Below are 55,733 nucleotides of genomic sequence, written 5' to 3' on the forward strand. Positions count from 1 at the left end.
CGCGGGCGGCCCGGGTGGCGTCGGCCACGAGCAGGCATTCGTAGCCCCGGTCGTTGGCCGAGCGCAGGGTCGAGTGGACGCCGGTCTCCAGGCAGCATCCGGCCAGCAGCAGCAGGTCGCGGCCGTGCCGGCGGAGCAGCGCGTCCAGCGGGCCGGCGTAGAAGCCGTCCCAGCCGGGCACGCTCACCAGCACGTCGGCCCAAGAGGGCGCGCTCACCGGCACGTCGGCCCAGCCAGGTGCGCTCACCGGCATGTCGATCCAGGAGGCGGCGCTCTCGCCGGCGGCGGGCCGCGGGGCCCGCACCCGGACGCCGGCCACCAGCCCGCCGGCCGCGCGGACGACCGCCGCCAGGTCGCCGGGAGGCGGCCGGTCGTCCGCGTAACAGGAGACCAGGAGCAACGCCAGCCGCTCGGGATCCAGCTCCCCGTGCCACGGCCACGGGTACGGGGTCGTGCCCGGCACGCAGGTCACGGCAGCTTCCCGACGACGCCTTCGACGAAGTAGTCGATCTTCTCGATGGCCGCGTAGTCGGGCACGGTGCCCTCCGGGATGCGTACCACGCCGTCCTGGTCCTTGACGGGCCCCGCGAACGGCGAGCCCGCGGCCGACCCGAGCCGCGTCCTGGCCTTGTCGATCTCCGCCTTGGTGGCCGCGTCCACGGCCGGGCCGAAGGGCGCCTGGACGAAGGGGTTGTCACCGGTCTTGAGCCCGACCCGGAAGTTGGCGTTGTACGGGCTGCCGGTGAACCGGCCCTCCCTGGCCGTCTTGACGATGTCGGTGAACAACGCGTCCCAGTCCCACTGCGAGCCCGTCAGCCAGCCCTTGGGCGCCAGGGCGGAGGCGTCGGCGTGATACCCGACCGTGTACATGCCGGCCGCCTCGGTCGCCTTGATGACCGTGGCGGTGCAGTCCTGGTGCTGGGTGAGGACGTCCACGCCCTGCTTGAGCAGGTTGGCCGCGGCCTCGGCCTGCTTGGCCGGGTCGCACCACGAGGAGGTGCCGACGACGTAGGTCCGCGCGTCCGGGTTCACCGAGGCGGCGCCGCGCTGGAAGGCGTCGATGTTGGTGATGGTCTGGTTGATGGGGAAGGCGTAGACGTAGCCGAGCTTGTTGCTCTTGGTGGCCTTGCCCGCCGCGATCCCGGCCAGGTAGACGGGCTCGTAGACGGTGCCGAAGTAGGTGCCGGAGTTCTTGGGCACGGCGCCGGTGATGAGGTTGCCCTGCTGGATGACGGCGACGTCGGGGTGCTCGGCGGCGACCTTGAGTGCGGCGTCGAGGTGCCCGTAGCTGGTGGCGAAAATGATCTTCGCGCCTTTGGCGATCATGCTGTTCATGACGCGGGCGGCGTTGTCGTCCTCGGGGACGTTCTCGGCCGTGAGCACCTTGACGTCGGGGAAGGCCTTGGCGACGGCCTGGCTGCCCTGGTAGGCGGCCTGGTTGTAGCCGTAGTCGTCCTTGGGGCCGACGAAGATGAATCCGGCGGCGGGGGAGCCCTTGCCGGGCGCGCCCGCGGCGGTGGCGGCGGCGGGGGCGGCGGCCGTACCGGCCGTGTTGGCCGCGCAGGCGGTCGTGAGCGAGGCGGCGAGCAGGGCCGCGAGCAGAGCGGTGGAGGGACGTGAGCGGATCTTCACCGGGGGTCGCTCCTTATGAGGAGGGGGAACTTTCGAAGGCGCGCCGGAGCTCGGCCGGAGCCGCGCGCAGGGTCCTGCGGCCGATCACCGCGAGGATGACCAGGGTGATGACGAAGGGCAGCGCGTCCAGCGCGAACTGGTTGAGCTCCGCCCCCCGAGCCTGCAAAGCGGGGGCGACCGCCAGCAGCGAGCCGAACAGGTAGGCTCCGCCCGCCACCCACATCGGGCGCCAGGCGGCGAAGATGACCAGGGCGACCGCGATGAACCCGCGCCCGGCCGTCATCCCCTCGAACCAGGCGTGCGCGTAGGCGGTGGCGAGCTGCGCCCCGCCGAGCCCGGCCAGCGCCCCGCCGGCCGTGACCGCCAGGCCGCGGATCAGCCCGGCGTGATACCCGTGCACGTGCAGCACCTCGGCCCGCTCTCCCGCCGTCCGCACCAGCAGCCCGCCCCGCGTACGGCGCAGGAACCACCACAGCAGCGGCGCGACCAGGTACGACGCGTAGGTGACCGGGTCGTGCTGAAAGAACACCTGGCCCACGACCGGCAGGTCGCCGAGCACGGGCAGGGTGACCGGCGCGAAACCGGGGGCGGCCACGCCCACGTACGCGGCCCCGAACAGCGAGGTCAGCCCGAGCCCGAGGAACATGAGCGTGAGCCCGGTCGCGAACTGGTCGGCGCCCCGCCACACCACGAGCACGGCGTGCACGAGCGCCAGGCCCGCCCCCGCCAGCGCACCCGCGGCCAGCCCGAGCCACGGGTTGCCGCTCTCGGCGGCCACCGCGTACCCGCTCAGCGCCCCGACCAGCAGGCAGCCCTCGGTCCCCAGGTTGACCACGCCCGCCCGTTCTGCGAGCGTCTCGCCGAGCGCCGCCAGCATGATCGCGGTGCCGCCGCGCACTCCGCCGGCCAGCACGTCGGTGATCAGGTCACTCATGTCAGCGCCTTCTTCCGCCTGGTCCAGCCGAGCACGGCGAGCAGCACCAGGCCGGTGAGGATGTGGGTGGTGGCGGCGGGCAGGCCGCTGTCGAGCTGGAGGCTGTCGCCCGCGACCGTGATGGCGGCGACCAGCAGCGCCGCGCCGACCACCGGCAGCGGGCGGTGCCCGACCAGCCACGAGGCGAGGAAGGCGACGTAGCCGAGGTTCGTGGTGATGCCCGGCCGCAGCTCGAACTCCTGCCCGGCCAGATGCACCGCGCCCGCCAGCCCCGCCAGCACGCCGCCGATGAGCATGGCCGACAGCAGCAGCGCGCGCACCGGCAGCCCGGCCCGCGCGGCCGCCTCCGCGTTGCCGCCGACCACGCCGAGCCGGAACCCGAACGCGGTACGCCGCAGCACCAGCCACACTCCGGCCGCGGCGAGCAGGGCCAGCACGATCCCCGCGTGCACGGCGGTGCCGCCCACCAGCGGCAGCCGCGCGGCCACCTCCAGCGACCTCGTGACCGGCTGGCCGGAGCCCGTGGTGTCCTTCCACGGCTCGTAGATGAGGTAGAGCAGCACGTCGAGCGCGATGTAGTTGAGCAGCAGGGTGCTGACGGCCTCGTTCACGCCGGTGGTGATGCGCAGGACGGCCGCGACGCCCGCCCACAGCGCCCCGCCGAGCGCGCCGCCGGCCAGCAGCAGGACGAGCACGAGCGGCCCGGCGACCTGCCGGTCCAGCGCCAGCCCGACGCCGGCCGCCGCGACCGCGCCGATCACCACCTGGCCCTCGCCGCCGACGTTGGTCAGCCCGGCCCGCGCCGGTACGACCACGGCGAGCGCGGCGAGGATCAGGGGGGCGGCCTTGATGACGATCTGCTCCAGGGAGGGCGGGCTGGTCAGCGTGGAGGTCACCATCCCGGCGAACACCGCCACCGGATCGGCCCCCTTGACGAGCAGCAGCAGCGCGAACAGCACCAGGGCCCCGGCCAGCGCGCCCGCCCACCGCAGGACCAGGCCGCGGTCGCGACCACGCGCGACGACGGGGACCGGCGCGGCGGTGCTCGCAGGCGCGCTCATGACGCTTCCCCGAGGGCGGTGCGAGCGGTCATGACGGCCTCTCCGGTGGTGGCGTGCGCGGTCATGACGGCCTCTCCGGTGGTGGCGTGCGCGGTCATGACGGCCTCTCCGGTCGTGGCGGGCGCGGTCATGACGACTCGCCGGCCGTGCTGACCAGTTCGCCGGGGCCGGCGACCTCGCCGCCGAGCATGAGACGGCCGATCTGTTCCCGGTCGGCGCGCGCCGCGTCCACGACGCCCGCGATCCGCCCGGCGTACATGACCGCGATGCGGTCGCTGAGCGCGATCAGCTCGTCGAGGTCCTCCGAGACGACGAGCAGGCCCGCGCCCGCCGCGCGCCGCTCCAGGAGGAGCTCCTGGGTGCGGCGGGTGGTGGCGATGTCCAGGCCGCGGCTGGGGTAGGCGGCCACGATGAGCCGGGCGTCGGCCCGGCCGAGCGCCCTGGTCAGCATGACCCGCTGGACGTTGCCGCCGGACAACCCGGCGAGGGTACGGTGCCCCGCCGCCATGCCGAGGCCGACCGCGGCCTCCAGCTCCCCGGTGGCCTGGGCGACCTGCCGCCAGTCCACGTTCAGCCCGCGCCGGGGCAGCCGGGCGAGACCGAGCGCCATGTGCTGCGTCACGCTCATGCCGGGGACGACGGCGTCGGTCAGCGGATCCTCGGAGACCGAGGTGACGCCCATGGCCGAGGCGGCGCGCGGCCCGCGGGTCAGCGGCTCGCCGCAGATCTCCACGGTGCCGGTGGCGGCCCGCCGTACCCCGAGCGCCACTTCGCACAGCTCCCGCTGGCCGCTGCCCGCGACCCCCGCCACGCCGACGATCTCGCCGGGCGCGACCGTCAGCTCCACCTCGCGCAGGGCCAGGTGGCCGCCGTCACCGTGGGCGCTGACTCCGCTGAGCCGCAGCGCGGGGACGCGGTCGCGGGCGGGCTCAGGCCGCTCGGCGGGCAACGCCGGCACGGTACGGCCCACCATGGCCGTCACGAGCTCGGCGTCGGTGTGCCCGCGCGGGTCGGCGGCCTGGAGGGTGACCTTGCCGCCCCGCAGGACGGTGACGCGGTCGGCGATGGCGCGTACCTCGCCGAGCTTGTGGGTGACCAGGACGACGCCGAGCCCTCGCTCGCGCAGCCCGCGTACCGCGTCGAGCAGCGCCTCCGCCTCCTGCGGGGTGAGGACGCTGGTCGGCTCGTCGAGGATGACGATGCGGGCGCCCGTCATGAGGACCTTGAGTATCTCCACCCGCTGGCGCTCGCCGATGGACAGATGGCCGGCGCGGGCCGCCGGATCGACGGCCAGGCCGTAGCGGGCGGCCGCCTCGATGATCTTCCTGTGGCCGCCGAGGCCCTTGCCGGCCAGGGCGATGTTCTCCGCGACGGTGAGCGCGGGGACCAGCCTGAGGTCCTGGAAGACCATGCCGATCCCGGCCGCGCGGGCTCGTCCCGGAGAGGTGGACATCGGCTCGCCGCCGACGAGGATCTCGCCGGCGTCGGGGCGGTACACGCCGTAGACGAGCTTGAGCAGGGTGCTCTTGCCCGCGCCGTTCTCGCCGATCAGCGCGTGCACCTCGCCGGGGAGCACCTCGAAGGCGACGTGGTCGTTGGCCAGGACCTCGCCGAAGCGTACGGTCAGCCCGCGTACGGCCAGCAGCGGCCCCGAGAGCGGCCCCGAGAGCGGCCCCGAGAGCGGCCCCGAGAGCGGCCCCGAGAGCGGCTCCGAGAGCGGTTGCGCCGGCGGTGGCTCGGTCATGTGGCGACCCTCCTGTGCAGGGCCATCTGGGTGATGGCGCGGGCGGCGCGGCGCTCGACGATCTCCAGGGACTCGCCGACGTGCTTGTGCAGGGCGGTGAGCGCGTCGTCGAGGTCCTTGGCGAGCACCAGCTCGACGATCCGCAGGTGCTCGTCGCTGGAGGTGGCGATGCGGTCGGCGGTCAGGAAGTCGTACATGCGTACGTGCCTGATCCGCGCGTTGACCGTCTCCAGCGCCTCGGTCAGCTCGTCGTTGCCCGAGGCGCGCAGCAGCGTGACGTGGAAGTCCTCGTCCAGCAGCACGAACTGCGGGTCGGGCTCAGGCAGGTCGTCGATGAGCTCGCGCCACTTGTCGCGCAGCGGTTCGAGCAGGGCGACGTCGTGGCTGACCAGGTCCGATTCCTGCACCCTGGTCAGGCCGCGCAGCTCCAGCGTGATGCGCAGCTCGTACAGGTCGCGCAGGTGGGACAGGTCGGGGACGGCCACGTAGTAGCACCCGTCCTCGCGGACCACCAGCCGGTCGGTCTCCAGCCGCACCAGCGCTTCGCGTACCGGCGTGCGCGAGACGCCGAGGTCCTCGGCCAGGTGCTTCTCCATCAGCCGGGTACGGACCCCGAACTCGCCGACCATCACCCGGCGGCGCAGCTCGTTGTAGGCCCATTCGCGACGGGACATCTCCACTTCGGTCACACCCCCTTCGCAGGTGGCGCTCATCTGACCAAGCGGTTATTTCTGCGGCGTTACCTCGTGAAGACACGGGTGTATACACGCGTGCATGTGCGCAGAATCCCTGTTCAGGGCGGTGTTGAGTGCATTATCGGGCACGATGGACGCGAATTTAGGACCGGACGGAAGGCCCGAGTCCCTGGGGCGGGTTTACCGGTCGGCGAGGTGGCAGGAGACCAGGTGGCCGGGGGTGGCGACGGGTTCGAGGGCCGGGGCCGTGCGCGCGCAGTCGGGCACCGCCAGGCGGCAGCGCGGGTGGAACGAGCAGCCGGACGGCGGGTCGACCGGGCTGGGCGGCTCGCCCTCCAGGATGATCTCCTGCCGGGTCCCGCGCAGGGCCGGGTCCGGTACGGGCGCCGCCGACAGCAGGGCCTGCGTGTACGGGTGCGCCGCCGAGCCGTACACCTCGGACTCCGAGCCGACCTCGACCACCTTGCCCAGGTACATGACGGCCACCCGGTCGGCCAGATGCTGGACCACGCTCAGATCGTGCGCGATGAAGACGTACGCCAGCGAGAACTGCTCGCGCAGCTCCTCCAGCAGGTTCACGATCTGCGCCTGGACCGAGACATCGAGCGCCGACACGGGCTCGTCGCACACCAGGACCTCCGGCCGCAGCGCGAGGGCGCGGGCGATGCCCACCCGCTGCCGCTGGCCCCCGGAGAGCTGGTGCGGGTAGCGCTCGCCGTGGCCGGGGTTGAGTCCCACCGCGGCGAGCAGTTCGCGCACGAGCCGGTCGCGGTCGCCGCGCGGCGCGAGGTCCGGATTGACGTCGTACGGCTCCCGCACAATGTCGGCGACCGTCATGCGGGGGTCGAGCGAGGAGTAGGGGTCCTGGAAGATGAGCTGGATGTGCCGCCTGGCCCTGCGCAACTCCCGGCCGCGCAGGTGGTGCATGGACCTGCCGAGCACGGTGACCTCGCCGGACGTGGGCCGCTCGTGCGCGGTGAGCAGCCTGGCCAGGGTGGACTTGCCGCACCCCGACTCGCCGACGATGCCGAGCGTCTCGCCCTTGCGCAGCACGAGGTCCACCCCGTCGACCGCCTTGAGCAGGCCCGTGGTGCGCCGGAGCACGCCCTGCCGGATCGGGAAGTGCTTGACCAGCCCGCGCACCTCCAGCACCACGTCGTCCCGTGCGGCCTCCGCGCCCAGCCGGGTCTCCGTAGATGGCTCGGTCTTCGCCGGTTCCGTCATGAGGACGTCACCCGTTCCCACTCGTGGCAGGCCGTGAGCCTGCCCGGTCCGATTTCGTGCGCCGGCGGCGCCTGCTCGCACGCGGCCGTCCCGTACCCGCAGCGGGGCAGGAAGCGGCACCCGTCCCCGGGCCCGGTCAGGTCGGGCGGCGCGCCCGGGATGACCGCGAGCCGCCGCCCGCGCAGCTCCGGCCGCGGGATCGCCCCCAGAAGCGCCTCCGTGTACGGATGCGCGGGCCCCGCGTACACCTCGGCCGCGCCCCCCTGCTCCACCACCCGCCCCCCGTACATGACGGCGACCCGGTCGGCGATGTCCGCGACCACGCCCATGTCATGCGTGATGAGCACCAGGGCGGTGCCGTGCTCGCGCTGGAGCTCCCCGAGCAACCGGATGATCTGCGCCTGGACGGTCACGTCGAGCGCGGTCGTCGGCTCGTCGGCGATGATCACCTGCGGGTCCAGCGCGATCGCCAGCCCGATCCCCACCCGCTGCCGCATACCGCCGGAGAACTGGTGCGGGTAGTCCCGCGCCCGCCGGGCGGCCGACGGGATGCGGACGAGGTCGAGCACCTCCACGGCCCGCCTGCGCGCCTCCTTGCGGGACAGCCCGCGGTGCGCGCGGAACAGCTCGGCGATCTGGTAACCGACGCTGAGCACCGGATTGAGCGCGGACAGGGCGTCCTGGAAGACCATGGCGATCGTGGTCGCCCGCAGCCGCCGCCTGGCCTCCTCCGGCAGCGTCACCAGGTCCACGCCGCGCAGGCGGACGGCGCCGGCCGTGATCGTGCCGCGCGGCGGGCGTACCAGCCCCATGATGGCGCGGGCCGTCACGCTCTTGCCGCTGCCCGACTCGCCGAGCACCGCGAGGGTACGCCCGCCCGCCACGGCGAGGTCGACCCCGTTCACCACCCTGGCCTGGCCGAAGCTCACGTGCAGGCCGGACACGTCGAGCACCGGCGCGGACGCGTCGAAGCCGGGCAGCGATTCCAGAGAGCTCATGGCGGCACCTAGCGCAGTCGGGGGTCGAAGGCGTCGCGCAGCGCGTCGCCGAGCAGCACGAAGCTGAGCACCGTCACGGTCAGGAAGATCGAGGGGAAGATCAGCAGGTGCGGGGCGGAGGCGATGTACTGCTGGGCGGTGTTGAGCTGCACGCCCCACGAGATCGCCGGCGTCTGCAGCCCCACGCCCAGGAACGTCAGCGCCGACTCCGAGGCGATCACGCCGCCCACGTTCAGCCCGGTGAGCACGGCGACCGGGCCGAAGGAGTTGGGCAGCACGTGGCGCAGCAGGATGCGCGGGGTGCCGGCGCCGACGCCGCGGGCGGCGGCCACGTACTCGCTGGTCGCCGTGGCGAGGACGGAGCCGCGCATGACGCGCGCCAGGACCGGCCAGCCGAAGAGGATCAGCACGGCCGAGACGGTCAGCTCGTTGTGCGCGCTGGCCGCCTGGAGGAGGACGATCATCCCGACCAGCGACGGGAACCCGAAGAACACGTCCATGACCCGGCTGATCGCCGCGTCCACCCAGCCGCCGAAATAACCGGCCAGGCCGCCGAGCACCACCGCGATCACGATCATCCCGGCGGTGACGAGGACCGCGATCAGGACCGACGACCGGGCGCCGTGGACCACGTTGCTGTAGAGGTCGCAGCCCTGGATGTCGAACCCGAACGGATGCCCCGGCGCCGGCGGCAGGCCGCTGTTCACCAGGTCGCAGCGGCGCGGGTCGCCGGCGCCGAACCAGCCCGCGAAGAGCTGCGGCGCCGCGGCCATCGCGCAGACCAGCAGCGCGACGACGCTGGAGACGGCGAACGACGGGCGGCGGCGCAGCTCGCGCAACAGGCCGCCCTCACGGCCGCGTTCATGGCCGCGCGGTGCCTCAGCCGAGGCGGATGCGAGGGTCGAGGATGCCATAGAGCAGATCCACCAAGAGGTTCACCAGCAGGAAGACGAGGACGAGCAGCGTTCCCACGCCCACGACGACAGGCCCGTCGTGCTGCGGGATCGCCGTGAAGATCTGGTAGCCGAGGCCGGGCAGGTTGAAGATCCCCTCGATCAGCACGGTGCCGCTGAGCAGGTAACCGAGGCTCACGCCGAGCAGCGACACCACGGGGATCAGGGAGTTGCGCAGGACGTGCCGGACGACGACGGCCCGCCTGGGCAGGCCCTTGGCGGTGGCCGTGTCGACGTGGTCGGCGCCCAGGTTGTCCAGGATGCTGGTCCTGGTCAGCCGGGCCACCTGCGGCAGGCCGTAAAGGGCGAGGACCAGGCCGGGCAGGACGTACGCCAGCGGCCACCCGGCCTCGGTGCCCGAGACCGGCAGCCAGCCGAGGTTGATGCCCAGCACGAGCTGCGCGATGTAGGCGACCACGAAGAACGGCACGCCCATGATGACCGTGGTGCCGCCGAGCACGGCCGCGTCGGCCAGCCGGCCGCGCCGCATCCCGGCCACGGTCCCGAGCGCCACGCCCAGGACCGACATGAACAGCCAGGCCGTCACGCCGAGCTGGAACGTCACCGGCCAGCTCGCCGCGATCACCTCGGAGACGGGACGGCCGCTGAAGCTGGTGCCGAGGTCCCCGGTGACCAGGCCCCGCAGGTAGAGGCCGTACTGGACGATCAGCGGATCGTCCAGGTGGAACCGCTCCCGCAGCGCCTGCTCCACCGACGGCGACAGCATTCTGTTGGGGCCCGCCAGCGCCTGGATCGGGTCGCCCGGCAGGGCGTAGACCGCCAGGTAGATGACGAAGGTGGTGCCCAGCAGCACGGGCAGCGCCGTGAGCAGCCGGTGGAACGCGTACCTCCCCACGGCTGCGCCTCAGCCGACCTTGACGGCGGCGAGCGTCACGCCGCCGAGGAACTCCGGCTTGACGTTGCTGACCTTGGCGGAGTAGGCCAGCCCGCCGACCGGCTGGAACAGCGGCGAGAGCGGCAGCCCGTCGAGCGCCACCTTGGTCGCCTCCTTGGTCAGGCTCAGCGCCTCGTCCTGGGTCGCGTTCGCCGCCTTGTCCATGAGGGAGGCGAACTCGGGGCTGTCGTAGCCGGTGACGTTCGCGCCGGAGCCCTTCGTGAAGAGCTGGTCGGCCAGGGCGTACAGGTGCGGGTAGCCGGCGCCCATGTAGAGCAGGACCGGGCCGTCGATCTTCTTGGCCGTCATGTTGGGGTAGAGCTGGTCGACCGGCTGGGCCTGGGTGGTGACGGTCTCGATGCCGAGGTTCGTCCTGAGCTGGTTGCCGATGGCCTCCAGGATCACGGTGTTCAGCGGGTCCTGGAACGTCCACAGCTTGAGCGGCCCGCTCCAGCCGCCCGCCTCGGCGAGCAGCGCCTTGGCCTTGACCGGATCGTAGGAGCAGGACGCGCAGTCCGCCGCGCCGCCGCCGGGGACGGTCGGCCCCGCCAGGCCCTTGGCCGGCTCGCCGAAGCCGCGCAGCAGCGACTTGACGATGGTCTCCCGATCGACGGCCTGGGCGAACGCCTGCCGCACCCTGATGTCGGCGAAGCGCTTGTCCCAGAGCGGGAAGCCCAGGTAGACGACCGCCGGGTACGGCACGCGTACCAGCCGGTCCTTGAACCGGCTCGCCGCGTCGGTGAGGTTGTTACCGGTCACCAGCGTGACGTCGACGTTGCCCGCCTGCAGGTCGCGGTAGGCGGCGGCCTCGTCCTGGTACGACTTCGCCTCGATCGTGGCCGCGTCGCCCGGCGTGCCCTTGTAGCCGTCGAACTTCCGCAGGACCACCTTCGTCACGCCCGCGGCCAGCCCCTCGCCCTCCATCTTGTACGGCCCGTTGCCGATCGGCTTGCGGTCGAAGGCGTCGAGGTCGGTGAAGGCCGCCTTCGGCATGGGCGCGAACGCGGTCTGGGCCAGCACGTACGGCAGCAGCGACAGCGGCTTGCCGAGCGTGACCTTCAGCGTGGTCTTGTCGACCACCTCGACCCCGGACAGCGTCTTCTTCGCCGGCTTGCCGTCGGCGGGGTTGAGATCGGCGTAGCCCTTGATCGCGGCGAACATGAAGTTGCCGGTGAAGGCGTTGGGCCCGTACGCGGTGGCGTTCCACGAGTCGGCGAACGACTGCGCCGTGACCTCCTCGCCGTTGTGGAACGTCCAGCCCGGCTTGAGCTTGATCGTCCACTCGACGCCGTCGGAGGACTCGATCGACTCGGCCACCGCGTTGACCGCCTTGCCCGTCGCCGGGTCGACGGTCGTCAGCGGCGTGAACAAGGCGTAGTCGAGGTTGCTGGCGGCCGACTTGCCCGGCGTGAAGTGGGACAGGAAGTACGTGGTCACGCCCACCGAGTAGGACTTCTCTCCCTGCGGGGCGGACCCGGCCGAGCCGGCGGAGCAGGCCGTCAGCGTGACGGCCAGCGCGCTCGCGACGGCGGCTCCAAATGCTCTTTTGACGGACATACGCTGACACCTCCAAGGATGGCGGGGCCCGTGCTTGGGGTTGAGCGTGCCATAGCACTGCTGGCCCTTCATTGTTGGAATGGTTCAACCCCGTGGGGCTGGTTTGTCTGCTGGGACAGCCGGGTCAACCGCGTGTTTCACAGATGTTGCCGGTGGGTCCACCGGCCGCCGAGCAACGTGCCCAGCACGTCCATGCCGCGCAACCCGGCCGCGTCCAGGCCCGACGGGTCGGCCGCGGTGATCATCAGATCCGCCGCGTCACCTCGTCGTACGCCGCGCCGCCCGCGGCTGGCCGCGGCGAGCACGGCAGGCAGCGGGATCGACTGCTCGGGGTGCCACGGCGGGCGCTCGTCGTCGGTCCGCCCGACGGCGGCCGCCAGGCCGTCCCACGGGTCGAGCGGCGCCACCGGGGCGTCGGAGCCCAGCTCCAGCACGGCGCCCGCGGCGAGCAGGTCGGCGTAGGCGAAGGCGCGGTGCGTACGGCCGTGCCAGTGCAGGTCGGCGACCTCCCGGTCGTCGGGCGCGTGCGCCGGCTGGACGCTCGCGATCAGCCCGGGACGGGCGAACCTGGCGAAGTCGGCGGGCCGCAGGAGCTGCGCGTGCTCGATCCGGCCAGGACAGCCCACCCGCTCGAACGCGTCCAGCGCGATGCTCGCGGCCAGGTCGCCGATGGCGTGCACGGCAGGCTGGACGCCGTGCGCATGGGCCAGCGCCATCGTGGCGTGCAGGTCGTCCGGCGCGGTCTCCAGCAGGCCGCGCCCGCCGGTGCCGGGGTAGGGGTCGTCGCAGTACGCGGTCCTGGTGTTGAGCGAGCCGTCCATGAAGATCTTCACCGGCCCCACCTCCAGCAGGCCGCCGGACCCCGCGACGGCCGCACCGCTGCGCAGCCCGCGCCCGATGGCCTCCTCCAGCCGGTCCTTCGGGATCGAGCAGGCCACCCGCACGTCCACCTGCTGCTCGCGGACCCGGCGGGTCCAGTCGGTGACGTTGTCGGCGTACTCGAAGTCGAGCACCCCGACCACCCCGCGGGCCGCCGCCGCGGTGGTCGCCTCGGCCACCCAGCGGTCCAGCTCCCGCTCGGGCGGCAGCGGGAGCGCGGTCATCGCGACGTGGCATTCGCGCTCGCGCAGCACGCCCGTGGGGTGCTCGGCCCGCCCGACGGCGGCCAGCGCGGCCGGGCTGAACCAGCCGGTGTGCAGGTCGTTGCTGAACAGCGCGATCGGCCTGCCCGGCGCCGCCGCCTCCAGCAGGGACTTGTGCGGGGCGTCCGGCCACAGGCCGTCGCGGAAGCCGTAGGCGACGGTGAAGCCGGTGTGCGGGACCACGAGATCGACGGCCTCGCGCGCGCTGCGGGCGCCGCTGACGTCGACCCTGCGCCTGGTCTGCGCCCACTGCATCATGTGCACGTGCGCGTCCCACAGGCCGGGCAGGAGCGTGGCGCCCTGGAGGTCGGCCGACTCGCCGGCCGGCGGCTCCTCCGTGGTCACGTCCGCGATCCGGCCGTCCGCGATCAGGACGTTTCTGATCGGGCCGTTCAGGCCCATCCGCGCGTTGCGCAGCAGCAGTGAAGGCATGCGACGAACGCTAAGCGGGCGAACGCCGCCGCTCATCGTCGAAACCGGACATCTCGCCCTGGGCCCGTTGTCGGGGGCTACAGCTCGCCGCGCAGCCTCAGCAGGCGGAGCTGGAGCCAGATCACCAGCCGCTCCGTGGGGTCGGCGAGATCGACGTCGAACAGCTCCTGCAACCGGCGGACGCGGTAGCGCAGCGTGTTCTCGTGCACGGACAGCTCGGCCGCCGCCTTGGCCGCCTCGCCGAAGGCGTCGAAATAGGCCAGCAGGGTGACGGAGTGGGTGGTGGAGTGCGCCCTGTCGTGGTCGAGCATCGTGCGCACCGGGCGCAGGAGCCGGCCGTCCGCCACCCCGCCGCGTTCGGCCAGGTCGAGCAGGGCGACGCGGCTGCGTACCTGCTCGTCGGTGGCGACCGCCACCGAGGTCCCCGCGGTCTCGGCGAGCACGCGCAGCACCCGCTCGGCCAGCCGGCTGGAGGACGGCACCTCGCCCAGCCCCTCGACCACGGGGCCGATGCCCGCGTGCAGGGCGAGCCGGGTGGACTTGCGCACCGTGTCGGCCGCACCGGTCGCGACGCGGACCAGCCGCGCGGCGGGCGTGCCCGGCGGGACGGGCAGCAGCGCGTAGACCCGGCCCCCGGCCGTCGTGCAGACGGCCTGGGGATGCCAGGCCTCGCAGCTCAGGCTGATCAGATCGACGATGCTGGCCAGCGTCGTGCCCGGCTCGGCCATCGGGCCGGCGGGCGCGAAGGCCACGATCGTCACCGGCGAGCTCGCCGGCAGGCTCAGCCGCACGGCCGCCGCCGACTCGCTGGCCGTGCCGTCGAGCAGCGCCCGCAGCGTCTCCGAGCTGTGCCAGCGCTGCGGGTTGCTGGGGTTGCGGGCGCGCAGCAGATGCAGCGCCGCGATCCGGCCGGCGTCGTCGAGCAGCCGCATCGCGCCGGGCACGACCGGCGGCTCCCCGTCGAGGAGCCAGATGAACCCGAGCAGCTGGGCGCCCGCCCGGACCGCCGTGGCCAGGCGCCGCATGTGGCCGGGGCCGAGGCTGTCGAACCGCACGGGCCCGCCGGCTCGGAAGACGTGGGTGTACTCGCTGCGATTGGTGGGCCGCTGCGGGGTCTTGCGGCCCAGGATGCCGAGCCTGCGGATCTCGTCGATCTCCTGGCCGGGGATGTTGGAGTAGCCCAGCACGTTGCCCTGCGGGTCCTCGATGGTGGTCGCGCCGCCGATCGTCGCGGCGATCGCGTTGGCCAGCGCGAACAGGTCGCCGATCGCGACCGTGGAGTAGGTCGTGGTCGCCGCGCCCGGGCCGGCGATCGCCGCGGTCAGCAGGGCGTCGAGCTGCCGCCACGGGATCCGCTGGGGGGCGATCAGCAGGGCGATGCCCGCGTCCTTGGCCGTGTCGATGAGCGGGCCCAGGTCGGCGCCTCTGTCCTTGACGACGACGGCGTGGTAGTCGAGGCGGGCGGCGCGGCGTACCAGGTCGTGGGTGTCCTGGCCGGCCACCCGTGAGCCGACGGCGAGCAGGACGCAGCCGGGGCGTTCGTCGAGGGGGTCGTCGGGGTCGTGCACGATGGGCTCGCCCAGGGTGATCGCCTCGCCGCCGGGGGCGTAGGCGGCGGTGAGCACGTGGCTGCCCAGGGTTTCGAGCACCTGGCTGAGCGGCGGGTGGTAGGGGCTGGAGATCGAGCCGTCGGGCATCGGACCATCGGGTATCAGGTCAGATGCCGACATTCCACTCCTTAGCGCGATAGCGGGGCTTCATTCAACCAGGTCGTGGCTTTGACGGTTGCCACAAGGCGGGTGCGGCGACGTTGAGGTTCCCCACGATGTCCGCCGATGCGAATCGTGTGGAAACTAGGGTGTGCTCGCCTCCTTGATTGCTGAACTCGACACCGTCCCCGACTTCGACCGCTTCGCGACGGTGGACGAGGTCCACGCCGCACTCACCCGGCTGGCGGACGACCATCCCGGCGTGGCCTCGTTGCGCCGCATCGGCACCTCCCGCCTGGGCGACCCGCTGCTCTGCCTGACCGTGGGCGACGGGCCGAGGCACGCCATCGTCGCCGCGGGCCCGCACCCGAACGAGCCCATCGGCGGGCTGACCGTCACGCACCTGGCCACCCGGCTGTGCGCCGACGCGGAGCTGCGCCGCTCGGCCGGCTACACCTGGCACATCGTGGGCTGCCTGGACCCGGACGGGACCCGGCTCAACGAGGGCTGGTTCGCGGGGCCGTTCACCAGGGCGCACTACGGCCGGCACTTCTATCGGCCGGCCGGGGACGAGCAGGTCGAGTGGACGTTCCCGTTCGCCTACAAGCGGGCCTACTTCGATCGGGTGCTCCCCGAGACGCTGGCGCTGATGCGGCTCATCGACGACACCCGCCCGTCGTTCGTGACCACCCTGCACAACGGCGAGTCCGGCGGCGTCTTCTACTACCTGAACCGGCCGGAGCCCGAGCTCCAGCAGGTGCTCAAGGCCCTGCCCGCGCGGTACGGCGTGCCGCTGCACGCGGGAGAGCCCGAGCACCCCTCCGTGAAGCAGCTGGAGCAGGCCGTCTACCTGGCGCCCACCATGGAGGACGCCTACGACTACCTGGAGGCGCTCGGGCAGGACCCCGTCGAGCACATCGGCGGCGCCGCCAGCGACTCCTACATCAAGAGGTACGGCGCCCTCGGGCTGACGGCCGAGGTGCCCTACTGGACGGACGCCTCCGCCGCCGACACCTCCCCGTCCGGCCAGGTCTACCGCGACCTGCTGCTCGGCCACGCCGCGAACCTGCACGCCGCCTCCGCCGTCATGGACGGAGTGCTGTCCGCGGTGTCGGGCGACCTGGTCACCGACTCGCCCTTCGTGCGCGCGAGCAAGTGCTTCATCCCGATGGTGGCCGGCATGGCGGTCACCGACGAGACCAGGGCCAAGGCCGCGGAGAACGACCGGCCCGCCACGGTCGCCGAAGTGTCCTCCTGCCGGGACCTGCTGCACAGCGTGCGGCTGCGCTTCGGGGGGATGCTGCTGCGGGCGCTGGAGGGCGAGCTGGCCGTGGGCAACGGCACGCCGGCCATCCGGGCGCAGGCGGGCGAGCTGTCGCGGACGTACGCGGAATGGTGCGCGGAGGCGGAGGCGACCGCGTCCGACGAGACGATCCCGATCCGCCACCTGGTCTCCATCCAGTACGGCGGCATCCTGGCCGGCGCCGCGCACGCCGCGGCGTCCTGATCGGTCGTCCCGCGCGGACGCCGCCGGTCAGGCGCCGGCGAACGGCATGTGCTCGCCCGGCACGTACTGCGGGAACGGCTGGTAGACGTTCACGCCCGGCTGCCCGCGCAGCAGCAGCGCCGACGTGAACGGCTGCTGCTCGCTGGTGATCCTGGTCGAGGTCGGGATGTAGCGGATGGTCAGGCCGCAGCGCCGCCTGGGCGAGGTGTTGGCGGTGGAGGCGTGCAGGATGTTCGGGTGGTGCACCTCCACGTCGCCCGGCGACAGCACCAGGTCCACGGCCGCCGACTCGTCCACCGCCACCGCGCTCTCCGAGCCGAGGACGTTGTCCACGTCGTCGCGCGTGCGCAGCTCGTGCAGGTCGTCCTTGTGCGAGCCGGGGATCACGCGCACGCAGCCGTTCTCCGGGGTGGACTCGTCCACGGCCAGCCAGAGCGTGATCACGCGCATCGGCTCAAGAGGCCAGTACGCGCCGTCCTGGTGCCACAGGACCGCCTTGCCGGAGAAGGGCGGCTTGCTGATGTAGTGCGAGGCGAACAGGGCGAGGTCCGGGCCGAGGAACAGCTCGGCGATGTCGAGCAGCCGGTCGTCGCCGACCAGCCGCACCCAGAACGGGTCGCCGGCGACCAGCTCCGTGGCCAGGTCCTCGCCGAGCCGGTCGGGATACCTGGCGTGCAGCCAGTCGACGTGCGCGCTCGCCTCGGCGATGAGGGCGGGGTCGATGACGTTCCGGAAGATCGTGTAGCCGTCGCGGTCGAAGTCCTGCAGGGTCCGGTCGGCTTCCGTGATCACGATGCGCTCCTCCTGGGGCTGGGTGGGGGTGGGCGTCGAACCGGATTCTTCGGCCTTCCTGCCGCGAGTTACTAGTACTCGCCACGCTATAAGTATTAATTTCCTGACATGGCGACCATTTTGCGCTGGGTCGAGTTCGCGGTCGGCCTGCCGTACCACGCGGCATTGGTCCCGGTCACGGGCGGCCGCCGCGACCGCCCCGAGCCGCACAGCCACGCCGACTTCCACGAGCTCGTCTTCGTCACCACGGGCGCGGGCGTGCAGCGGGTGGGCGAGACGGAGATGCCGCTGCGCGCCGGGGACGTGGTCCTGGTCCGGCCGCACGACCGCCACGAGTTCGCGGCCACGCCGCCCGGCCATCTGCGCTTCGTCAACATCGCCTTCCCGAGCGAGCGCTGGCGCGCCTTCGCCGATCTCGCGGGGCTCACGGGGGCGGCGGAGTGGGACCGCCGGGACCTGCCGCTGTCGGCGCGGGCCGACCCTGGCGGGCCGATCGCGGCGGAGTTCGCCCGCGTGCTGGCCGCGTACTCGGGGGTGCCGCGCGTGCTGGACCTGGTCGGGCTGTGGACGGTGGTGGTGCCGGTCCTGGAGCGGGCCGACGGCCTGGCGGTGGACCGGCGGCCCGGCTGGCTGGTGACCGCCTGCGCCGCGATGAGCAGGGAGGAGAACCTGCGCGACGGGCTGGCCTGCCTGCAGGCGATGGCCGCCGTCAGCCCGGGGCACCTGGCCCGCTCGATGCGGGCGCACTACGGGTGCACGCCGATCGCGTTCGTGGCCGCGCGGCGGCTGGAGCACGCCGCGCTGCTGCTGACCACGACGACGGAAGGCATCGGGCGGATCGCCCAGCGCTGCGGCTTCTCCGGCCAGTCCTACTTCGCCAGGCTTTTTCACGATAAGTACGGCATGACGCCTCGGGAGTACCGGGAGGCGACCCGGCGAGCCGTGGTTCCTGCGGCCCTGGACACCCAAGATATCAAGTGATTAGATGACTTCACTTACGAGCTCGGTCTGATGTGAAAGCCCCGGTCGCAACGGGGTCCGAACCCCCCGAAGATCGAACAGGAGGCCGGGCATGATCCGGTCGCGTCTCTTCCGCATGGCTGCCGTCTGCGCCGCCGTACCCATGATCGTCCTTGCGGCCTGCTCCTCCGGCGGCGGCGGCACGCAGCAGCAGGCCGCCAAGACCGAGCTGAAGCTCTACAACGACAAGGGCGCCTGGAGCAAATACTTCGACCAGATGGGCGCCCTGTCCAAGCAGCAGATAGGGCTGTCGATGAAGCCGGTCGGCTACACCGACGAGCCGACCTACCAGGCGTTCATCAAGGCGTCCTTCCGGACGGACGTGAAGCCCGACCTGTTCACGTGGACGACGGGCGGCCGGCTGGCCGAGATCGTCGCGCAGAAGCAGGTGGCCGAGACGACGCAGCTCTGGCAGGAGGCCATCAAGAGCGGTGACCTCACCACCGAGCTGGCGAAGTACTACACCGTGGGCGGCAAGCAGTACTGCGTGCCGCTGAACGCCGCGTACTGGGGGATGTTCTACAACAAGAAGATCTTCGACGAGCACCAGCTGAAGCCGCCCACCACCTGGGACGAGCTGATGCAGATCGCCGCCACGCTGAAGAAGAGCGGCGTGACCGCGTTCTACCACACCTCCGTGCTGTTCTCCTTCGTCTGGTTCGAGCAGCTGCTCGCCGGCACCGACCCCGACCTGTACGACCGCCTGTCCACCGGCCAGGCCAAGTACACCGACCCGGGTGTCGTCGAGGTGATGAAGCGGTGGAAGTCGATGATCGACGCCGGCTACTTCAACAACCCGGGAGACAAGACCGACCCCGGCGACGTGCTCAAGACCGGCAAGGCCGCGATGGTGTCGTTCGGCACGTGGTTCAACACGAGCATGACGCAGCGGGACATGAAGGCGGGCTCCGACTACGGCTTCTTCACGATCCCGAACGTCAACCCCGCCCTGCCGAAGACCTCGATGATCTTCGAGAGCGGCCCGCTGTGCTCACTGGCCAAGGCGCCCGACGCGCAGGCCAGCACGAAATACCTCAAGTGGTGGGTGACCACCGCCGCGCAGGAGAAGTGGGCCACCGCCAGGGGCGACGTCTCGGCCAACCCCAAGGTCGCCATCGCCGACGAGGCCATCGCGCAGGTGGGCAAGGCGGCGGGGAGTGGGGAGTTCCGGCTGGTCAACCGCTACTTCGAGGCCGCGCCGCCACCCGTGCTCACCGCCGCGCTGGACGGCTTCGGCGCCTTCGTCGTCAAGCCGGACGGCTACCAGAAGATCCTGGAGGACATCCAGCGCGTCGCCGACGAATACTGGAGCACCCACCAGCAGGGCAACTGAGCGCTCGTTGAGTGCCGCCCCGGGCGTGGTGGGGGCCACGCCCGGCGGCGTTCACTTGTAGTAGCCCTCGACCGGGGCGCGCGCCTCTTCGTAGAGCGCCGGGCCGTCGAGCGGCACCTGCGGCCAGCCGCCACCCGGTTTGAGGCCGTCGAGCTGCTCGTTGGAGAGGGCGAACACGACCCGGCCGAGCCCGGACCGCTGGATCGCCCCCGTGCACATGCCGCAGGGCTGGCAGCTCGTGTACATGGTCGTGCCGGCCGCCGTGGCCGGATCCAGCTCGCGGGCCGCCCAGCGGGCCAGTTTCAGCTCCGGGTGCGCGCTGATGTCGGCGTCGGTGAGCGTGGTGTTGCGCTCCTCGGCGAGCACCTGGCCGTCCGGGCCCGCCAGCAGCGAGCCGAACGGCGGGTTGCCGCCCGCCCGCGCCTCGGCGGCGAGCTCGATCGCGCGGCGCAGCAGGGTTTCCTCGTTCTGTGTCACGGTTGGTCCATTCGCGGGTGAAGCTGCCAATGAGCGGCGACGGTGGCGAGCATCTGCCATTTCGCCTCAGGGTTGAGGGTCTCGTCCGGGTCGCCGTCGAACGGGTCGAGCACGACCGCCTCGGCCCCGAGCAACCGTAGCTGTTCGAGGTCTTCGACGATCTGGTCGATGGTGCCCTCGCCGGCCAGGCGGTCCTGACCGGTGACCGGCGAGGCGGTGATCCGCAGGACGATGCGCGGGGCGAAGCCGGGCACCGGGCGGTCGCCGGCGATCGCCCGCATCCGGCCGGTCGCCTCGCGCAGCCAGGGGATCGTGTTCCTGAGCGGGTGCCAGGCGTCGCCGAGCCGGACCGCCCGCTCGATGCCGGCGTCGCTGTTGCCGCCGATCCACAACGGGATCGGCCCCGCGCGGTAGTCATCGGCGTCCTCCCTGGCGGCGCGTACCGCCAGGAGGGTGTCGTCGGTGAGCTTCCCGCGCTGGCCGAACGGTACGCCGAGGGCCGCGAACTCCTGCCTGGCCCAGCCCGAGGCCACGCCGAGGACGAGCCGGCCGCCGCTGAGCTGGTTGAGGTTGGCGGCCATGCGGGCGGTCAGGAGCGGATGCCGGTACGGCGCTATGAGCACCGTGGTCCCGAGCAGGAGCCGGTCGGTGACGCCGGCGAGCCACGAGAGGGTGGTGAACGGCTCGTAGAACGGCGCTGGATACTGGCCGGCGACATCCGGCGTCACCACGACATGGTCGGAGACCATCAAGAGATCGAAGCCCAGCCCTTCCACCGTCCGCGCCCAGTTGCGCAGGACGCCGGGATCGGTGCCGGGCCCGAAGTTCGGAACGTTAACCCCTATTCGCACTGCCTCAGGCTATCGAGACGATCATCATTGGCTGAAGGGATTCCTCCCGGCTTATGCGGTATTTGTCCGCGATGTTGCCGGTAGGTTGGCTGAATGGCCGAGAATCTCGACGCGACCGACTGGGCGATCCTCGTGGAGGTCCAGCGCGACGGCCGCATCCCGTTCACCGAGCTGGGCCGGCGGGTGAACCTCGGCTCGTCGGCGACGACCGAACGGGTGCGGCGCCTCGAATCCATGGGCGTCATCACCGGTTACCACGCCGACGTCGACCTGGAGAAGGCCGGGTACGCGGTGCTCGCCGTCGTACGCCTCAAATACCCGGGCAACCGCCACGAGCCGCTGCACCGGCTGCTCGCCGAGCGGCTGGAGATCCTGGAGTGCCTGCGGACGACCGGCGACGACTGCTACACGCTGAAGGTCGCCGCGGCCTCCATGGGCCATCTCGAACGGCTGGTCGGCGAGCTCGCCGACTTCGGGAGCACGACGACCAACATCGTCTACAGCCAGACCCTGCCGTACCGCGGCCCCCTGCGAGCCGCGGACGCCTGAACGGATCCGGCCGCCTGACTACCGTCCGTGCATCTATCATGACGGCATGCTGTCGGAGGCGGCCCGTGCCGGCGTCGTGCCGGTCCCGCGGCGGCCGTGGCCCCGGCGCGCGGTCGCGCTGACCGCCCTGTCGGCGTCCTTCGCCGGGTGCGCGGTGGCCGCGATGACCGCCGACGGGGCGCTCCACCTCGTCGCCGACTCGCAGACGTGGATCGCGCGCAGCCTCGGGCTGGGGATCGGGCTGGCCGTCGCGGCGTGGATGGTCCTGCGGCGCGATCCCCGCCACGGCGTCGGCCTGGTGCTGCTGGTCACCTCGGCCGGCCTGAGCCTGGCGGGGCTCGGCCAGACGCTGCGCGAGCTGGGGGACGGGGCGGGGGCGTTCATGGCGGGCGGCCCGCTGGCCGTGCTGCGCGGGGTGGCCATCTTCGCCCAGCACGGCGCGCTGGCCGTCCTGCCGCTGTTCTATCCCGGCGGCCGGCTTCCCGGGCGGCGCTGGCGTTTCGTCCTGTACGGCATGGCCGCCGCGTATGTGCTCTACCTGGCGCCGCTGGCCTGGTACGGGCGCGACCGGCACGACGCGGCCTGGACGTCGCAGACGATGGCATCCGGCCACCCGTGGTGGGGAGCCCTGGGCGAGCCGATCATCTGGATGCCCAGGATCGTGGCCGTGGCCGCCGCGGTGTCGCTGGTGCTGCGGGCCTCGCGGTCCGCCCAGGGGCTGGCGCGCCCGCGGCTGATCACCCTGTTGATCTGCCACGCGACCTTCTGGCTGGTGGCCACCGTCTACGCGCAGCTTCCCGTGGCCCGCGACCTCAACGGCAGGTTCTGGGCGGACCTGATCATCCAGGGACCGAGCACGATCGCCATCATCATGATCGCCATCGTGGCCGCCGCCTCGGTCCGGCTGAGCCCGCTGGTGCGCATGGTCCGGTTGCTCCTCGTGCTCGAAGGGCTGATCCTCGGCCTCTGGATCACGTACCACGCGCTGTCCGTCACCATCGCGGAGGTGGCGCCCGCCGCCGGGGCGGCGCCGGCGGCGTTGAGCGCGCTGGCGCTGCGCCCGCTGGCCCGGCTGCTGTGGCGGACGACGAACCTGCTCTTCTACGGCCGCCGGTCCGGCCCCGACGAGGCCATCCGCATCCTGGCCAGGCAACTGCGGGACCAGCACGACTCCGACGAGGTGGCCATGACCGTGTGCCGCACGGTGGTGGACCGGCTGGGGCTGCCCGGGGCCGAGCTGTCCGCGCCCACCCGCAACGGGGTGCAGGTCCTCGCGGCGGCGGGAGAGCCGGAGGGCGGGGCCGCGATCGAGTTCCCGCTGCACCATTACGCGGAGCACGTCGGCACGCTGGTCATCACCGCCCGGCCCGGTGAGAAGGTGCTCGACGCCCGCGACAGCGCGGCGCTCGGCGACCTGGCCACCCAGGTCGCGCCCGTGGTCGCGGCGCTGCGGCTGCGTGCCGACCTGCTGGCCAGCCGGGAGCGGATCGTCGCCGCCAGGGAGGAGGAGCGCCGACGGCTGCGCCGCGACCTGCATGACGGCCTGGGCCCGTCGCTGGCCGGGATCCGGCTGCGCCTGGACGGCGCCAGGCACACCCTGGGCGCCGGCTCGCCGGTGGCGCCGCTGCTGGTGGAGGCGTCGGGGGAGACCGCCTGGTGCCTGCGCGAGATCCGCCAGATCATCGACGACCTGCGCCCGCCGGTGCTGGACGACATGGGCCTCCTCGCCGCCCTGGACCACCTCGCGACCCGCTTCGGCGCCGCCGCCCCCACCGCCGCCCCCACCGCCGCCCCCTTGGCCGGCCACGCCCCCGACCGGTCCGCTGGCCGGTCCGCCGACGGGTCCGCTGGCCGGTCCGCCGGTCGTTCTGCGGATCGCGGCGGTGACCGTGCGATGGACGGCACGGCCGCGCACACCGCCGGTCGGATGATCGTTCGGACGGAGTTGCCTGGCGCGTTGCCTGCGCTGCCCGCCGCGACCGAGGTGGCCGCGTACCGGATCGCCGCGGAGGCCCTCACCAACGCGGTGCGGCACAGCGGTGCGGGCCGCATCGAGCTGGGCCTGGCGGTCGCGGGGCCGTGGCTGGAGCTGCGGATCGCCGACGACGGCGCCGGCCTGCCCGCGACGCCCGCCCGCGAGGGTGTCGGGCTGCGGTCGATGGCCGAACGGGCGGAGGAGATCGGCGGCACGCTGGCGCTCGGCGGCGAGCCGGGCGGCGGCACCCGCGTGCACGCCCGCCTGCCCCTGCACCTGCCGTGAGAGGAGGAGGCGCCGTGCCGGAGGAACCCCAGAGCGAGCTGCCCGGAGAGCGGGAACCCCAGAGTGTGCTGCCCGGAGAGCGGGAACCCCAGAGTGTGCTGCCCGGAGAGCGGGAACCCCAGAGTGTGCTGCCCGGAGAGCGGGAACCCCAGAGTGTGCTGCCCGGAGAGCGGGAGCCGCTGAGCGAGCTGCCCGAAGGGCCCGTGATCGAGCTGCCCGGAGAGCCGGTGAGCGTGCTCATCGTGGACGATCACCCGATGTTCCGCCAGGGCCTGCGTTACGTCCTCGACTCCGACCCCCGGCTCAGCGTCGTGGGGGAGGCCGGCGACCTGGCCCAGGCGTACGCGCTCACCGCCCGCCTGCGCCCCCGCGTGGTGCTGATGGATCTCTGCCTGCCCGACGGATCCGGCCTGGAGGCGACCAGGCGGCTCACCTCCGGCGGTGAGCACGAGCACGTGCCCGCCGTGCTCGTGCTCACCATGTCCGACGCCGACGACACGGTGGTCGCGGCCCTGCGCGCCGGAGCCCGCGGCTACCTCGTCAAGGACACCGGCGCCGAGGACATCCTGCGCGCCGTGCACACGGTCGCCAGAGGCGGGGCGAGCCTCGGCCCGCGTACGGCCGAGCGGTTGTCGGCCTTCTTCTCCGCGCTGCACTCCGTACCGTGCCAGGAGGCCTTCCCCACGCTGACCGCCAGGGAGCGCGAGATCCTGGACCTGGTGGCGCGCGGCCACGACAACCGGCGCATCGCGCGCAGCCTCGTGCTGTCGGAGAAGACGGTGCGCAACCATGTGTCCCGCCTGTTCGACAAGCTCCAGGTCGCCGACCGCGCGCAGGCCGTCATCCGGGCCCGGGACGCCGGGCTCGGCGAATGACCGGGCGCCGCCCCCGGTGGGGGACGGCGCCCGGTCGCCGGCTCAGACGTACGGCGTGCACACGGTGGCGGAGCGCCCGCCGTAGGAGAAGGTGCCGCAGGCCGCTGACGGCGGGATCACCGGCAGGTTGGACGACGGCATGTCCTGCTGCCGGACGTTGCTGTAGGAACGGCGGTTGAGCTGCTGCCCGCTCTGCCGCTGCACGTACACGCTCGCCGACCAGGTCTGCGGGTGGCTGTCCATGAAGGACTTCCACACCCAGACCTGGGCGTACTCGGTGAGGCCGCAGTCGTAGTCGTTCACCGTGGCGGCGCGCACGCCGTCCAGGTACAGCGAGGCCGTGCCCACCTTGTCGCAGCCGCGGGCGGCCTGGGCCGGCGTGGTGACCAGCCCGGCGGTGAGCCCGGCGGCCAGAAGGGCGGCGGCGAGGAAGCGGCGGATCGGGGTTGCGAACATGGTGTACTCCCTTGACGGGGGCGGGATCCGCTGATCGGTTCCCGCTGGACGCACACCACTGTCGGGCGCCCGCCGTCCCGGGCACGAGGGAGCCGGTGCCCGCCCGTGTCCCGTCCCTGTCCCGGGCCGCTGACCTCAATTGATTCTTCACAGTAATGATCTACTGGCGATCTGTGTAGTTTGGTCACTCTGGTATCGCCTTCATCACGGAGTGCCCGCGTGCGTTTCGCAAGACTCGTCCTCGGTGCCGCCCTCACCGGCGGCATCCTGTCCACCGCCGCGCTGCCTGCCGCCGCGCAGGCCGTGCCGGTGCCGGTGTCCGTGTCCGCGGCCCCGGCCCCGGTCAGCGCCCAGCAGGCCGGGCTGCCGGTCCCGCCCGGCCAGGCCGCGGTGGCGATCAAGGGACAGGCGCAGCGGACGGGCTACTACTGCGCTCCCGCCTCCGGCGCGGTCGTCCTGGGCGCCTTCGGCATCGCCAGGACCCAGGACCAGCTCGCCAAGGAGATGAAGACCGACGCGAAAGCGGGCGCCACCAAGCGCAAGAACACGCTCGCGGTACTCAACGCGTACGTGGCGCCGAAGGGCTACGCGTTCCGGCTGACCTACGCCAAGGACAACCCGGCCGCGCTCATGCTCAGCGTGGCTCAGGCGGTGGGCGTGCACAAGCGGCCCACGATCGTGGCGGTGCTCGGAAACAAGCTGCCGTGGAGCAAGGGGAAGCGCAAGGTCGGGCACGCGATCGTGGCCTACGGCTATGACAGGTCGAAGGGCACGATCACGGTGTGGGACCCGAACGGGCGTCGCGGCGCCACCGGCAGGCACGTGATCCCGGCCAAGGCCCTCGCCGCCGTCGTCCACGACCTCCCCGCCGAAGGGCTGGGCGGCGTCTACGACCTCTCCAAGACGCCGGCGCCCTAGCCCCGGCCCAGGTCAGCTCGGGGTGCCCGCGCCGGTCTCGGCGGCCCCGGCCAGCTCGGTCCCCGGCTCGCTCTGGCGGGCGTGCGCGTCCACCTCGGCCTGGTTGGCCTCGGCCCGCATCAGGTCGCGGTAAAGGGAGCCGCGGTCACTCGGCCAGGTCGGGGACCCCTTCCGCGACCCAGTGCCGGATCCGCTCCGCCGCCTCGTCCGCGACGGCGTGCCCGGTGGGCCGGGTGACCAGGTCGCTGAGGGCGAACATGTCCAGCACGCGCCCCAGATAGGCCCAGTCCCCGGGGAGCGGCAGGCCGGCCGGCTGGTGTGCGGCGAAGCCGGTGCGGAAACCGGTGAGGAAGGAGGCGGGGTAGCCGGCGCCGAAGCGGAGCATGTTCGCCGCGTCGCCGTACGGGCAGCCGGCGAAACTGAACTCCCAGTCGAGCACGGCGTCCACCCGCCAGCCGTCCCGCGCGTGCGTGACCAGGAGGTTCTTGGGGTTGATGTCGGCGTGCACGAGGCGGCTGTGGTGATCGACACGGGCCAGCGACGGCGCGTGGGCCGCGCACAGGTCCGCCCAGGCGCGCTGGACGTCCCCGTCCAGGCGGGCCCGCGCCGGATCCGCCGCCATGCAGGCGGTGGCGAACTCGGGCAGCTGCCGTGACCACGGCGGCTGATCCACGGCCACGGTGAGACGCGCGTCGGCGAAGAACCCCGGCCCCTCGAACGTCACCGCCGAGATGCCGGCGACGACCCGCCCGACCTCCGCGCCGAGCTCCGCGAGCCCGTCGCCGTTCCCGCTCTCGTTCCCGTTCCCGCTCTCGTTCCCGTTCTCGGAGAGCACCTGGCTGAGGGGCGTGCCGTGGACGTACTCCAGGATCATGACCGGCCGCGCCCGGCCGTCCGAGGCCGTCTCGGGCAGGACGTGCAGCACCTCCGGCACGGGCGCGTACGGGCGGGCGGCGGCCATGACCGCGGCCTCGACGGCGGGATCGGGGCCGCCGAAGCGGGCCACCACCTGCCCGTCCGCCAGCGTGAGCAGCACCGTTTCGTGTGAGAAGCCGCCGGCCAGCGTGCTCGCCGCCACCACGGTGCCGCCCAGCGCGGCTTCGACGACCTGAAGTTCCTCCGCCTGCATCCGAGTCAACCTACCGCCAGGCGGAGCGGGCCGGCTTGATCACGCGGGCTGGGTGCTGGTCAGACGTGCGTCACCAGGAGCGTGACGCCCAGCTCGTCGCCGCGGTCCACGAAGATCGGGCCGACGCCGTTGCCGATCGTCCGGGAGAGCGTCGCCTTGGCCACGAACCCGGCCGGGTTGTCGTCGACGATCCGGACGTCCTCCAGAACCGGCTTGCGGTTGACACCGCTGATCACGGTCTTCAGCTTCGCCGCCGCCGCCGCCGCAGTTGCCGGTGATCGTCACCTCCTGGCCCCGCCGGGCGGTGGGGTTGGGGCTGACCTCGACGACCGCCCGTGCGCCCTTCGGCGGCCGCTTGGCGGCGGCCGGAGCGGACACCGCCGGAGTGGGGGCGGAGGCGGCGCCTGTGTCGGCGGCGAACGCGCCGATCGGGCCCAGGCCGACCGCTCCGGCCACCGCGACCGTGAGGCTCGCTCCGGCGACCGCGGTGATCACTTTGCTGGTCATCGTGCTCCTTCGAGAGGGTTCCCCGGTGCTTCCGCGGGCCGGGATCGACAGGTGAGTAGCCCGCCGGGGCCGCGCCGGTTCTGGCCCGGGTGAGATGTGACGTAGCTCACGAATGGGCCGGAGCGTCCACGCATGCGATGATCTATACGGCACGCCTGCACGCGGAGGAGGGCCGATGACCGGTCTGTCGTTCGAGCCGCTGACCCCGACGAGCTTCCTCGAACGCGCGGCGGCCGTGTTCGCCCGGCGGATCGCGGTCGTGGACGGCGAGCTGACGTTCACCTACGCCGAGCTGTGGGAACGCGTCCGGCTGCTGGCAGGCGGCCTGGCCGGTACGGGGGTGCGTACGGGAGACCGGGTGGGCCTGCTCGCCGCCAACGGCCACCTGCTGCTGGAGTCGACGTTCGGCGTGCCGGCGGCCGGCGCGGTCATGGTGCCGATGAACATCCGCCTGTCGCCGGGCGAGCTGGCGTACATCATCGACCACGCCGAGGTCTCGGTGCTCCTGCACGACGACGAGCACGCGGCGCTCGCCCGCGCGGCCTGCGACCTGAGCGGGTCGCGCCCGCGGCTGGTGACCGGCGGGGACGCGTACGAGGCGCTGCTGGCCGGGGCCGAGCCGCTGCTGGTCAGGGTGGCGGACGAGCTGTCACCGCTGTCGATCAACTACACCAGCGGGACCACGGGACGTCCCAAAGGGGTCGTCTACCACCACCGCGGCGCCTACCTCCAGGCGCTGGCCATGGCGCTGCACACCAGGCTCGACGCGGCCAGCGGCTACCTGTGGACGCTGCCGATGTTCCACTGCCACGGGTGGTGCTTCCCCTGGGCGGTGACCCTGGCCGGCGGCCGTCATGTCTGCCTGCCCAAGGTCGATCCGCCGCTGGCCTGGCGGTTGATCAGGGAGCACCGGGTCACCCATCTGTGCGGCGCACCGACCGTGCTCACGTCGCTGCTGGCGCACCCCGACGCGCCCGCCGCCGCCCTGGAGCCGCGGCTGCTCGCCTGCGTGGGCGGCGCGCCGCCGAGCCCCGCGCTGCTCGGCCGGGCGCTGCGGGCGGGGATCGACGTGATCCACCTGTACGGGCTCACGGAGACGTACGGCCCCGCCGTGATCTGCCAGCCGCAGCCCGAGTGGAGCGGCATGGACGCAGGGGAGCTGGCGGCCGTGACCGCGCGGCAGGGCGTGGGCAACGTGATCGCCCAGCGGATCCGGGTCGTCGACGAGCACGGCGGCGACGTGCCGGCCGACGCCGCCGCGATCGGCGAGGTCGCCGTGCGTGGCAACGACGTCATGCTGGGCTACCACCGCGATCCCGGCGCGACCGAGAAGGCCGCGCCCGACGGCTGGTTCCGTACCGGAGACCTGGCGGTCCTGCACCCCGACGGCTACGTGCAGGTCGTCGACCGGGCGAAAGACGTGATCATCTCGGGCGGCGAGAACATCGCCTCGATCGAGGTGGAGAACGCCCTGGTCAGCCACCCCGCCGTCGAGGAGGCGGCGGTCGTCGCGCGGCCCGACGCGCACTGGGGCGAGGTGCCGGTCGCCTACGTCAGCCTCACCGCGGGCGCGAACGCCACGGAAGGCGAGCTCATCCAGCACGTACGGGACCGGCTGGCGCACTTCAAGACGCCCAAGGAGATCTTCTTCTGCGACCTGCCGAAGACCTCGACCGGCAAGATCCAGAAGACCGTGCTCAGGGAACGCGCCGCCACCGGCCGCTGATCGTTTTCGGCCGTTCACCGGAAATGAGGGGACTCTCACCGCTACGCTCCGGCCTTCATGGCTGAACGCCGGAACGTCACGACCCGAGAGGAAGACCCATCTCCATGTGGATCGCATTAGGCGTGGTCGCCGCCCTGATCATCGGCGTCGCCCTGTGGTGGAAGCTCCGCGACCCGCTCGCGGGCGAGGACTTCTATAAATTCCACGTCGAACGAAAATGGGCCTGGGAGCTCATCCTCACCGACGAGCAGGAGCAGGCCTTCATGACCGGGCTGGAGGCCTACGACGACGAGAGCACGGTCTACCCGCACCGCGAGGCGGGGGCGCTGCGCGTCTACGACCCGTCGATGATGGTCTCGCTGTTCCTGCTCGCCGAGCAGTTCGCCGGGATGGGTCCGGGCGCGCTGGCCGACCCCGCGGGCGCCGTACGCCATCTCATCGGGCGGGCCGCGCAGGCGGAGACCGGGGGAGTGCTGCACCTCGACGACGGCTGGATGGGCGAGCAGGTCGTCGACGGCATGGACAAGTACGACTTCACCAGCCAGATGATGAGCGCGACGCACGCGCAGGGCGTGGACGGCGGTGTCGGCGGCTACGGGGACGAGGACGGCGGCTACGGCATGCTCACCGTGCTCACCCAGGAGCCGGGGCACGTGCGCGCCATGTACGACCACGCGCACGCCCACGCCTCGTCCGGCGAGATCCGCAACCGGCTCGACGTCTACAAGGCGGTGATCCAGGAGCCGGAGCCCGAGTTCGTGGCGGGGCTGGAGAGCGCCGACGCCGAGCGCAGCCGCTTCACCAACACGCTGATGTACGACTACGGCCGGGTGCTGGCCGGATATCGGGCGCTGCGCCCGCAGATGGGGCACGCCCAGCCGTCGGACGTCATGTCCGCGGTCATGGCCCGCATGCTGTCGGAGAACCGGCCCGGCATCACCTGGACCCGGCAGCCGTCGCCGGAGCAGCACGAGCGCGCCATGCGGCTCATCTCGACCCGCGGCTGAGCCCGGCTCGCTCGGATCTGCTCGTCTGGACCCCCCGGGGCTTCGCCCGCTGGGGTGGTCCGGCTGGGATGGCGCGTTTCAGCGCCGGCGCTTGGCGTACCTGCCGGAGTGGATCCGTACGTCGGAGTGCTCCCTCGCCAGGCCGCCCGCCCAGCGGACCGCCGTCTTCAGTGACGGCTCGGGCGCGTGGTAGGCGCGGTCGGACGACCACCACCAGGTCTTCTCCCGGCGCGGCTCGGCGGCCAGCGCGGCCACCGCGAGCCCCGCCGGGTGATCGGTCAGCCCCCAGAGCTCCTCCCACTGGGCGCGGCGCAGGCGCAGGTAGAGCAGGCTCTTCAGCCTCCCGAGCAGCCGGGCGTCGCGGATCACCGCCTCGGAGAGGTCCAGCGCGTACAGGCGCGGGCACGACAGCAGCGGCTCCAGGTCCACCGGCTGCCCGGTACGCAGGGACAGCAGCCGCAGCGTGGGGTGGCCCGCCAGCGGGGCCAGGTCGATCATGTCCATGCCCAGGTCGAGCAGCTCCACGGACGTGCCGGCCAGCGGGGCCAGGTCCGCGCCCGGGCAGTTGTGCACCTTGACGTGCCACAGCCCGGGCGCGCGGGACACGGGCCGGAAATCGACCAGCGGAGCGTTGGTCACCGTCAGGTAGGCGATGCCCCGATGCAGGCCGCGCATGGAGAGCGCGTCCGGGCCCGACACCGTCAGCTCCCCGAACGCCTCCGGGTCGTCGGCCGGGTCCCGGGCCGGCTCGGCCGGGCGCGCGTTCCGGTCGAGAACGTACCGGAAGCCCTCCTCGTCGTCGCGCTCCAGCGACTGGCTGAACACCGCCTCGAACCGGCCCCTGGCCTCGACGGTCAGCTCCACGGTGAGGTGCTCGCCCGCGCCCAGGAGCGTGTGCAGCGCGCACAGCTCCTCGTGCACGTCCACGTCGGCGCCGGCGTCATCGGGCGCGTACGTGAGCCCGCGATGGCCGGACGTTCCGTGTCCTCCCGCGTACCCGCGTAACTCGGCCCTTCGCCACCCCGCGGGCGCGCCCGCCGCGATCTTGCCGGCCATCGTACGGAGCACATCGTGGATCACGCGGGACACCTCGGGTCGCAGGAGCGGGCCACCTTTCTAGCAGGTACGCGGACAGACAGCGTTGGGCAATCCGCCCAGGAGGGGTCACGATGGGCGGACAGTCTCAAGGAAGGACGCCGCCATGTCCGTGCTGTCCACCAGACTCACCGCCAGGTACGCCAACCGGTACCCGTTCGCCTGCGCCGGGATGGCCTTCGCCGGCGAGACGCCCGATCTCGCCACGGCGGTCACCAACGCGGGCGGCATCGGCGCGATCGGCGCCGGGCTCCTGCCGCCCGACCGGCTCCGGGAGGTCATCCGCGAGGTCAGGGACCGGACGGGCGAGGCGCCGTTCAACGTCAACCTCATCACCTTCTTCGGCGGCGCCGAGCAGGTCGAGGTGTGCGCGGAGGAGCGGGTGCCGATCGTCTCGTTCCACTGGGGTCATCCGCCGGCGGACCGGTTGAAGCTGCTGCACGAGGCCGGGGTGTCGGTGTGGGAGCAGGTCGGCTCCGCCGACGCGGCCAGGCTCGCCGTGGACGACGGGGCCGACGCCGTCATCGCCCAGGGCTGGGAGGCCGGCGGGCACAACTACGGCGGCCTGCCGACCATGGTGGGCGTGCCCGCCGTCGTGGACGCCGTGGGCGGGCGCGCACTGGTCCTGGCCGCGGGCGGGATCACGGACGGGCGGCAGGTCGCCGCCGCCCTCTGCCTGGGAGCGGACGGCGTGTGGGTCGGGACCCGGATGGTCGCCTCGCGCGAGGCGCACGTGCATCCCGAGCACCACCGGCGGCTGGTCGCCGCCCAGGGGGACCGCTCGGTGCTGACGTCGATCTTCGGTCCGGAGTTCCCGCGGTTCAACCCGATGCGGGTCGAGCGCAACCGCGTGGTGTCGGAGTGGGGCGACCGGCTGGCGGAGATCCCGGCCGAGCTCGACTCCCTGGAACGGGTCGGCAGCACGGTCGTGCAGGGGGAGGAGGCGGAGATGCGCAAGTTCGGGCTGCTGCTGCCGGTGCCTGGGACGGAGGCGGACTGGGAGGAGATGCCCTGGCTGATGGGGCAGGGCGTCGGCCTGATCCACGACATCAAGCCCGCCGCCGAGATCGTCAGGGACATGATGGAGCAGGCCGAGCAGGTCCTGACCGCCTTCAGCCCCTGACCGAACCCGGATCGGAGTCCGACCGGTCGCGGAGGGCAGGGTCGGGTGCTGGGCGTCAGGTAGTCGCGCCAGTCGCCGGGCCGGGCCAGCGCGTTCGGCCCCATGTTGGGGATCCGGCCTATCCTGGCGCCCCGGACGTCGATCCGGCCGACGGGCGCCGGCGGCCTGGCCGCCGCCGCCCAGGCCGGGGTGCAGGTGGTCGTCTGCCTGTTCAACGACCGGGGGTACGGCGTGCTGCGCGAGATCATCCGGGACTCCTACGACGGGTACGAGGGCGCGGCCGCAGACGTGGACCTGGCCACGCCCGACTTCACCGCGCTGAGCCCCATCAGGAGGTGAGCTCAGGGGCCGGGCTCGTCGTAGGGCAGGAAGAGCTCCCGCACGGCCGCCAGGACGCGCCGGGTGAAGGCCGACGCGCTGCCCGGCCCGTCGAACGGGTTCATCCCGCCTTGCGTGACGCCCTCGAAGGTGGCGATGTCCGCGCCGGGATGGCACACGATCCCCGGGTCCGGCAGGTTGGCGAGCAGGAACTCCCCATGGTCGACCTGGGCGTCCAGCGGGTGCGCGCCACGGCGCAGCCAGCGCAGCCGGCCGGCCTGGTCGAGCTGGTAGACGCCCGACCCCTGACCGGCGGCCACCCGTACCGGTGATTCGTGCGCCAGGCGGATCTTGGCGTAGAAGGGCCCGCCGGGCTGGGTGGCCCGCAGCAGCGTGCGGTGGTTGAACTCCTGCGGATCGCCCAGCCAGGTCGCCCGGCCGTCCAGCATCACGGACAGGTGCGCCAGCATGAACGGCGGCAGCCCCATGGAGAGCTGGTTCACCGCCGAGACCTCGGTGCTCTCGTGGTGCCGCCACTTGATCGCGCACAGGTAGAGCCGCTCGCTCGGGGTCAGCAGGGCGCCCAGACTGAACAGGCCGGCCACCCCGTACCTGCGCCAGGCCCAGACCGCGATCCGCTCCGCGCACTCGACGAGCAGCGCGGCGGCCGGCGCGGGCCAGGGGCGCGACCAGTCGTTCCCGGCGCTCCGCAGCGACCGGATGCCCAGCTCCGCGACGCCGGTCGAGGTGTGGGACGGCCGGTCGATGTACACGCGCACGCCGCCGCGGGTCCTGTCCGGGACGCTGAGCACGGTGATGGTGGACGGCCAGCCCGCCACGTACGCGGCCACCCGGTACGGGCCCAGCAGCCGCACCGCGCGGCCCATGTCCTCCTCGCCCGCCACGACCACGGTGGAGCGCCCGCCCGCCGTGCCGCCCGCCTGCACCACGACCCGCTCGGTGCCGACCGCGCGCCGCAGCTCAGAAAGGGCGGGCAGCCGCTCGACGTGGACGCACCTGATCCGCGCCACCGCGGGCACCCCGGCCGCGCGCAGCAGGTCGTCGAAGAGGTGCTTGGCCTCGATGGTGGCGCGCACCTCGCCGCCGATCGCCGCGACGGTGCCGCCGGGGCCGGCCAGCTCGTGCAGCCGGGCGTTGGCGTACCAGGTGCAGACGACCGGCGGCCGGTCCAGTTTGACCAGGTGCCTGGCGGCGTCGTGGCGCACCCGGCTCAGCCAGCCGTGCCGCTCGGCCACCGAGCGGACGCGGGTGCGGTCCTCGGCCGCCACCACCATGCCCGGCATGGCGGGCTCCCACGCCGCGTAGCAGCCCAGGCTCAGGGCGGGACGCAGGATCTCGAAGGGCGACGGGCCGGTGTAGGCGGTGCGCAGCGCGGTGCCGTACCGCTCGACGCCGACCAGGGGGCGGCCGGCCAGCGCGGCCAGCAGCTCGGCCCGGGCCGCCGCGACGACGCCCGCGTCCATCGTCGCCGCGGCGGTGTCCCGTCGTTGCGGGCCGGTCACGACGTCACGCGCGGCGGTGTGCTCCCGCCCGTCTCGTCCAACAGGGTGCGCACGATTCCTCCTCCGTCGAATCCGGGTACGGCCGCGCGACCGCGTCACACTCCGCACTATTGACGGTGCTTTGCGTAGGGCGCATCGTCGAGGGCACCGCGATGTGAAGCGATGTGAAGTTGCGATGCCCCCACGGCGCACCCGTCCGGTCGTGAACCGCGCGCTCGCCGCGATGATCGAGCAGGCCGGGTGGACGCACGCCGCCACCGCGCAGCACGTCAACGCCGTCGCCGCCGAGAGCGGGGAGCGGATGCACTACGACCGCTCGGCCGTCGGGCACTGGCTGACCGGGACCGTGCCGCGGCCTGAGGCCGTGCACGCGGTCGTGGAGGCGTTCCGCCGGCGCCTGAACCGGATGGAGCTCGCTCCCGCGGACTTCGGCTGGCCGGACCCGGCCGTCGCGCCGCCCGCCGACGACCCGTGGCGCGGCGACCCGGTCGCCCGGCTGGCCACGCTGGGGGAGGACGACCTGCTCAACCGGCGGACCGTGCTGACCGCGGGCACGTTCACCCTGGCCGCGCTGTCCGGCCTGGCCGCCGTCTCCGCCCTGTCGCCGCATCGCGGCGCGGGGTGGGCCGACGGCTGGGGCAGGGGCTGGGGGCGTACGGACCGGCGTGCCGTACGCCCTGGCGCGGGCGACGTCGCCAGGATCCGCGGCGCCACCGCCAGCTTCGCCGACCTCGACGACCAGTTCGGCGGCGGGCACGCCCGCGCGGCCGTCGCCGCCTACCTGGCCCGCGAGGTCACGCCGCTCCTGCACGAGGCGACCGGCCGCAGCCGCCCCGACCTGTTCACCGCCGCGGCCGAGCTGAGCTATCTGGCCGCCTACATGGCCATGGACGCCGGCGCGCACGCCCTGGCCCAGCGCTACTACATCAGCGCCGTGCGCCTCGCCGACGAGGCGGGCGACCTCGTGCTGCGCGCGACGGCCCTGCGCAGCATGGCCGTCCAGGCCGCCGAGCTCGGCCACGACGGCGAGGCCCTGACGCTGGCCGAGGCCGCCGCCTCCGCCCTGGCCGGCCAGGGCCCGCAGCGCACGCAGGCGTGGATCACCGGGATGCGCGCGGAGGCGCACGCCGCGGCCGGCACCCGCTGGGACGCGCTGAGCCTGCTGCGCCGCACCGAGGCCCAGCTCGAACGCGCCGACTCCGTACCCGAGTCGGAGTGGACCGGCAACTACCGGCGCGAATCCCTGGAGCACCAGATCGGCCTCACCCTCACCCAGCTCGGCGACCACGCCACCGCGGCCCGGCACTTCGCCGCCTCCATGAACGCCCGCCGTCCCGTCGAGCGCCGCACCCGCACGCTGATCGGCCTGCGGGCGGCGCACGCGTTCCTCCGCGCCGGCGAGATCGACCGCGCCGCCGCCACCGCCCTGGACCTCAGCGACGACGTACGGCTCATCGCGTCGGCCCGCGTGGGGGAGGAGCTGCACCGGCTCCGCACGGACTGGCAGCGCTACCGCGGCAACCCGCTCATCGCCAGAGCCGACCGGCTCATCTCCGGCGCGTCGCGCGGCCCCGGGCCGCGCCGCTAGCATCGGCGGGTGCCCGGATCGGCGACACCACTCCGCGGGCTGCTGCGCCGGTCGCGGCGGCTGGCCGCCGTCATCGTCAGCGTCTGCGCCCTGATCGGCGTCGTCCGCCTGGTCGCGCCCGCCACCGCCGGCGGCCCTGCGGACGAGCCGCCGGGCGTGCGGCGGCAGCTGACGTTCCTGCGCGCGGCCCTGGACGCCGGCGCGGGCGAGGAGGCGCAGGCGCTGTTCCCCGAGGGCTACTTCTTCCTGCACGTCCTGTACGGCCTGACCTGGGTCGAGCTGGGCCTGCGCGAGCAACCGGGCGCACGGGCGGCCGCGCTGCGGGAGGCACGCTGGGCGCTGGCGCGGCTGGAGTCCCCGGAGGGCCGGGCCCCGTTCAGCCAGGACCTCACCCCGTCGTACGGCGTCTTCTACCGCGGATGGTGCAACTGGCTGCGCGGCGGAGCGCTGAGCCTGCAACCGGCCGGCCGGCGGGACCCGGCCGAGCTGCGCCGCTTCGCGTCGGACTCCGCCGAGCTGGGCAAGGCGTTCGACGACTCCCGCTCCCCCTACCTGGCGGCGTACCCGGGGCAGGCCTGGCCGGTCGACTCGACCGTGGCGATGGCGTCGCTGCGGTTGCACGACGCGCTGGCGGCCTCGCCCCGCTTCGCCGGCACCGCCGCCCGCTGGCTCCAGTCGGTACGCACCCGGCTCGACCCGCGCACGGGCCTGCTCCCGCATCGCGCCGAGCCCGGCACCGGCGAGCCCGCCGAGGTCGCCAGGGGCAGCTCCCAGAGCATGATCCAGCGATTCCTGCCCGGCATCGACCCCGCCTTCGCGGCCGGGCAGTACCTCCGCTTCCGTGACCGGTTCGTCGTCACGCCGCTCGGCCTCGGACCGGCCGTGCTCGAATACCCCGAGGGCATGGACGGCCCGGCCGACGTCGACTCGGGCCCGCTCCCGCTCGGGGTGAGCCTGTCGGCGACCGCGGTCACCCTGGGCGCGGCGCAGGCGAACGGGGACGCCCCGCTCGCCGCGGCGCTGGCCGGCTACGGGGAGCTGGCCGGGCTGCCGCTCGACACGCCGTGGACCAAGCGGTACGCGTTCGGCGCGCTGCCGATCGGTGACGCGTTCCTGGCCTGGTCGAAGACCGCCCGCCTCTGGACGACGGCCCCGCCCGCCGCCCCGCCCGCGAGCGTCTCCCCGTGGTGGCGCGTCCCGCTGCTGTCGCTCCTGGCCCTCGTCGGCGCCGCCCCCTGGCTCCCCGCGCTGAGACGCCGCATCAAGCGCTCCTGAGGCGTGCCAGGGGCGAAGATCGTGTCCTGGATGGCAAGGTAAGACCCATGAGCCAGCCGAGAGTCCCGCATCGGGAAGCGCCCCCGATCACCTGCGACGAGCCGGATTCGTTCCCCTGGCAGGTCTTCCACGAGCGCCATCCGGTGCTGATCCGCCGCATCCTCGAAGCCGTGCCGTACGGGCAGGCCGAGCGGCAGGCGTTCGCCGCGCTCCTCAGGGAGTCGCGGCAGGACCAGGTCGCCCCGCTGTCCCCGGAGGCGCCGGACTTCGACCTGTGGCAGGTGTGGGGCAAGGAGCAGTTCGGCCGGTCGTGGCAGCAGCAGCGGTTCCTGTGGGCGGAGTCCTACTTCTACCGCCGCCTCCTGCAGGCGGGCGGCTACTTCGCCGACGGCGGATGGCGGGGCGTGGACCTGTTCGCGCCGTTCAAGCACGCCGAGCTGGACGCCCCCGCCTTCACGGCCGACCTGACCGCGCTCGATCACCAGCACGCGCTCGCCGAGGGGGAGCGGGAGCAGTCGCTGCTGATGACGGCGGTGTGGGGGAACCTGGCCGACCTGGGATTCACGATCGCGGGCAAAGGTCCGGAGGAGACGGGCGCGCTGGCCGCCGACGAATCCGACCGGCTGTGGCCGCTGCTCGACGGCGGCCTGGTGACCGTGGTCGCCGACAACAGCGGGCGCGAGCTGCTGGCCGACCTGGCCCTCGTGGACCACCTGCTGGCCGGAGGGCGGGCCGGCGAGGTGAGCCTGCTGCTCAAGCCGCAGCCGTACTACATCTCCGACGCCACCCCGCGCGACGTCCTCGACTGCCTCGACCGCATGACCGCGGCGGCGGGGGCGGCGGCCGGGATCGGCGGGCGGCTCAGGCAGGCGCTGCGCGACGACCGCCTGCGCATGCGGACGCACCCGTTCGCCTGCGCGCCGCTGGGCTACCGGGACATGCCCGCAGACCTGCGTGAGGAGTTCGCCGCCTCGGCCCTGACCATCATGAAGGGCGACCTGAACTACCGGCGGCTGGCCGACGACAGGCTCTGGCCGCCGACGACCCCGTTCGCCGAGGTCACCGCGTACTTCCCGGGTCCCGTCGCGGCCCTGCGCACGGTCAAGTCCGACGTCGTCACCGGCCTCGACGCGGAGACGGCCGCCGAGCTGGACGCCGCCGACCCGTCGTGGCGCGTCAGCGGCACCCACGCCGTCATCCAGGTCGCCACGCCGCGTGACCGGGAGTGAGGCCACCGACTCGTACCGCTCGCCGGTGCGCTAATTAGGGATGGCCTAGTATCCGCTTTATGTCGCTACACCTCCCGCCGGCCGACCAAGAACGATCCCCCCGGACCGGATGGACCCGCGCTCACTGGGAGGCCGTGGCGGATCATCTGCTCGCCTCCGTGGTCCCGTACGCCACCGACGGCTTCGCCCAGTACCGCCTTCCGGGCAGGACGAGCCGGTCGGGGCAGGTCAGCGATGGTCTGGAGGGGTTCGCGCGCACGTTCCTGCTGGCCGCGTTCCGGATCGCCGGAGCGCGCGGGGCGGTGCCCGCCGCCCTGCTGGAGCGCTACGCCGACGGCCTGGTGGCGGGGACCGATCCCGCGCACCCGTACGCGTGGCCCGCGCTGGCGGACATGTCCCAGCAGCTCGTGGAGGCGGCCTCGGTGGCGCTGGCGCTGCACGAGACCCGCCCCTGGCTGTACGACCGGCTGACCCCGGCCCAGCGGGAACGGGTGGTGTCGTGGCTGGCCGGGTTCGCCGGGAAGCGCACGCCCGACAACAACTGGGTGCTGTTCCGGGTGATCGTGCAGCAGTTCCTGACCGAGGTGGGCGGCCCGCACCGGCAGGAGGAGATCGACGGCGGCCTGGAGCGGATCGAGGAGTGGTACGCGGGCGACGGCTGGTACTCCGACGGCAGGGGCAAGAACTTCGACTACTACGCGGGCTGGGCGCTGCACCTCTACCCGTCGCTGTGGGCGCGGATGGCGGGCGACAAGGACCGCCAGGAGCTGTACGCCGCGCGCCTGCACCGCTTCCTCGGCCAGTACCAGCACTTCTTCGCCGCCGACGGCGGGCCCGTGCACCAGGGACGGTCGCTGACCTACCGCTTCGCCACGGTCGCGCCGCTGTGGCTGGGCGCGCTGACCGGCGCGTCGCCCCTGCCGCCCGGCCGGACCCGGCGGATCGCCAGCGGCGCGCTGCGCCACTTCGTCGAGCGCGGCGCGCCGGACGAGCGCGGCCTGCTCACCCTCGGCTGGTACGGCCCGTTCCCGCCCCTCACGCAGGACTACTCAGGCCCGGCCTCGCCCTACTGGGCCAGCAAGGCGTTCCTGGGCCTGCTGCTGCCGCCCGAGCACCCGGCCTGGACCGCCAGGGAGGCGGCGGCGCCCGTCGAACTCGCCGACCAGACGGTGGCCATGCCCGCCCCCGGCTGGCTGCTGCACGCCACCGCCGGCGACGGCATCGTCCGGCTCGTCAACCACGGCAGCGACCGTGACCGCGTCCAGGACCCGTCGGGCACGCCCGATCCGCACTACCTCAAGCTCGCCTACACCACCCACACGGGGCCGGAGGCGGGAGAGAAGGCGCAGGGCGTGGACAACCACCTGGCCGTCGTCGCGCCCGACGGGACCGTCTCGCTCAGGCGGCGCATCCAGCCGCTCGCCCTGTCCGACCGGTTCGCGGCCTCCGCCTACCGGGACGAGCTGCCCGCCGGGCCGGTCCGCGTGGTGACGGCCTCGGTCGTCGAAGGGGCTGCGGAGATCCGGATCCACCAGGTCACGGCCCCGGCCGGGCACCAGGTCAGGGACGGCGGCCACGCCGTGGCGGGGGTGGCCCCGCTCGACCTGCGCGACGCCCCGGGGCTGGCGCTGGCCCGCCGGCCGGACGGGCTGACGAGCGCCGTACGCGCGCTGCACGGCTACACCGGGACCGGACTCGTGACCGCGCAGGGCGCCAACGCCTACGGCGCGCACTCGGCCACGCCCTACGTCGTCGCCGACACCCATCCGGGCGGGACGGCGGTCTACGTCAGCCTCGTCTGGCTGGCCGCTACCGGTCAGGAGCCGCCCGCGCCTGACGTGCGCGTCGCGGACGACGCGGTCACGCTGGTCCTGCCGGGCGGGGAGACGGTGACGGTACGCCTCGGCGACGTCCCCACCTGCGAACGCTGAACGGGCGTCAGACCAGCGCTGGACGGGCGTCTGACCAGCGTGGGACGGGCGTCAGACCAGCGCGGGGCGGACGTCTGACCAGCCCGGGGTGGGCGTCAGACCAGACCCACCATGAAGCCCTCGTCCCGGACCCCCAGGTACACCGCCGGACGGTACTGCCGCATCGCCCGCTCGATCACCGGGATGTACTTGGGGTTGGAGCCGAGCGGCAGCCGGTAGCCGTTCTTGACCGTGTGGAACTCCCACAGGTGCTCCATGTCCTGATGGCGCGAGCGGAAGCCCAGGTCGGCGGGGAACAGGTCGAGCCGGACCATCGTCTTGCGGAACAGGTAGTCGGCCGGTTTGACGCGGCGCTGCCGCGTGCGCGAGATGCCCACCCCGGACAGCTCCTCCCACGGCACGGCCCACGGCCGGCCCTGCGGGTCGTCCCAGCGCACCCCGAACCCGTCGAAGACGAGCTTGCGCGGCCTGCTGACCTTGCGCCAGGCGATGAGCGGCGACAGGCCGATGAGCAGGAAGAAGAGCCCGAGGATCCCGACGATGACCCCGGTGCCCGCGCCGCCCGTCGTCTGGCCGGTGAGCGCCGAGAAGATCGCCATGAGCCCGATCACGCCCGCAACGGAGCCGCCGATCAGCGCCTTCACCTTGGCGTCGCCGCCGACGTCGATCACCACGGGCTGCGGCGCGAAGCCGGGGGACTGCTGCGGGGGATAGAGCGGCCCGGGGTACTGGTGAGCAGCCGGCTGCTGGGGCCCCGGGTACTGGGATCCTTGATACTGAGGGCCGGGGTACGGAGGGCCGGAGTGCTGAGGTCCCGGGTACTGGGGGCCGTACGTCATGAAAAGGCACATTAGTAGCGGCCCGGGAGCTTACCCTCACGCTTCAGGGTTTTGCGAAGCGTCCTGGCCGGTCAGCCGGAGATCTTGGCCATGGCCACGGAGAGCGCCTGATCGATCGTGGTGTGCACGGGCACGTGCGCGCGAACCCCGGTGATCTCCATCAGCCTGGCCGGGACGGCCTGCAGGGCGGCCAGGCGGAGCTCGCCGCCCAGGCTGACGCAGTCCTGGTGGCAGCTCAGCAGGGCGCGCAGGCCGCTGCTGTCCATGAAAGCCAGCCCGGCCATGTCGAACACCACCTGATCAGCCGGTCGCTGCCGATTCATGCCCAAGTAGACAGGGATCTCCGCATGGTTGGTGATGTCCAGCTCACCCGCCACGGAGATCACCGTCACTCCGGGCAGATGCAGGTGGGTCAGCGTCAGTACGGCGGCCATCGCCGTCTCCCCGCTCTCGGAAGGAAGGCAGATCCAGGAGGCGCATCAGACGGTCGATCTGTTGCGGGGTGTCGCGGACGACGGTGGGGCCGCTCCCCGCGAAGAGGGAAAGCGCCCGGACGCCCGCGACGTCGGAGAACGTGACCTGCCCGAGGTCGACGACGAGACGCTCGTCGATGCGCCTGGCCCGGTCGAGGGTGTGCACCAGCTCGGTGACGTTGATGCGGTCGATCTCGCCGACGAGCCTGACGATGGAATGGCCGGGTGTCACGGTGCAGGTGACGTGCAGCATGTCATCGAGGTACAGCAGCTGCTCGGTCCCGGCCATGGCGTTCACCCGGTCCGGCGGACGCACGCCGGTCACAGAGTACGTCCGAGGTGTGTCGTGGCTACGCACGGCCTATGTGACATCGCAATCCCCTGATCACGCTGACAGTCGGCGATAGCGAAACGGTCGGGTTCAGGCTATCTTCGTAGGAAGATTACCTGAATAGCTTTTCGGTAGAAAATTTTCCGTCAAGGATCATCGTCATCCCGCCGTCGGGCCACCGTGCTGGTGCTGGGAGGAGCAACAGGATCATGGATCGGGTCACTGAGCAGCGTTCGGCGTGGACGTTCCTGACCAATCACGCGCGCGTGCTGCTGGCCATCGCGGCCGATCCGATGGTGCGGGTACGTGACATCGCGGCCACCATCGGCATCACCGAACGGGCCGCGCAGGGCATCGTCAGCGACCTGGAGGAGGCCGGCTACCTGGAGCGCACCCGGGTCGGGCGGCGCAACCGCTATCGGATCCTCCCCCAGCAGCCCTTCCGCCACCACACCGAGGCCGACGTCTCCGTCGGGGCGCTGATCGACCTGTTCGCCCATCGCGACCTGACGGGCGGCACCACGGAGCAGCCCGACTAAGAGCTGTTTCCCGAAGAAACCGAGGACCGATTGGGAGATCTTTCCGGCAATTACTGGGAGCGGACGGTTTACGCTGTGCCGCCGCTCGAGGGGCTGGAGCATCGCGATTCGTCGGCTGTCTTCACCTGGCTCAATCTGCACTTCCCGGCCGATGGAAGCAAGATTGACTGGAGACGCGTGCGGGGCAGGCATCTGCACCGGCAAATCACCGATGCCCATCGGCTGGCGACGATGGCATCCATGGAGGTGTGCCGGCGCATCAACCCTGGTTCCATGGTCGAACACGTCGGAGACGGGCTCTCACCTTATGGGGTGAGTTTCACTGACGCTCATGCCCCTTCGGTTGTTGCCGCGCTGCTCGAGATACCGGAACACCACTATTTTCTTGCTGAGGACCGGTCCTGGATCGTGGTCGTCACCATGGAGGGGGACCTGGATGTCGTAGATCAACTCAATGGTGAGCCGCGGTAGGGGCCGTCCTTGCGGGCGGCACCGTCAGGTTCTCAGACGTCGCGGCCGCGGTAGGTGTCCTCGATGCCGGCGCCGCTCTCCAGCCCCCAGCTCACGATCCGCCGGGGGCGCAGCAGGATGCGCGGCCGGTCGCCCTCGACCGCCTCGGCGGGTCCCCGCACCTCCACGCCCCGTGGCCGCCACGGCGGCAGCACGTCGTCGATGACCAGGGCCGCCACGCCGGTGCGAAGCACGTCCCTGAACTTCTTCGACCGGCCGAAGTTGCGGCCGCTGATCTCGATGACCGTCCCGGCGGCGTCCAGGGACCAGCCCACGGGCGCCACGTGCGGCAGGCCGTCGGGGCCGACGGTGGCCAGCCGTCCGAGCAGCCGCCCGGCCCGCAGGTAGGCCAGCTCCGCCGTACTGAAGACGCTCATGCGCGCTCGCTCACGGGAAGGGTCGCGCGCTCACGGGAAGGGCCGCGGCGTACGGCGAAGGGCGAGATCGCGACCCCGGCGACGGCCACGGCCGCGGCCAGCCAGAACAGGCCGGTGAAGGCGGAGTCGGGCACCGGGCCCGCCCCGCCGGTGGCGACCACGGCGGCGGCGAGCTGGCTGCCGACGACGCCCCCGACCGTGCGGATGATGTTGTTGATGCCGTTGGCGGTGCCGGTCCTGGCCGGCGGCACGATGTCGGAGATCAGCTTGGGCAGCGACCCCATGACCAGGCCGGATCCGGCGCCGATCACCCCGTAGAACACCAGGTGCTCCCAGTAGCCGGCATGGGCGAGGGCGAGCAGGGCCGAGCCGGCCGCGAACAGCGCGAACCCGGCCGCCAGCGGCCAGCGCGACCCGAGCGCCGCGGAGATCCGGCCGAGCGCCATGCCCGCCGGGATGATGGCCAGCATGCCGGGCAGCATCAGCAGCCCCGCGACGGTGATCGAGGCCCCGAACCCGGCCCCGTCCGCCCCCGGCTCCTGCTGGGCGAACATCGGCAGCGCCAGGTAGAAGAAGTACGATCCCGCGCCGAACACCAGGGCGGCGGCGTGCGTGGCCAGCATCGGCCGGTCGGTCAGCTCGGCGACGTCGATGAGCGGGTCGCGCCTGACCCGTTCCACCGCGATGAGCACCGCGGCCAGCACCGCGCCGAGCGCGAACAGGCCCAGCACGCCCGCCGACGTCCAGCCCCACGAGGGCCCCTGGGTGAGGGCGAGCAGCACCGCGACCAGGCTCAGGCCGAGCAGCGCCGCGCCGGCCAGGTCCAGCCGGCCTGCGGCGGCGGGCCGCCCGTCCGGCACCCACCGGGCCACCATCGCGAGGCTGACCAGCGCGAGCAGCGCCCCGAGCACGAACAGGAAGCGCCACGACAGGTGGTCGGCCAGCAGCCCGCCGACCACCAGGCCGGCCCCCGCCCCGGCCCCGACGATGCCGGAGACCAGCCCCATCGCGGACGGCAGCCGCTCGCGGGGCAGCGCCTCGCGCAGGATCGCCATCGACAGCGGCACCAGCGCCAGCGCCGCGCCCTGGACGACGCGGGCGGCGATGAGCTGGCCGACGTTCTGGGCCGCCGCCGCGCCGGCCATCCCGACGGCGTTGGCGGCCAGCACGCCGATCATCACCCGCCGCCTGCCGTACAGGTCGCCCATGCGGCCGAGCAGCGGCGTCAGCACCGCGCTGGACAGCAGGAAGGCGCTGAGGATCCAGGCCGACCACGTCGGGGTCGTGCCCAGCTCGCGGGTCAGCAGCCCCAGCGCCGGGACCACCACCGTCTGCATCAAGGAGTAGCCGAAGACGGCGGTGACGAGCGCCGGCACGATCCCGGCGCCGCGGGCGTCCGGAGACATGGTCATGGAACGCACCCTTTCGAGGTGGCAAATAGTGCGTGATACGAACTAAATTAGTTGGTGGTGCGAACCATCGTCAACCCACATTCGTCCAGAGATGTCCGTTGACAGATAAACCTAGTTTTCCTACTGTTTGACTAGGTATTGATTCGGGATGAGGAGTCCATCCATGACCGCCGCCTCCACAGGACTGCCGACCTACGCCAGCCCGGTCGACCTCGACACATACGGTCCGTACGGGCCAGGCCGCATGCACACCTCCGCGGGCTGGGACCGGCCGGTCTATCCCTTCCAGGGCCGCGTCACCGCCGACGGGTCCAGCGGCTTCCGCGCCGAGCCCGGCCGCTATCACCTCTACGTCGCCTGGGTCTGCCCGTGGGCCCAGCGTACGGCGATCGTGCGCAAGCTCAAGGGGCTGGAGGAGGTGGTGTCCCTGTCGTACGTGGACGACGAGCGGGACGGCCGCGGCTGGGCCTTCCGCGAGCGCCGCGGCGCGGACCCCGTGAACGGCTTCGCCTTCATCGAACAGGCCTACGACGCGACCGAGCCCGGCTACCCCGGCCACATCTCGGTCCCGGTGCTGTGGGACCGGGAGACCGGCGCGATCGTCAGCAACAACTTCCCCGACATCACCATCGACCTCGGCACCGCGTTCGGCGAGTGGGCCGGCTCCTCGATCGACCTCTACCCGCGTGAGCTGCGCCCGCAGATCGACGAGCTGAACGCGGAGATCTACCGGGACGTCAACAACGGCCCCTACAAGGTGGCGGGCGCGACGACCCAGGACGAGTACGAGGACCTGCGCCACCACGTCGTCGCCGCGCTCGAACGACTGGACGAGCGGCTGGCCGGGAGCAGGTTCCTGTTCGGGGACCGGATCACCGAGTCGGACGTGCGGCTGTGGCCGACGCTGGCCAGGTTCGACCTCGGCTACAACCCGCTGGCCAAGATCAGCGAGCGGGCGCTGACCGATTTCCCCCACCTGTGGGGCTACGCCCGCGACCTCTACCAGCGGCCCGCCTTCCGCGACACGACGGACTTCGCCACGCTGCGGTTCTCGCAGGGGCCCAAGCCGTCCTTCCTCAACGAGGGGCCGGTGCGGATCGCCGTCGAGCCGGTCGAAGCCGACTGGGAGTCGCCGCACCACCGCTCCGCACTCGGGGACGTGGAGAGCGCATGACCGAGACTCTCCCCGCCCGTTCCAGCGGCTCCAGGCGCGCAATGGGCGCCGCGCGCGCGCTCGACGCCGACGGCTTCCGCCGCGCCCTGGCCGTGCACGCGGCCGGAGTCGTCGTCATCACCGCGCAGAGCAGGAGCGTCCCCGTCGGGCTGACGGCGACGTCGTTCTCGTCCGTGAGCCTGGATCCGCCGCTGGTGTCCTTCTACGTGGATCGCTCCTCGACCACCTGGCCCGCGCTGCGCGCGGCGGACCACTTCGCGGTGAACGTGCTGGCCAGTGACCAGGCGGAGCTGGCGTCGAGGTTCGCGCGCAAGGACGTGGACCGCTTCGCCGAGCCCACCAGGTGGCGGCCGGGCCCGCTGGGCGCCCCGCTGCTCCAGGACGTCTCCGCGCACCTGATCTGCCTGCCGCACGAGACCGTGGACGTCGGCGACCACATCCTGGTCGTCGGGCTGGTCGCCGAGGCCAGGGTGCACGGGCAGGGCCGGCCCCTGCTCTACCACCAGGGCCGCTTCGGCCGCTTCATCGCCCACCCGGAGGAGAGGGCCTGATGACGCTCCCCGGCTTACAGGTCCGGCCGCTTCAGGAGGAGCGGCCGCTGCCGGTGGTCACCGCCCGGCACCCGCTGCGCTGGGTGGCCGCCGCGGGCGTGCTGGTCCTGCTGGCGATGGCGGGCAACGCGCTGGTCACCAACCCCGCGTGGGAGTGGGAGGTCGTCGGGGCGTACCTGTTCGCTCCGTCGGTGGTCCGGTCCGTCCTGGTCACGCTGGAACTGACCGTCATGGGCATCGTGCTCGGCTTCGCCCTGGGCACGGTGCTGGCGCTGATGCGGCTCTCGCCCAACCGGCTGCTGTCGTCGGTGGCGTGGGCGTACGTCTGGGTGTTCCGGTCGGTGCCGCTGATCCTGCAACTGCTGTTCTGGTACAACCTGGCCCTGCTGTATCCCCGGCTGTCGGTGGGGGTCCCGTTCGGCCCCGCGTTCTTCGACTTCGGGACCATGGACCTGATCAGCCCGCTGGCCGCGGCGGTGCTCGGGCTGTCGCTGCACCAGGCCGCGTACGCCGCCGAGATCGTCCGCGGCGGCCTGCTCTCGGTGGACCACGGGCAGCGGGAGGCCGCCGCCGCGCTGGGCATCCCGCGGCTGCGGCGATTGTTCAGGATCATCCTGCCGCAGGCCATGCGGACCATCGTCCCCAACGCGGGCAACGAGATCATCGGGCTGGTGAAGGGCACCTCGGTGGTTTACATCATGGCGCTGCCCGAGCTGTTCTACCAGGTGCAGGTGATCTACAACCGCAACGGCAGGGTGATGGCGTTACTGCTGGTCGCGGCCGTCTGGTATCTCCTGCTGACCACCGTCCTGTCCGTCGTCCAGCACTACGTCGAGCGCCACTACGGCAGGGGGCGCGCGTGAGCGGGATGGTGGAGCTGCGCGACGTGCACAAGAGCTTCGGCTCCCTGCGGGTGCTGCGCGGAGTGGATCTCACGGTGCCGCGGGGCCACGTCACGGTGCTCCTCGGCCCTTCAGGCTCCGGCAAGTCCACGCTGCTGCGCACGATCAACCACCTGGAGAAGGTGGATCGCGGCTCGGTCCGCGTGGACGGCCAGCTGCTCGGTTACCGCCGGGCCGGCGACCGCCTGTACGAGCTCAGGGAGCGCGACGTCCTGCGCCAGCGGACCCAGATCGGGTTCGTCTTCCAGAGCTTCAACCTCTTCCCCCATCTCACCGTCAGCCAGAACGTGGCGGAGGCGCCGCTGTCCGCCCAGCGCCGGCCGCGTACGGAGGTCGAGCCGCTGGTCGGGCGGCTGCTCGACCGGGTGGGGCTGGCGGACAAGGCCGCCGCCTACCCGCGTACGCTCTCCGGCGGTCAGCAGCAGCGCGTCGCCATCGCCAGGGCGCTCGCGCTGGAGCCCAAGGTGCTGCTGTTCGACGAGCCGACCTCCGCGCTCGACCCCGAGCTGGTGGGCGAGGTCCTGGACGTCATCAAGGACCTGGCCCGCAGCGGGACCACCATGATCGTGGTGACGCACGAGATCGGGTTCGCCCGCGAGGTGGCCGACACGGTCGCGTTCATGGACGCCGGCCGCATCGTCGAGATCGGCCCGCCCGCGCAGATCCTGGACGACCCCGCGCACGAACGCACCCGCGCCTTCATCGGCAAGGTGCTCTGAATCTTCGAGCTGCTCCGAACCGGCGAACCGCTCTGAATCGGCAAAAGCCGTGAACGGCAAGGTCTTCTGAAAGGAACCGCGACCATGCGCGCTGTCTCCGCGCGGGCGCTGGCTGTGCTGGCCAGGCCCGCGCTCCTCCTCCTGCCGCTCGCCGTGGTGGCCTGCGGCGCCGAGCCCGAGCTCGCCCCGAAGAGCGGGACGCCCACCAGCGCGTCCACCGCGCCGGGCCAGGCGATCAACCTCGGGCCGGAGCAGAACCGGGTGCGGGCCGAGAAGGTCGCGGCGATCGCGGCCCAGGTGCCGGCGGCCGTCGCCGAGGACGGCAAGCTCAGCGTCGGCTTCAACGGCGAGGGCGCGCCCCCGCTGGTGTTCCCGGCGACCGACAACACGACCCTGATCGGGGCCGAGACCGACCTCGCCCAGCTCGTGGCGGACGTGCTCGGCCTGGAGTTCGCCCCGCAGACCACCTCGTGGGAGAACCTCTTCCTGGCCACCAAGTCCGGCAAGTACGAGGTCGTCTTCAACAACGTCACGGTCACCGAGGAGCGCAAGGACACCTACGACTTCGCGACGTACCGGATCGACCAGCTCGGCTGGCAGGTGCCCGCCGGCAGCCCGATCAAGGCGATCGCCGCGCCCGCGGACATCGCCGGGCTCCGGGTGTCGGTCGGCTCGGGCACGAACCAGGAGAAGGTCCTGCTCGACTGGGACAAGCAGAACCGGGCGGCCGGTCTGAAGCCGGTCGAGATCCTCTACTACCAGAAGTACGGCGACGTGCTCCTGGCGCTCAAGTCCGGGCGCGTTCAGGCGTACTTCGGGCCGAACCCGGCCATCGCCTACAACATCGCCGTCAGCGGCGACTCCCGGCTCGTCGGCACGGCCTCCGGGGCCGGGCCCAGCCTGCAGGGGCTCATCGCGGCGATGACGAAGAAGGACAACGGCCTGGTCAAGCCGCTCAACGAGGCGCTGAACACGGTGATCGAGAACGGCAGGTACAAGGAGGTGCTGGACCGGTGGGGGCTCGCCGGCGAGGCGATCCCCGAGTCCCGGATCAACCCGCCCGGTCTGCCCCGGCAGGCCGAGTGACCCGCAAACCCACCCAACGCTAGAAAGGCCTCGGCTCATGCCTGTGGAGTTCCTCGGAATCGGCGGGACCAATGACGGCTCGGAGACCTCGCGCCGCTCCGGCCCCTCCTTCGACAAGCAGTACACGCTCCGGCTGGCGCGCGCCCACCAGGAGTACGGCTGGGACCGCGTCCTGTTCGCCTACGGCTCAGGCTCGCCCGACCCCGCGCAGGTGGCCGCGTACGTCGCCACCAGGGTCGAGGACCTGCAGATCCTCCTGGCGCACCGGCCGAACGTGTCCTACCCGACGTACGCGCTCAAGACCTTCGCCACCCTCGACCAGATCAGCGACGGGCGGCTGACCGTGCACTTCATCACCGGCGGCAACGACCAGGAACAGGGCAGGGAGGGCGACGTCCTGCCCAAGGACGAGCGCTACTCCAGGACCAGGGAGTACATCCAGATCGTCAAGAAGGGGTGGACCTCCAGGGAGCCGTTCGACCACGAGGGCGCCCACTATTCCTTCAGGGACTTCGTCGCCGACGTCTTCCCCGTGCAGCAGCCGCGGCCGGGGGTGTCGTTCGGGGGCTCGTCGCTGGCGGCGTACGCGGCGGGCGGCGCGGAGGCCGACGTCTACTGCCTGTGGGGCGAGCCGCTGGCCGAGACGGCGCAGCAGATCGCGGCGGTCAAGGAGGTGGCCGCGCGGGCGGGGCGGGCCGACGTGCCCAGGTTCCAGGTGGCCTTCCGGCCGATCATCGCGCCGACCGAGGAGCTGGCCTGGGAGAAGGCCAGGGGCATCCTCGGCGACCTGCGGCGGGTCGCCGCGAACCGCCGGCGCCTGACCGGTCCGCCGCAGAACGCGGGCTCGCAGCGGCTGCTGGAGGTGGCGGCCAAGGGGGAGCGGTACGACCGCGCGCTGTGGACCCCGACCGCCGCGGCCACCGGCGGCGCGGGTAACTCCACGGCGCTCGTGGGCACGCCCGAGATCGTCGCCGAGGCGCTGCTCGACTACTACGACCTGGGCGTGGACATCCTCTCCGCCCGCGGCTACGACATCCTCGACGACGCCATCGACTTCGGCCGGTACGTGATCCCGCTGGTCAGGCAGGGGGTCGCCGAGCGCGACCGGGCCCGGCAGACCGGCGGCCACCTGGCCCAGGCCGCGCCATGACGCGGCCCGCCACCCCGTCGCATCCGCTGGACAACCCGGCCAGGGAGTCTCTCCTGGGAGCGCACGCGCATCTCGCCGAGCGGCGCGGGGACGTGCTGCGCTACCCCGTGGACGTCTCGCCGTTCATCTCGCTGCCGCCCGAGCCGGGCCCGGCCGACTGGGCCGACGTCGCCGCGCTGGCCGGGCCCGGCGGGCTGGTCCCGCTGTCCGTCGTGATCTCGCCGCCGCCGCCAGAATGGGAGGTGGTGGCGAACGTCCCCGGCGTCCAGCTCACCGGCGAGCGCGTCGCGGGCGCGACCGACGGCGAGGCGGTCCCGCTCGGGCCGGCGGACGTGCCGGAGATGCTGGACCTGGTCGGGCGGACCAGACCGGGCCCGTTCCTGCCCCGGACCATCGAGCTCGGCGGCTACCTCGGGATCCGCAGGGGCGGCGCGCTGGTGGCGATGGCCGGCGAGCGCCTGCACCCGCCGGGCTGGACGGAGATCAGCGCCGTCTGCACCGACGCCGCCCACCGCGGCAGGGGGCTGGCGACGCGGCTGGTGCTCGCCGTCGCCGCGGGCGTCCGGGCGCGCGGCGAGACGCCGTTCCTGCACGCCTCGGCGGCCAACACCGGCGCGATCCGCCTGTACGAGTCGCTCGGCTTCCGCCTGCGCCGCACCACCGAGTTCAGGTCCGTACGGGTGCGGGCCGGTCTCCTGGTGAGCTCGGGGGAGCGCCTCATGCGTCGCGCCACCTGAACAGGGCGAACGCCGCGGCCAGCAGCACGGCGGTGCAGCCGGCCAGCACCCCCAGCCCCGCCCAGGGGGCCAGCCGCTCCGGGTCCTGCAGGGTGGTGGTCACCTGGAGCCCGGCCGAGATCGGCCAGTACGTCGTCACCAGGGCCCCGGCGGACTCGGGCAGCAGCCTCGGCCCGATGATCGGGATGATGAAGTTGACCGCCACCAGCACGGTGACCGCGGTCATCGGGTCGCGCAGCAGGCAGCCCAGCGCCACGCCTGCCAGGCCGACCAGGGCCCAGACCAGCCCCATGCCCACGACCGCGCGCAGGACGCCCGGCTGGCCGAGCGTCACGCTGGGAGCGCCGCCCGCCGCGATGGCCCGCTGCCCCAACAGGAACGTGGCGAAGGCGGTGACCTCCCCCGCGACCAGGGCGATCCCGCCGAACGACGCGATCTTGGCGGCCAGCAGGCGGCCGCGCCGTGGCACCACGGCCAGGCTCGTGCGGATCATTCCGGTGGCGTACTCGGAGGCCGTCACCAGCACGCCCAGCGCGCCCACGGCGATCTGGGCGAACAGGAACCCGCCGTACATGCTGATGTGCGTGGCGTCGAACGCGCCGCCCCGGTAGCCCTCGCTCGCGCGGTAGGCGGTGAGGGCGCCGGGCCCGGCCATCAGCAGCACGGCGATCAGCAGCGTGGACAGGTTCGACGGGATCGTGCGGAACTTCGTCCATTCGGAGCGCAGCGCGTGCGCGGCGGTGGCTCTCATGCCGCACCCGACTCGAACTCGATGCTGTCGCGGGTCAGGTTCATGTAGGCCTCCTCAAGAGAGAGCCGCCTCGGGGTCAGCTCCGACAGGGGGATCGCGGCGTCCAGGGCGATCCGGCCGATCTTCCCGGCCTCCAGCCCGGAGACGGCCAGAGCGCCGTCCTGCTCCGGCGTCACGGAGGCGCCCGCTTCGGTCAGGGCCGCGGCCAGCCGCTCCGGCTCGTCCGCGCGGACCAGCACGCCGGAGCTGTGCCGGACGAACTCGGTCATCTCGACGTCCGCGATCAGCCGGCCCCTGCCGATGACGACGAGGTGGTCGGCGGTCAGCGCCATCTCGCTCATCAGGTGGCTGGAGACCAGCACGGTGCGGCCGTCGCCGGCCAGGTCCCGCATCAGCTCGCGGATCCACTTGATGCCCTCGGGGTCGAGCCCGTTGACCGGCTCGTCGAACAGCAGCACCCGCGGGTCGCCGAGCAGCGCCGCCGCGATGCCGAGGCGCTGGCTCATGCCCAGGGAGAACGCGCCGACCCGCTTGCGCGCCACCGACTCCAGCCCCACCTGCCGCAGGACCTCGTCCACCCGGCTCTCCTTGATCGCCCCGGCGTGGGCGAGCCAGAGCAGGTGATCGCGGGCCGTACGGCTGCGGTGCACCGCGCGGGCGTCCAGCAGGGCGCCCACCTCGTGCATGGGCAGCGGCGAGGCCACGTGGTCGTGGCCGTTGACGGTTACGCGGCCCGCGTCGGGGCGGTCGAGGCCGAGGATCATCCGCATGGTCGTCGACTTGCCGGCCCCGTTGGGCCCCAGGAACCCGGTGACCCGGCCGGGCTCGACGGTGAACGTCAGCCCGTCCACGGCCGCCTTGCCGCCGTAGCGCTTGGTCAGGCCCGAGATCTCGATCATCGTCCGGCCTCGCGGTGACGCTCGGGGCCGGTCGTGCCGTCGGTGTTCGTCATGGTTCGAGGATCACCGGTGCGCGCCGGGCGCGGCATCCATCGAACGGTTGATGCCGCGCGCTGCCGCGGCCTGCTTGTCAGGCTGAATTGACGACTTAAGTTTTGTCAGGCTGGCTTGACGGCGGCTGCCCTGTCAGCCTAGCTTGACAGACATGAGAACCAGTGCACCGCCCAGCCCCGCGCCCGGGGCGCCGCAGGCGGGATCAGGAAACAGGACGACCAGACGGTTGCTGTGGTGCGGGGTGGTGGCGGGCCCGCTGTTCGTCGTCGCGTTCCTCGCCCAGGGCGCCGTCCGCGACCACTACGACTGGCTGCGTCACCCGGTCAGCTCGCTCGCGCTCGAAGAGTGGGGCTGGATCCAGACGGCGAACTTCATCGTCGCGGGCGTGCTGTCGCTCGCACTCGCCGTGGGGATGCGGCGGGTGCTCAAGGCGTCGCCGCAGCGCAGGGGATCGCTGTGGGGGCCCATCCTGGTGGGCGCCTGGGGGGTCATGCTGATCTGCGCGGGGGTGTTCACCACCGACCCGGTGAGCGGCTATCCGCTGGGGACTCCCGACCTCCTGGCGGAGTACACGAGCGTGCACGCGGCGCTGCACGACCTGCTCACGCTGCCGGGCTTCGTGGCGTTGCCGGTGGCCTCCGTGGTGTTCGCGGTCAGGTTCGCCCGGCTGCGGGAGCTCGGGCAGGCCGTCTGGTCGGGGCTCGCCGCCGCCGGGTTCGTGGTCGCCCAGGTGCTGGCCACGACCGCGTTCGCGCAGAACGCGGCGCTGGTCGCGTACGGCGGGCTCTTCCAGCGGCTGGCCGTGACGATCGGGTGGGCCTGGCTCACCCTGCTGGCACTGCGCCTGCTGCTTGCGGAACGCCGGTCAGGCGTTCGCGTCCCGTAGCAGGACCACCGCGATGTCGTCCGTACGCTGCTCCACGGCCGCCGCCTCGATCAGCGACTCCGCGAGGTCGTGCAGCGGCTGGCCGTGGCCCGGCGTGAACCGCCCGGCCAGCTCGGTGATGGCGTCCCCCAGATCGAGTCCGGGCCTCTCGATGAGGCCGTCGGTGTAGAGGCTCAGCACCGAGCCGGGGGGCAGGGGCAGCTCGATGGTGGCGTACTCGGCCTCGGGGTCGATGCCCAGCAGCAGGCCGGGCGTGGTGTCGATGATCCGGGCGGGTTTGCCGGGGCAGCCGAGCAGCGGCGGGAGATGGCCCGCGCTGGCCACGCACGCGGTGTGCTCGGCCAGGTCGAGGCTCAGGTACAGGCAGCTGGTGAACCGGTCGGGAGCCAGCTCGACGAGCAGCCGGTTGGTGTGCGCGAGCACCTCGCCCGGGGTCGCTCCCGCGGTCGCGTGGGCGCGGACGGCGGTGCGTACCTGGCCCATGAGGGCGGCGGCGGTGACGTCGTGGCCCTGCACGTCGCCGATGACGGCCGCGGCCAGGGTGTCGCTCAGCCGGATCAGGTCGTAGAAGTCGCCGCCGATGTCCATCCCCGGCATGGCGGGCACGTAGCGGGCGGCCAGGTCGAGACCGGGGATCTCGGGCAGCGTACGCGGCAGCAGGCTCGACTGCAGGCACCCGGCGAGCTGGTGCTTGGCGTCGTAGAGCCGGGCCCGCTCGAACGCCTGGGCGATCAGCCCGGCGAGCGCGGTGAGCGTCGCCCGCTCGTCGGCGTCGAACCGGTGCGTACGGTCGTAAGCCAGCACGCACGTGCCGATCGGCCGCCCCGAGGTGACCAGCGGCAGGAACGCCCAGGCGGACATGCCGTCGGAGCGGATGGACTGCGGATAGGCGGCGCGCAGCTCGTCCCAGGTGGAGAAGAAGGCCGGTTTCGTGAGGTCGAACGGACGTTGCGCGAGCGCGGGCGGGCTCGCGGGATGGCCGTCGTGCTCCTCGATCGCCTGCCTGCTGTAGCCGCGCGACGCGTCCACGCGCAGCCGCCCGCCGCGCGTGGTGAGGATGGCCAGCGCCTGCACGTCGTAGACGGGCATGACATGGTCGGCGACGAGGTCGAGGACCTCCTGCGCGGTCACCGCCCGCGCCAGGGTGGTGGCCAGGTGCAGCATCTCGTGCAGCGCGATCACCCGCGGCCGGCGCTGGGCGGAGGTGCCGGCGTCCGGTGTCCGGCCGGCGTCGGGGATCGCCATGGAGTTGATGCGCACGGTGATGCCGGACAGGCCCGGGTGGAACGTGAAGGACAGCCGGCGGCCCGCTGGGGTGCGCGCGGTGAAGTGGGTGATCTGCCAGCCGACGACCGCGGCCCGGTAGCGGTCCTCGTAGACCGGGTCGTCCAGCCAGGGCAGCGCCTCCCACAGGCGCGTCCCGAGCAGCTCGGCCGCCGAGCTGTCGAGCAGGTCGGCGGCCGGCGCCGTGATCAGGCTCACGCGTCCTTCGAAGTCCAGGGAGCAGAAGCCCTCCGGCAGCCGGTTGAGGCATTCGAGCGCGACCAGCTCCGCCCCGGGGTCGGCCGTCCGCGCGGGATGCGGGTCCAGAAGGCGTGGCTGGGGGCCGGGAGTGATCGGCTCGCCGTGTTCGGCGGACCGTTCGAGCAGCTCGCCGATCCGGGCGCAGGCGGCGTCGATGAGGTCGCGGTGGCGCTGGTCGAGCCCCCGCCCGTGGCCGGACGGCCACAGGAGCAGCAGCCCGCCCGCGTAGGCGTCGCCGGCCCGGATCGGCGCCGCCGCCACCGCGAAGTGGTACGGCAGGGCCAGCGCGGCGGCCGGATATGTGCGGGCCAGGTCCTCCCGGCCGGCCAGCCACACCAGCCGCCGCTCGCGCAC

55 protein-coding genes (2 of these 55 only partly in view) are annotated in these 55,733 nt (G+C 72.6%); 25 read left to right on the forward strand and 30 right to left on the reverse strand.

Annotation, left to right across the window (positions count from 1 at the left end; translation table 11 throughout):
- From ABEA43_RS35240 to ABEA43_RS35305, 14 genes are all read right to left on the reverse strand, one after another.
- On the reverse strand, positions 1-463 hold the 5' portion of the coding sequence (locus ABEA43_RS35240; RefSeq protein ID WP_345568731.1) for an isochorismatase family protein. 107 nt of this gene lie to the left of the window's left edge; 463 of the gene's 570 nt are visible here — the first part of the coding sequence; the start codon lies at positions 461-463; its stop codon lies beyond the left edge, outside the window.
- Between the two features lie 5 nt (positions 464-468).
- On the reverse strand, positions 469-1,632 hold the full coding sequence (locus tag ABEA43_RS35245) for a BMP family ABC transporter substrate-binding protein (RefSeq protein ID WP_345568733.1): 1,164 nt from the start codon (positions 1,630-1,632) through the stop codon (positions 469-471).
- 13 nt (positions 1,633-1,645) lie between these two features.
- On the reverse strand, positions 1,646-2,566 hold the full coding sequence (locus ABEA43_RS35250) for an ABC transporter permease (protein WP_345568735.1): 921 nt from the start codon (positions 2,564-2,566) through the stop codon (positions 1,646-1,648).
- Positions 2,563-3,627 (reverse strand): ABC transporter permease, encoded by a 1,065-nt coding sequence (locus ABEA43_RS35255; protein WP_345568736.1) that lies wholly within the window; start codon positions 3,625-3,627, stop codon positions 2,563-2,565. Before ABEA43_RS35255 ends, ABEA43_RS35250 begins: the two co-directional genes overlap by 4 nt.
- Positions 3,624-3,758 carry a hypothetical protein gene (locus ABEA43_RS35260; RefSeq protein ID WP_345568738.1) on the reverse strand — a complete coding sequence of 45 codons (135 nt, stop codon included), beginning with the start codon at positions 3,756-3,758 and terminating at the stop codon, positions 3,624-3,626. Before ABEA43_RS35260 ends, ABEA43_RS35255 begins: the two co-directional genes overlap by 4 nt.
- On the reverse strand, positions 3,755-5,371 hold the full coding sequence (locus ABEA43_RS35265; RefSeq protein WP_345568740.1) for an ABC transporter ATP-binding protein: 1,617 nt from the start codon (positions 5,369-5,371) through the stop codon (positions 3,755-3,757). Before ABEA43_RS35265 ends, ABEA43_RS35260 begins: the two co-directional genes overlap by 4 nt.
- Entirely contained in the window at positions 5,368-6,060 is a 693-nt protein-coding gene (locus ABEA43_RS35270) for a GntR family transcriptional regulator (RefSeq protein ID WP_345568742.1), read from the reverse strand. Before ABEA43_RS35270 ends, ABEA43_RS35265 begins: the two co-directional genes overlap by 4 nt.
- A gap of 186 nt (positions 6,061-6,246) precedes the next feature.
- Positions 6,247-7,290 carry an ABC transporter ATP-binding protein gene (locus tag ABEA43_RS35275; RefSeq protein WP_345568743.1) on the reverse strand — a complete coding sequence of 348 codons (1,044 nt, stop codon included), beginning with the start codon at positions 7,288-7,290 and terminating at the stop codon, positions 6,247-6,249.
- The gene (locus ABEA43_RS35280; protein WP_345568744.1) at positions 7,287-8,288 is read right to left on the reverse strand and encodes an ABC transporter ATP-binding protein; all 1,002 of its coding nucleotides are present in this window, start codon (positions 8,286-8,288) and stop codon (positions 7,287-7,289) included. Before ABEA43_RS35280 ends, ABEA43_RS35275 begins: the two co-directional genes overlap by 4 nt.
- A gap of 8 nt (positions 8,289-8,296) precedes the next feature.
- Positions 8,297-9,202, reverse strand: a complete 906-nt coding sequence (locus ABEA43_RS35285) for an ABC transporter permease (protein WP_345568746.1) — start codon at positions 9,200-9,202, stop codon at positions 8,297-8,299.
- Entirely contained in the window at positions 9,168-10,097 is a 930-nt protein-coding gene (locus tag ABEA43_RS35290) for an ABC transporter permease (protein WP_345568747.1), read from the reverse strand. The genes ABEA43_RS35285 and ABEA43_RS35290 overlap by 35 nt, the downstream gene beginning before the upstream one ends.
- A 9-nt stretch (positions 10,098-10,106) precedes the next feature.
- Positions 10,107-11,693: a peptide ABC transporter substrate-binding protein gene (locus ABEA43_RS35295; protein WP_345568748.1), complete on the reverse strand. Its 1,587-nt coding sequence runs from the start codon at positions 11,691-11,693 to the stop codon at positions 10,107-10,109.
- A 137-nt stretch (positions 11,694-11,830) separates the two neighbouring features.
- Positions 11,831-13,267, reverse strand: coding sequence for an amidohydrolase (locus tag ABEA43_RS35300; RefSeq protein ID WP_345568749.1), 1,437 nt, complete (start codon positions 13,265-13,267; stop codon positions 11,831-11,833).
- 77 nt (positions 13,268-13,344) lie between these two features.
- A complete protein-coding gene (locus tag ABEA43_RS35305) occupies positions 13,345-14,997 on the reverse strand; it encodes a PucR family transcriptional regulator (RefSeq protein ID WP_345568750.1) in 1,653 nt (550 codons plus the stop codon).
- Positions 14,998-15,139: 142 nt separating this feature from the next.
- Here ABEA43_RS35305 and ABEA43_RS35310 point away from each other — a divergent pair, with 142 nt between their 5' ends.
- A complete protein-coding gene (locus ABEA43_RS35310) occupies positions 15,140-16,483 on the forward strand; it encodes a M14 family zinc carboxypeptidase (protein WP_345568751.1) in 1,344 nt (447 codons plus the stop codon).
- Between the two features lie 27 nt (positions 16,484-16,510).
- On the opposite strand, the gene ABEA43_RS35315 is transcribed toward ABEA43_RS35310, so the two are convergent.
- Positions 16,511-17,275 (reverse strand): phytanoyl-CoA dioxygenase family protein, encoded by a 765-nt coding sequence (locus tag ABEA43_RS35315; RefSeq protein WP_345568752.1) that lies wholly within the window; start codon positions 17,273-17,275, stop codon positions 16,511-16,513.
- 108 nt (positions 17,276-17,383) lie between these two features.
- Between ABEA43_RS35315 and ABEA43_RS35320 the strand changes: the two genes are divergently transcribed.
- Positions 17,384-18,256: a helix-turn-helix transcriptional regulator gene (locus ABEA43_RS35320; protein WP_345568754.1), complete on the forward strand. Its 873-nt coding sequence runs from the start codon at positions 17,384-17,386 to the stop codon at positions 18,254-18,256.
- Positions 18,257-18,347: 91 nt separating this feature from the next.
- The gene (locus tag ABEA43_RS35325; RefSeq protein WP_345568756.1) at positions 18,348-19,628 is read left to right on the forward strand and encodes an ABC transporter substrate-binding protein; all 1,281 of its coding nucleotides are present in this window, start codon (positions 18,348-18,350) and stop codon (positions 19,626-19,628) included.
- Positions 19,629-19,679: 51 nt separating this feature from the next.
- Here the strand turns inward: ABEA43_RS35325 and ABEA43_RS35330 are convergent, their stop codons facing one another.
- Both ABEA43_RS35330 and ABEA43_RS35335 read right to left on the reverse strand, forming a co-directional pair.
- A complete protein-coding gene (locus ABEA43_RS35330) occupies positions 19,680-20,105 on the reverse strand; it encodes a nucleoside deaminase (protein ID WP_345568758.1) in 426 nt (141 codons plus the stop codon).
- Positions 20,102-20,956 carry an LLM class flavin-dependent oxidoreductase gene (locus ABEA43_RS35335; protein ID WP_345568760.1) on the reverse strand — a complete coding sequence of 285 codons (855 nt, stop codon included), beginning with the start codon at positions 20,954-20,956 and terminating at the stop codon, positions 20,102-20,104. Before ABEA43_RS35335 ends, ABEA43_RS35330 begins: the two co-directional genes overlap by 4 nt.
- Positions 20,957-21,049: 93 nt before the next feature.
- Here ABEA43_RS35335 and ABEA43_RS35340 point away from each other — a divergent pair, with 93 nt between their 5' ends.
- Genes ABEA43_RS35340 through ABEA43_RS35350 form a run of 3 tightly spaced genes read left to right on the forward strand, consistent with a single transcriptional unit; the run spans position 21,050 to position 24,640 of the window.
- Positions 21,050-21,505, forward strand: a complete 456-nt coding sequence (locus tag ABEA43_RS35340; protein WP_345568762.1) for an Lrp/AsnC family transcriptional regulator — start codon at positions 21,050-21,052, stop codon at positions 21,503-21,505.
- Between the two features lie 46 nt (positions 21,506-21,551).
- Positions 21,552-23,765 carry a sensor histidine kinase gene (locus ABEA43_RS35345; RefSeq protein ID WP_345568764.1) on the forward strand — a complete coding sequence of 738 codons (2,214 nt, stop codon included), beginning with the start codon at positions 21,552-21,554 and terminating at the stop codon, positions 23,763-23,765.
- A gap of 14 nt (positions 23,766-23,779) precedes the next feature.
- Positions 23,780-24,640, forward strand: coding sequence for a response regulator (locus ABEA43_RS35350; RefSeq protein WP_345568766.1), 861 nt, complete (start codon positions 23,780-23,782; stop codon positions 24,638-24,640).
- A gap of 42 nt (positions 24,641-24,682) precedes the next feature.
- Here ABEA43_RS35350 and ABEA43_RS35355 read toward each other — a convergent pair whose 3' ends face one another.
- Positions 24,683-25,096, reverse strand: coding sequence for a hypothetical protein (locus ABEA43_RS35355; RefSeq protein WP_345568768.1), 414 nt, complete (start codon positions 25,094-25,096; stop codon positions 24,683-24,685).
- 219 nt (positions 25,097-25,315) lie between these two features.
- Here ABEA43_RS35355 and ABEA43_RS35360 point away from each other — a divergent pair, with 219 nt between their 5' ends.
- Entirely contained in the window at positions 25,316-26,014 is a 699-nt protein-coding gene (locus ABEA43_RS35360; RefSeq protein ID WP_345568770.1) for a C39 family peptidase, read from the forward strand.
- 145 nt (positions 26,015-26,159) lie between these two features.
- Here the strand turns inward: ABEA43_RS35360 and ABEA43_RS35365 are convergent, their stop codons facing one another.
- Together ABEA43_RS35365 and ABEA43_RS35370 are read right to left on the reverse strand one after the other, a co-directional pair.
- Positions 26,160-27,143 carry a phosphotransferase family protein gene (locus tag ABEA43_RS35365; RefSeq protein ID WP_345568772.1) on the reverse strand — a complete coding sequence of 328 codons (984 nt, stop codon included), beginning with the start codon at positions 27,141-27,143 and terminating at the stop codon, positions 26,160-26,162.
- Between the two features lie 59 nt (positions 27,144-27,202).
- Positions 27,203-27,379: a hypothetical protein gene (locus ABEA43_RS35370; protein ID WP_345568774.1), complete on the reverse strand. Its 177-nt coding sequence runs from the start codon at positions 27,377-27,379 to the stop codon at positions 27,203-27,205.
- Positions 27,380-27,825: 446 nt separating this feature from the next.
- Here ABEA43_RS35370 and ABEA43_RS35375 point away from each other — a divergent pair, with 446 nt between their 5' ends.
- Both ABEA43_RS35375 and ABEA43_RS35380 read left to right on the forward strand, forming a co-directional pair.
- Positions 27,826-29,376 (forward strand): AMP-binding protein, encoded by a 1,551-nt coding sequence (locus ABEA43_RS35375; protein WP_345568776.1) that lies wholly within the window; start codon positions 27,826-27,828, stop codon positions 29,374-29,376.
- A gap of 104 nt (positions 29,377-29,480) precedes the next feature.
- Positions 29,481-30,383, forward strand: a complete 903-nt coding sequence (locus tag ABEA43_RS35380; RefSeq protein WP_345568778.1) for a hypothetical protein — start codon at positions 29,481-29,483, stop codon at positions 30,381-30,383.
- 78 nt (positions 30,384-30,461) lie between these two features.
- On the opposite strand, the gene ABEA43_RS35385 is transcribed toward ABEA43_RS35380, so the two are convergent.
- Positions 30,462-31,463, reverse strand: coding sequence for a hypothetical protein (locus tag ABEA43_RS35385; protein ID WP_345568780.1), 1,002 nt, complete (start codon positions 31,461-31,463; stop codon positions 30,462-30,464).
- Positions 31,464-31,584: 121 nt separating this feature from the next.
- Here ABEA43_RS35385 and ABEA43_RS35390 point away from each other — a divergent pair, with 121 nt between their 5' ends.
- Positions 31,585-32,601, forward strand: a complete 1,017-nt coding sequence (locus ABEA43_RS35390) for an NAD(P)H-dependent flavin oxidoreductase (protein ID WP_345568782.1) — start codon at positions 31,585-31,587, stop codon at positions 32,599-32,601.
- A gap of 102 nt (positions 32,602-32,703) precedes the next feature.
- Positions 32,704-32,940 (forward strand): hypothetical protein, encoded by a 237-nt coding sequence (locus ABEA43_RS35395; RefSeq protein ID WP_345568783.1) that lies wholly within the window; start codon positions 32,704-32,706, stop codon positions 32,938-32,940.
- A gap of 2 nt (positions 32,941-32,942) precedes the next feature.
- Here ABEA43_RS35395 and ABEA43_RS35400 read toward each other — a convergent pair whose 3' ends face one another.
- Positions 32,943-34,442 carry a hypothetical protein gene (locus ABEA43_RS35400; RefSeq protein WP_345568784.1) on the reverse strand — a complete coding sequence of 500 codons (1,500 nt, stop codon included), beginning with the start codon at positions 34,440-34,442 and terminating at the stop codon, positions 32,943-32,945.
- 202 nt (positions 34,443-34,644) lie between these two features.
- Here ABEA43_RS35400 and ABEA43_RS35405 point away from each other — a divergent pair, with 202 nt between their 5' ends.
- Genes ABEA43_RS35405 through ABEA43_RS35420 form a run of 4 tightly spaced genes read left to right on the forward strand, consistent with a single transcriptional unit; the run spans position 34,645 to position 40,465 of the window.
- Complete coding sequence (locus ABEA43_RS35405; protein ID WP_345568786.1) at positions 34,645-36,030, forward strand: NsdA family TPR-like regulatory protein; 1,386 nt, start codon at positions 34,645-34,647, stop codon at positions 36,028-36,030.
- 9 nt (positions 36,031-36,039) lie between these two features.
- Positions 36,040-37,305: a hypothetical protein gene (locus tag ABEA43_RS35410; RefSeq protein WP_345568788.1), complete on the forward strand. Its 1,266-nt coding sequence runs from the start codon at positions 36,040-36,042 to the stop codon at positions 37,303-37,305.
- Between the two features lie 47 nt (positions 37,306-37,352).
- Positions 37,353-38,534 (forward strand): damage-control phosphatase ARMT1 family protein, encoded by a 1,182-nt coding sequence (locus ABEA43_RS35415; protein ID WP_345568789.1) that lies wholly within the window; start codon positions 37,353-37,355, stop codon positions 38,532-38,534.
- A gap of 59 nt (positions 38,535-38,593) precedes the next feature.
- Complete coding sequence (locus ABEA43_RS35420; RefSeq protein WP_345568791.1) at positions 38,594-40,465, forward strand: DUF2264 domain-containing protein; 1,872 nt, start codon at positions 38,594-38,596, stop codon at positions 40,463-40,465.
- Positions 40,466-40,560: 95 nt separating this feature from the next.
- Here ABEA43_RS35420 and ABEA43_RS35425 read toward each other — a convergent pair whose 3' ends face one another.
- The 3 genes from ABEA43_RS35425 to ABEA43_RS35435 form a co-directional block, all read right to left on the reverse strand.
- Positions 40,561-41,304 (reverse strand): hypothetical protein, encoded by a 744-nt coding sequence (locus ABEA43_RS35425; protein ID WP_345568793.1) that lies wholly within the window; start codon positions 41,302-41,304, stop codon positions 40,561-40,563.
- 71 nt (positions 41,305-41,375) lie between these two features.
- Complete coding sequence (locus ABEA43_RS35430) at positions 41,376-41,738, reverse strand: STAS domain-containing protein (protein ID WP_345568795.1); 363 nt, start codon at positions 41,736-41,738, stop codon at positions 41,376-41,378.
- Positions 41,671-42,030, reverse strand: a complete 360-nt coding sequence (locus ABEA43_RS35435) for an STAS domain-containing protein (RefSeq protein ID WP_345568797.1) — start codon at positions 42,028-42,030, stop codon at positions 41,671-41,673. Before ABEA43_RS35435 ends, ABEA43_RS35430 begins: the two co-directional genes overlap by 68 nt.
- Positions 42,031-42,317: 287 nt before the next feature.
- On the opposite strand from ABEA43_RS35435, the gene ABEA43_RS35440 reads away from it, so the two are divergent.
- Entirely contained in the window at positions 42,318-42,647 is a 330-nt protein-coding gene (locus ABEA43_RS35440; RefSeq protein ID WP_345568799.1) for a helix-turn-helix transcriptional regulator, read from the forward strand.
- Between the two features lie 75 nt (positions 42,648-42,722).
- A complete protein-coding gene (locus ABEA43_RS35445) occupies positions 42,723-43,118 on the forward strand; it encodes a hypothetical protein (protein WP_345568801.1) in 396 nt (131 codons plus the stop codon).
- Positions 43,119-43,150: 32 nt separating this feature from the next.
- Here the strand turns inward: ABEA43_RS35445 and ABEA43_RS35450 are convergent, their stop codons facing one another.
- Positions 43,151-43,534 (reverse strand): PPOX class F420-dependent oxidoreductase, encoded by a 384-nt coding sequence (locus ABEA43_RS35450; protein ID WP_345568803.1) that lies wholly within the window; start codon positions 43,532-43,534, stop codon positions 43,151-43,153.
- Entirely contained in the window at positions 43,531-44,946 is a 1,416-nt protein-coding gene (locus tag ABEA43_RS35455) for an MFS transporter (RefSeq protein WP_345568805.1), read from the reverse strand. Before ABEA43_RS35455 ends, ABEA43_RS35450 begins: the two co-directional genes overlap by 4 nt.
- A gap of 163 nt (positions 44,947-45,109) precedes the next feature.
- On the opposite strand from ABEA43_RS35455, the gene ABEA43_RS35460 reads away from it, so the two are divergent.
- From ABEA43_RS35460 to ABEA43_RS35490, 7 genes are all read left to right on the forward strand, one after another.
- A complete protein-coding gene (locus ABEA43_RS35460; protein WP_345568807.1) occupies positions 45,110-46,120 on the forward strand; it encodes a glutathione S-transferase C-terminal domain-containing protein in 1,011 nt (336 codons plus the stop codon).
- The gene (locus ABEA43_RS35465) at positions 46,117-46,671 is read left to right on the forward strand and encodes a flavin reductase family protein (RefSeq protein ID WP_425570404.1); all 555 of its coding nucleotides are present in this window, start codon (positions 46,117-46,119) and stop codon (positions 46,669-46,671) included. Before ABEA43_RS35460 ends, ABEA43_RS35465 begins: the two co-directional genes overlap by 4 nt.
- Positions 46,671-47,534, forward strand: coding sequence for an amino acid ABC transporter permease (locus ABEA43_RS35470; protein ID WP_345568809.1), 864 nt, complete (start codon positions 46,671-46,673; stop codon positions 47,532-47,534). Before ABEA43_RS35465 ends, ABEA43_RS35470 begins: the two co-directional genes overlap by 1 nt.
- Before the next feature lie 5 nt (positions 47,535-47,539).
- Positions 47,540-48,292: an amino acid ABC transporter ATP-binding protein gene (locus ABEA43_RS35475; protein ID WP_345568853.1), complete on the forward strand. Its 753-nt coding sequence runs from the start codon at positions 47,540-47,542 to the stop codon at positions 48,290-48,292.
- An 84-nt stretch (positions 48,293-48,376) separates the two neighbouring features.
- Positions 48,377-49,378, forward strand: a complete 1,002-nt coding sequence (locus ABEA43_RS35480) for an ABC transporter substrate-binding protein (protein WP_345568810.1) — start codon at positions 48,377-48,379, stop codon at positions 49,376-49,378.
- Positions 49,379-49,415: 37 nt separating this feature from the next.
- On the forward strand, positions 49,416-50,528 hold the full coding sequence (locus ABEA43_RS35485) for an LLM class flavin-dependent oxidoreductase (protein ID WP_345568811.1): 1,113 nt from the start codon (positions 49,416-49,418) through the stop codon (positions 50,526-50,528).
- Positions 50,525-51,265: a GNAT family N-acetyltransferase gene (locus ABEA43_RS35490; protein ID WP_345568812.1), complete on the forward strand. Its 741-nt coding sequence runs from the start codon at positions 50,525-50,527 to the stop codon at positions 51,263-51,265. The genes ABEA43_RS35485 and ABEA43_RS35490 overlap by 4 nt, the downstream gene beginning before the upstream one ends.
- Here the strand turns inward: ABEA43_RS35490 and ABEA43_RS35495 are convergent.
- Together ABEA43_RS35495 and ABEA43_RS35500 are read right to left on the reverse strand one after the other, a co-directional pair.
- On the reverse strand, positions 51,246-52,016 hold the full coding sequence (locus ABEA43_RS35495) for an ABC transporter permease (RefSeq protein WP_345568814.1): 771 nt from the start codon (positions 52,014-52,016) through the stop codon (positions 51,246-51,248). The two genes, ABEA43_RS35490 and ABEA43_RS35495, sit on opposite strands and share 20 nt — an antisense overlap.
- Positions 52,013-52,915, reverse strand: a complete 903-nt coding sequence (locus ABEA43_RS35500) for an ABC transporter ATP-binding protein (protein WP_345568816.1) — start codon at positions 52,913-52,915, stop codon at positions 52,013-52,015. The genes ABEA43_RS35495 and ABEA43_RS35500 overlap by 4 nt, the downstream gene beginning before the upstream one ends.
- Before the next feature lie 205 nt (positions 52,916-53,120).
- Here ABEA43_RS35500 and ABEA43_RS35505 point away from each other — a divergent pair, with 205 nt between their 5' ends.
- Complete coding sequence (locus tag ABEA43_RS35505; RefSeq protein ID WP_345568818.1) at positions 53,121-53,855, forward strand: DUF998 domain-containing protein; 735 nt, start codon at positions 53,121-53,123, stop codon at positions 53,853-53,855.
- Here the strand turns inward: ABEA43_RS35505 and ABEA43_RS35510 are convergent.
- Positions 53,835-55,733: the 3' portion of a SpoIIE family protein phosphatase gene (locus ABEA43_RS35510; protein WP_345568819.1), read on the reverse strand. It continues 228 nt past the right edge of the window; the window shows 1,899 of its 2,127 coding nt (coding positions 229-2,127); its start codon lies off the right edge, out of view — the gene reads right to left on this strand; its stop codon occupies positions 53,835-53,837. The two genes, ABEA43_RS35505 and ABEA43_RS35510, sit on opposite strands and share 21 nt — an antisense overlap.

The organism is Nonomuraea rosea, assembly GCF_039539705.1.
GTDB classification, from domain to species: Bacteria; Actinomycetota; Actinomycetes; order Streptosporangiales; family Streptosporangiaceae; genus Nonomuraea; species Nonomuraea rosea.

Coding starts and splice junctions, on each gene's coding strand:
- ABEA43_RS35250 (WP_345568735.1), bottom strand. CDS start 2,566: ATGAGTGACCTGATCACCGACGTGCTGGCCGGCGGAGTGCGCGGCGGC.
- ABEA43_RS35255 (WP_345568736.1), bottom strand. CDS start 3,627: ATGAGCGCGCCTGCGAGCACCGCCGCGCCGGTCCCCGTCGTCGCGCGT.
- ABEA43_RS35260 (WP_345568738.1), bottom strand. CDS start 3,758: ATGACCGCGCCCGCCACGACCGGAGAGGCCGTCATGACCGCGCACGCC.
- ABEA43_RS35265 (WP_345568740.1), bottom strand. CDS start 5,371: ATGACCGAGCCACCGCCGGCGCAACCGCTCTCGGAGCCGCTCTCGGGG.
- ABEA43_RS35275 (WP_345568743.1), bottom strand. CDS start 7,290: ATGACGGAACCGGCGAAGACCGAGCCATCTACGGAGACCCGGCTGGGC.
- ABEA43_RS35280 (WP_345568744.1), bottom strand. CDS start 8,288: ATGAGCTCTCTGGAATCGCTGCCCGGCTTCGACGCGTCCGCGCCGGTG.
- ABEA43_RS35285 (WP_345568746.1), bottom strand. CDS start 9,202: ATGGCATCCTCGACCCTCGCATCCGCCTCGGCTGAGGCACCGCGCGGC.
- ABEA43_RS35295 (WP_345568748.1), bottom strand. CDS start 11,693: ATGTCCGTCAAAAGAGCATTTGGAGCCGCCGTCGCGAGCGCGCTGGCC.
- ABEA43_RS35300 (WP_345568749.1), bottom strand. CDS start 13,267: ATGCCTTCACTGCTGCTGCGCAACGCGCGGATGGGCCTGAACGGCCCG.
- ABEA43_RS35305 (WP_345568750.1), bottom strand. CDS start 14,997: ATGTCGGCATCTGACCTGATACCCGATGGTCCGATGCCCGACGGCTCG.
- ABEA43_RS35320 (WP_345568754.1), top strand. CDS start 17,384: ATGGCGACCATTTTGCGCTGGGTCGAGTTCGCGGTCGGCCTGCCGTAC.
- ABEA43_RS35325 (WP_345568756.1), top strand. CDS start 18,348: ATGATCCGGTCGCGTCTCTTCCGCATGGCTGCCGTCTGCGCCGCCGTA.
- ABEA43_RS35340 (WP_345568762.1), top strand. CDS start 21,050: ATGGCCGAGAATCTCGACGCGACCGACTGGGCGATCCTCGTGGAGGTC.
- ABEA43_RS35345 (WP_345568764.1), top strand. CDS start 21,552: ATGCTGTCGGAGGCGGCCCGTGCCGGCGTCGTGCCGGTCCCGCGGCGG.
- ABEA43_RS35355 (WP_345568768.1), bottom strand. CDS start 25,096: ATGTTCGCAACCCCGATCCGCCGCTTCCTCGCCGCCGCCCTTCTGGCC.
- ABEA43_RS35365 (WP_345568772.1), bottom strand. CDS start 27,143: ATGCAGGCGGAGGAACTTCAGGTCGTCGAAGCCGCGCTGGGCGGCACC.
- ABEA43_RS35375 (WP_345568776.1), top strand. CDS start 27,826: ATGACCGGTCTGTCGTTCGAGCCGCTGACCCCGACGAGCTTCCTCGAA.
- ABEA43_RS35380 (WP_345568778.1), top strand. CDS start 29,481: ATGTGGATCGCATTAGGCGTGGTCGCCGCCCTGATCATCGGCGTCGCC.
- ABEA43_RS35390 (WP_345568782.1), top strand. CDS start 31,585: ATGTCCGTGCTGTCCACCAGACTCACCGCCAGGTACGCCAACCGGTAC.
- ABEA43_RS35395 (WP_345568783.1), top strand. CDS start 32,704: ATGTTGGGGATCCGGCCTATCCTGGCGCCCCGGACGTCGATCCGGCCG.
- ABEA43_RS35415 (WP_345568789.1), top strand. CDS start 37,353: ATGAGCCAGCCGAGAGTCCCGCATCGGGAAGCGCCCCCGATCACCTGC.
- ABEA43_RS35420 (WP_345568791.1), top strand. CDS start 38,594: ATGTCGCTACACCTCCCGCCGGCCGACCAAGAACGATCCCCCCGGACC.
- ABEA43_RS35425 (WP_345568793.1), bottom strand. CDS start 41,304: ATGACGTACGGCCCCCAGTACCCGGGACCTCAGCACTCCGGCCCTCCG.
- ABEA43_RS35430 (WP_345568795.1), bottom strand. CDS start 41,738: ATGGCCGCCGTACTGACGCTGACCCACCTGCATCTGCCCGGAGTGACG.
- ABEA43_RS35435 (WP_345568797.1), bottom strand. CDS start 42,030: ATGCTGCACGTCACCTGCACCGTGACACCCGGCCATTCCATCGTCAGG.
- ABEA43_RS35440 (WP_345568799.1), top strand. CDS start 42,318: ATGGATCGGGTCACTGAGCAGCGTTCGGCGTGGACGTTCCTGACCAAT.
- ABEA43_RS35450 (WP_345568803.1), bottom strand. CDS start 43,534: ATGAGCGTCTTCAGTACGGCGGAGCTGGCCTACCTGCGGGCCGGGCGG.
- ABEA43_RS35455 (WP_345568805.1), bottom strand. CDS start 44,946: ATGACCATGTCTCCGGACGCCCGCGGCGCCGGGATCGTGCCGGCGCTC.
- ABEA43_RS35460 (WP_345568807.1), top strand. CDS start 45,110: ATGACCGCCGCCTCCACAGGACTGCCGACCTACGCCAGCCCGGTCGAC.
- ABEA43_RS35465 (WP_425570404.1), top strand. CDS start 46,117: ATGACCGAGACTCTCCCCGCCCGTTCCAGCGGCTCCAGGCGCGCAATG.
- ABEA43_RS35470 (WP_345568809.1), top strand. CDS start 46,671: ATGACGCTCCCCGGCTTACAGGTCCGGCCGCTTCAGGAGGAGCGGCCG.
- ABEA43_RS35475 (WP_345568853.1), top strand. CDS start 47,540: ATGGTGGAGCTGCGCGACGTGCACAAGAGCTTCGGCTCCCTGCGGGTG.
- ABEA43_RS35480 (WP_345568810.1), top strand. CDS start 48,377: ATGCGCGCTGTCTCCGCGCGGGCGCTGGCTGTGCTGGCCAGGCCCGCG.
- ABEA43_RS35485 (WP_345568811.1), top strand. CDS start 49,416: ATGCCTGTGGAGTTCCTCGGAATCGGCGGGACCAATGACGGCTCGGAG.
- ABEA43_RS35490 (WP_345568812.1), top strand. CDS start 50,525: ATGACGCGGCCCGCCACCCCGTCGCATCCGCTGGACAACCCGGCCAGG.
- ABEA43_RS35495 (WP_345568814.1), bottom strand. CDS start 52,016: ATGAGAGCCACCGCCGCGCACGCGCTGCGCTCCGAATGGACGAAGTTC.
- ABEA43_RS35500 (WP_345568816.1), bottom strand. CDS start 52,915: ATGATCGAGATCTCGGGCCTGACCAAGCGCTACGGCGGCAAGGCGGCC.
- ABEA43_RS35505 (WP_345568818.1), top strand. CDS start 53,121: ATGAGAACCAGTGCACCGCCCAGCCCCGCGCCCGGGGCGCCGCAGGCG.